This window comes from Streptomyces capitiformicae, from assembly GCF_002214185.1.
Lineage (GTDB): Bacteria > Actinomycetota > Actinomycetes > Streptomycetales > Streptomycetaceae > Streptomyces > Streptomyces capitiformicae.
The window spans coordinates 10,707,687-10,765,357 of the sequence record NZ_CP022161.1 but is presented as its reverse complement, the minus strand read 5'-3'; the positions used below and the strand labels follow the sequence as shown (position 1 = coordinate 10,765,357).

Below are 57,671 nucleotides of genomic sequence, written 5' to 3'. Positions count from 1 at the left end.
CGATGTGCACGACTCGGTCATCGATGACGAGCCTCGTGGGCAGTGCTTCCCAGGCACCGGCGTCCAGGCCGACACGCGTGACCGGCCCGAGGTACTCGGCCAGGGCGGTGATCAGGGCGGGGAGCTCCGCGGCGATGTCCCGGGACCGCGGCCACCACGCTCCGTCGAGAACACCCCGTCGGTCGCGCGTGGTCTCCAGCCGTACGACAGCCGTCCCGGGTTTCACGGCCTGGTGGACGGCGTCCGGCAGGAGCCTGGTCACACGCGGGGAGCCGGAGTCGGACATCGCACTCGCCTGCCTGTAAGGAAACGGAGTGACTTCCTTGCTTCACAGTACTCCGCGGCCCAGGCCAGCCGGGAAGCTCGCCGGTCACACCCGAGGGTCACGGGGCATGCCGGAGTAGAGTGAAAGATCGGTCCGCTCATCTGTGCCCGAACAATGAGGTCGCCATGCAGCCCACGGAAACACCCCCGGACGGGCACGCCGAGGTACATATCGTCGCGGCCTCCCCCGAGGTCGCCCGTCGCGTCGCGCAGGTTCTCCGCCAGTGCTTCGCCGCCACCGAGCAGCGCAGCTATCCCGTGGACAGCCAGGGAGGTACCCGCCTCCAGCTCACCGTGGACACCACCCGCCCGGCAGAACCGGCACGGTCCTGGCTGGAGACCAGCCGCTCCTCGGAGGACGACCGCCGACGGAAGTGAGCCGACGTCCAGGAGCGGTCCGTTCGGCCTCTTCGGGGAATAGCGTGAACTCATCGGGAGCACTTCGCACATCGGCTCCGATGCCGGTTTCGTTCCCGGTGAGCAACGACACCGGGCGGCTTCCCTCGCGCAGAGGTGCAGACGTCCGGAGACGGGTTCCGCGCGATGTACGCAACCACCCTTCATCCCCCGCTACGGGCCGTCTTCAGGGCCCCGACCGCGCGACTCGCGCTGAACCCCGTGAGTTCCTTCACCAGGGCACGTCGAGCTGGACGGCGCCTGGTGGCCGCGTTCACGTGACCTGACACGCGAACTCTCCGCTCTGGCGGACGTGCTGGATCCGCTGTGGGGGACGGATCACTCATATCGCCGTCAACTCGCGCTACGGGCCGATCCTCTCGCCGTCAACTCGCACTACGGGCCGATCCTCCCGCGCACGGTCTTAGTCAACGGCCATGCGGTGAAGGTCGGTTGGTTCACGTCGGAGCAGGATCCGCACAAGGCACTTCCTCGTCGTACGAGGCCACCACCGGCCGGCCCGGCCGACTGATGGTGGGGATGTGACGGTCGTCGTCGCCGAACCTGCCCGTCGGTACCTGATGATTCGCCGGGCAGTCCATGGTGCGCCGGATCAGACGTGACCACGTGCCGCGGCTGCCATGAGCGGTTCCGCGGCCTCCTCGGCCGTATCCGGAGGCACGACCAGCAGGTCCCAGCGCCCCCGGCCGGGGGCGAGCAGGACGATCGTGTGCGGGGCGGATGCCGCCACGGTCCTGCGCAGTCGTACGACCTGGTTGAAGACGAGCATCCGGCCGGGCACCGCAGACCATGTCGCCCCGTTGACGGTGACGCTCGTGATGTGGCCCCACGCGCGCGGCAATCCGGCGAGCAGCCCGGGGAGTTCGGCGAGCAGGTCGTACGAACGGGGCCACCACACTCCGTCGATGGGCTGGGGCATACCGCCGTGGGGAGGCATACCGCCGTGGGGAGCCAGGCGCAGGCGGAGGAGGGGATGAGAGGGAGGAGGGGGGTGCAGCGCGGTGGTCATGAAAGCTCCTGTCAACTGCCGTGCGGCGGAGGAGGTGAGTGACCTGTGTCAGGCGCGGCGGGAGGCCACGCGGTCCGGAGTGGGCCAGCGCACGTCGTGCACCCAGCCGAGGCGTTCCAGGAGGCGGATGACGGCGGCGGAAGGGTCGAGCTGGCCGCGGTCGACGCCGTGGCAACTGGGGGGCCCGACCACCTTGCCCGTCGGCTTCGGCGGTGAAGAGGCCCGGATCAGCCGGCAGACGCTCCAACGCGGCAACCGAGTGCTGTGCTTCACCGACGGCCTGATCGAGGAGCACGAAACCGGCGAAGAACAATTCAGCGAAGGACAATTCAGCGAAGAACAACTCATTCACTGGGTCAACCGCATCGAACACACGGAGAAGGGAGTACGAGCGGTGGTGCGCTCACTCTCCCACGCCCTGAAGCAGCAACGGGGCGGCCGCACCACCGACGACGCGCCCCTCTTCCTGATCGAATGGCGTGGCAGCGCCGCCGACCACCTCGCCCTCCTGGAGTGAGCCGACGACCGCACCACCAAGTGTCCGCCGCCGTGGCCGGGCGTTTTCAACGGGCCGGGCGCCGAGGGGAGCGCCACATGGAGCGGGCCGCCAGGTAGAGCAGATCGGCGATGAGGAGTAGTACGCCGACGGACAATAGATAGAGCATGCCGTCGACGGCCGCGCCGATGGCGATCAGAGCGATTCCGGCGATGAGCAGGGTCAGGAAGAGGACCATGACGGGATGCCTCCCTGGGAGGGAACCGCGCGGGATCTGCGTGGCTCTCGAGTACGGCGGGACACGCTGTGACTCTCCTCGGTGTCGCATCGGCCGAGGAGTGGTACGTGCGGGCCCGCACACAGGCCGCTACCAGCAGTGGTGGCGTCCGCCTACGGCGTACCCCACCGATCCCCGGATCCGCAGGATGAGGCCAACGACGACCAGGTGATCCCGATGGTCTCCAGGATGGAGAGGCCGGCGACGAGGAGGATGACTCCGAGGCAGTCGTGAGGGCCTCCGATGCGAGCCAGGTCTCCCCCTCACGCCAGAGTAGGTGGGACCCACCCTGTGGGTGGTGGCGTCGCAGGCCGGACGGTTCTACCGGCCAGGCGGAACCCGGTACCTGGAGCGCGCGCCATATCGTCATCCTCGGGCTCATGATCATGCTCGCCGCACACGTCATCGGCGTAGCCGGTGTCTGCGAGTACGCCGACAGCCAAGCGAGTGCGCAACATTCAGTTCGTCCGATCCTCTGCATGCCACAACGCTCGGGTTCCAGGAATCCGGGAAGCGTCGCAGCCGGTGCCCCATGGGAGTTCGGCCCAGGGGGTCTTAAGGGGGTCTTATGCGGTGCGTTGGGCGTGGTGGCGGACTTCCTTGAGTCGGACCTTCGAAGGGAGGCGGTCCAGGCCGGCCGAGTCCCGAGCGTGCGCGAGTGTTTCCCGGCTCAGTTGCCCCAGAGTCCGCGCTGGATCGGCGTGAGGCTCCAGCAGCAGCCGTACCCGCGCGGTCGGAGCGGTACTTCGGCCCGTCAGTCGTACGTGAGCCCCTGAGACCCCGTCCAGGGCTTGTGCCTCTTCCTCGATCACGTCCTCCAGCGTGCGGCCGTCGAGTCGGGCCGCCGCGCCGTCCTCGCTGTCGACGAGGACCCCGCCCAGGCGGTGTCTGCGTTGCGCGAGGAGCCACCACAGCAGCAGGGCCAGCAGCACGGCGAGCACCGCGATGACGGTCGGCCACCACCAGCCTTCTTCCCGCCACCGGGTGCGTCCCTCGGTGCCCAGCACCACATCGTCCGGCCCGCGGAAGGGCCACCAGCCCGGCACGTCGAAGTCCCAGTGGCGCTGCAGGTCCAGTGCGCCCAGCAGTACGCCGCCGCCCAGGGCGAACAGTCCGAGGCCGAGAAGCCCCAGCAGCACCCGGTTGACTGTCTTGAGCATCGGGATCACCTCAGCCCTTCTTCGGGCGCCGGACGCGCACGGTCAGCGTGGGTTGCCGGGCGAGACCCAAGGACGTCACGGCTTCGCCCAGCTCGGTGTCCAGGTCCGCGCGGACCTCCTCGAGATCGCGGAAATGGGCGCGCGCCCGGGCTTTGACCTTCCGGCGGCCGACGTCGACCTGTGCCGACTGGACACCGGGCACCTGCATGGCCCGGTCGCGCAGAACCAGGGCGGCCGCGCGGCGGTCGAGCCCGGCTCGGACGTCCTCTGTCCCGGGGATGCCGGTGGGCTGGCGCATGGGCAGCAGCCGGCGCAGTCCCGGCGTCACCGCCAGCAGGAAAAGCCACAGGCCGAGGGCCATCGCCACCGCGGCCCCGACGATCACCCAGACGTCGTCCAGTGGCCGTGTGGCCAGTTCCTCGGCGAGCCGCCGCCGCCAGCGCATCGCGTTCCGGCCTGCCCGGACCGAGACCACGTCGTACAGGAGCAATCCGATGGCCGCGGCGGACAGCAGGGCTACCACGGCCGCGGGAATCCGCCGCGACGACCAGAAACGGTGCGCCGACCGGCCTGATCCGTCGACCACCTTCGTATTCGTAGCGGCCTCGCCCGCCCCCGGGGCGCCATCTGTGGACGGAGCTGCCTGTCCGGGTTCGGAGGGAAGGCCGCTGTCACCGGTCGGCTGCCGCGAGGTGTTCGCGCTCATCTCACCCTCTCCTGGTCCGTGTGGCGCGTATGCACCGAGTGCAGCCTCTCGACCGACACCGCGAGGTCGGACACCTCCATGCCGGCCCATGTCGTGAGCCGTTCGATAACCTCCCGGCGCACCGCGGCGCACTGCGCCCCGATGTCGGACGGATAGCCGAGCTCGACGGTGATGCGCAGCCGTGCCTCGCCGAGCACCGCCTGCCGTCCGGCGGCAGACTCGGCGTCTCGTCCTGCGGTATCCCGCTCCGGTGCCCGCCGCACGGAAGTGGTCACGCGTGGCGTCCGACGGCCGGGTGGTACGCGGCCGACCGACTCGGGGAACCGGCTCAGCGCCTCGCGCGCCACGCGAGAAGCGATCTTCGCGACGACCCGGTCCGCGATGGTGATCGCACCGCGCTCCCCACGGGGAATGCCCGGACGCCGATCTGCTTCACCGGTCACTGCCGCCAGTCTCCCCGAACCCGTCGCCGGTCATCGCGGATCCGATCCTGCCGGTCTCGGCGGCGGACGAAGTCGCCCGGTTCGAGATCACCTTCCATGAACCGCCCGACCACGAGTCCGACGACGCCCAGCCCCAGCACCAGCAGGAACGCCCAGAAGTCACCGAAATACGCGGCGAAACCCAGCGCCATTCCGGCCATCAAGCCCACCACGGCCCTGCTCATTTCGCGCTCCTTCACTCAAGCGGGCTGCCGCCCCGGCTACTGGATCCGCTGCCGCTCCTCCCCTTCCTCCTCCTCGGCGGGCAGCTTCACATCGCTGACCACGATGTTGACTTCCACGACTTCCCGCCCCGCCATCCGCTCCACCGCGGAGATCACGTTCTCCCGCACCTCACCGGCCACGTCCGTGATGGAGACGCCGTACTCGACGACGATCTCCAGATCGATGGCCGCCTGCAGCTCACCGACCTCGACACTGACCCCCCGTGTGGCGGACTTGCCACTGCCGGCACCGGGCATCCGCTCCCGCATGGCTCCCATCGAGCGCGCGAATCCGCTGCCCAGGGCATAGACGCCACGTACGTCCCGTGCCGCCATCCCGGCGATCTTCTCCACCACCACATCGGCGATGGTCGTCCGGCCGCGAGAACCGGGCGCAGCGCCATGCCTGACGCCGGTGTTCTCTGTCATCGAGGTCATCGAGGTCACGCCTCCCTCAAGAAGCCCACTTTGCACCCTTTATGCACCTTTTTATTCAGATTATATTCTTGTTAGGGCGTTTTGCTCGATATGCACACTGTGAGGCGGAGCGGTCCAACGAGTGGCCCGAGCGTCCCTGCCCGGAGCCCGCGCGGACACTCCGGGCGCAGTGCGGCAGGAAGAGAACCGCAGCCATGGAAGAAGGAGGGTGAGAGGCCGGTGAAAACCGAGGCATGGACGCAGGCGGTACGGCACCAGCTCGACCTGGGCCGGCTGCTCCCGCTCGGCGAGCCCCACGACGGGACATGGATCACCGAACAAGCGGCCGTCCGGGTCCTCGAGCTCGCGGCCGCTGAGATCCCCGGCGTCCGGCTGGAGTCTCTGCGCATCGGGACGGCACCGCTCGAGCCCGTGTACGAGCCGACCGTCCGTCCGCCGGCCAGCGCACTACCGCCTGGCCCGCTCAGGATCGAAGCCGCCTTCACAGCACCCTTCGGGCAGCCGCTGCCCGAGACCACCGACCAGTTGAGGAGCGCACTGCTCAACGCGGCCACTGAACGTCTCGGCCTGGCCACCGTGACAGCCGACCTGCGCGTCACGGATCTCCATGACGGCCCGGAGACGGGCGTGAAGTCGCGGGCCGCAGCAAGGGCCATGAGGCCCGCGCCGGAAACCGCAGCCACCCGAAGCTCGCCCACGGTGACCGGAACAGGATCCATGTGGGGGCCCGTCCGGGAACTGGCGAACGTCGCGGCGGGTGTTCCGGGCGTCGCCCGCCTCACCGCCGTGCTGGGAAGCCGCCCGGTCAAGGTGGAGGATCATGACGATCCACCCGGCCGCCACATCGAGGTCCAGCTCGCGGTCGCCCGCGGCCACCATCCGCTGGAAGTCGCCCGCGCCGTCCGGGCCGCCGTAGCCGACGCAGCCACCACCGACAAATCCGGCCCGGTCACCGCAGCCGTCCTCATCACAGAAACCGCGGCCTAGCCACAATACCGGTGACTTTGGGGCTTTCGGGTCGTTGGGTGTGGTGTGCCAAGGCCCGGACAGGTGAAGCCGTCGTCGGATGAGCCACGTCTGGCGCGTCATGATCGCCGACGAGCGAAGAGTCAAGTCCCTCCCTGGCCAGGCGGCTTGACAAGACACAGAGGCACCCCGGGTTCGGTAGAGATCTCAGATTATGGTTGTGACCTGGGGTTTCGTGGATTCCATGTAGTGGTTGGCCTCGTACTCGACGGGTGGAACATGGCCTATCTCACCGTGGAGTCTGCGGTGGTTGTACCAGTCGATCCATTCGGCGGTGGCCAACTCGACCTGGGAGAGCGACCTCCAGGGGCGTTGAGGTTTGATCAACTCGGTTTTGTACAGGCCGATCGTCGATTCCATCAGGGCGTTGTCGTACGCGTCTCCGACTGATCCAATACTCGCGGCGATGCCTGCCGCGTCGAGGTGTTCGGCGAGCTTGAACGATGTGTACTGGCTGCCGGCATCGGAGTGGTGGATCAGCTGCCCTGGAGTGTGCGGGCGGTCCTCGCGGTCGCGCTGCACCACAGCGCCATCTCCACTGCGTCCAGGGAGTTGGGTCTCCTTGGAGGTGGAGGCGGACCAGCCGACGATGCGCCGGGAGAAGGTGTCCACGACGAAGGCGACGTAGACGACCCCGCTCCAGGCGGCGACGTGCGTGAAGTCGGCGACCCAGCAGCGGTTCGGGGCACTGGCGACGAAGTCGCGGTCGACAATGTCCGGGGCTCGACCGGCGGCCGGGTCGGTGATCGTCGTGATCACCCTCTTGCCGCGGACGGCGCCGGTGATGCCGAGTTCGCGCATGAGGCGCTCGACGGTGCAGCGGGCCACGGCATGCCCCTGCCGGTTCAGCTCGCGCCAGATCTTCCGGGCCCCGTAGACACGGTAGTTGGACGTATAGACCTCCTGGATCCGCTCTTTGAGTTCCTCGTCGCGCACGGAACGGGCGGAGGGAGTTCCGAGGCGTTTCTTGTGGGCGTAGTAGGTGGAAGGGGCGATCTTGCAGTCGTGTCCGGTGAGGGTTCTGCAGATCGGCTCGACGCCGCCGAAGCGGTCCCGGTGCTCGTCGATGAACGCTACGAGCGTGTGTGTGGCCGGTCGAGCTCGGCCGCGAAGAAACTTGCCGCGGCCTTCAGGATCTCGTTGGCCCGCTTGAGTTCGGCGTTCTCCCTCTTCAACGCCTTGAGCTGGGCGGACTCCTCCGTCGTCGTCCCCGGACGCTGGCCCCAGTCGATCTCGTGCTGCTTCACCCAGTTCCGCAGCGTCTCGCGGGAGCCGATGTCGAGCTTCTCTGCCACCGCCTGCAGGGCGGCCGTCTCGTTCGGGTAATCGTCGCGCACCTCGGCGACCATGCGCACCGCACGACGGCGGAGCTCAAGCGGGTAACGGGAAGGTCGTGCCATGACTCGATCCTTTCATGAAATCGAGTCTCCATTCGAGCCGGGGCGGTTCACCCTTGGTCACCCGGTTTCAGATTCCTTGGGCGTAACCAGACGATCAACGGCCGTGGCGAGACGAATTGCCCTGTCCGGTGCTCGCTCGACGAACGCGCCCGTCTTCAGGGAAGACGCCGGGTTTGCTGGAACGGCACTCGGTTGTCGATCGTGACCGTCAGCTGGTGAGAAAGGGAGCCGGGATGAGGGCGGCGAAAACCGAGTTGGTCTGAAGGTAGGGGTCGAGGCCTTCGGGGCCCAGTTCGCGTCCTCAGCCGGACTGCTTGCAGCGCATCGCACCTGCGCTTGCCGGACGCGTCAGCGCCCGGCTGCCAGACCAACTGTGCCTGTGCGCGGGACGGATGACCTTGCTGCGCAGAGTCGCTCCGCCTACCTCATCCATTCACCCGCGTTCACCAAGAGGGACTGCCCGGTGATCGCGCGGGCTCGGTCGGAGGCCAGGAAGACGACGGCCTCAGCCACGTCCGCGTCGGTGGCCAGCTCGGGCAGCGCCATACGGTCGGCCAGTCGGGTCAGCCGTTCGGGCTCCGGCGCGCTGTCGGGATGTGCGGCGCTGCGTTCACCAGGGGACACCTCCGGCCCTTCGTGTACGTACGCCTCCACCGTCGGGCCCCACATCCAGCCGGGCAGCACCGTGTTGACCCGGATCCGGTCGGGGCCCAGCTCCCAGGCGAGGGAGTACATGGCGGACAACAACGCGCCCTTCGACGCCGCGTACGCCATGCCGGGCACCTGGGTATTGGCGGCGACGGCAGCCTGGGTGCCGATCAGGACGACCGAGCCGCCGCGCGTCCTGAGCGCCGGGAGACAGGCCCGGGTCATCCGCATGGTGCCCATCAGGTTCACATCGACGACCTGGTGCCAGCTCTCGAAGTCGGCGTCCTGGAGACCGCCGACGTGCGTGTCCAGGGCAGCGACATTGACCACCGCGTCCAAGGCCCCGTACCGGTCGACCGCAAGTTCCGCCAGGGCCGCACAGTCCTCGTCCCGCGTGATGTCGGTCGTCCGCCAGGCGGTCCTGGTGCCGTCCGGATCGATGGCCGCGACCGTCTTGGTGAGGTTCGCCTCCGTACGGGCTCCGAGTACCGCGTACCCGCCGTCGCGTACGACGGCTGCCGCGACCTGGTGACCGAGGCCGGCCCCGACGCCGGAGACGACGACAACCTTCCCTTCGAGCATGATGCCCTACTTTCTTGATGTGATCTGCACCAGTTGCGTCCAGCAACGAGGAGCGTCTGATTCTCTGCGCCTGCTTGGCTCCCGGCCGTCAGCCACCCACGGTGACCACCACCTTGCCGAACTGCGCGTTCTCCTCCATGTACCGGTGCGCTGCGGCGATGTCGGTCAGGTCGAAGGTGCGGTCCACCTGCGGGCGGAAGGTCCCGGCACGGACTCCGGCCCGGATGAAGAGTTCGGCGCGGCTCAGCCGCTCCGGCTCGAGTGCCAGGTCGAAGAGGTTGAACTGCCGCATGGTCCGCGCTCCCAACCCCAGCGGAAACGGCGTGTCCTGTGTGTCGAGCGAGCCGTAGATCACCACCGCCCCGCCCTTCGCCGCGGCCGAGACCAACGCTCGTACCCCTTGCCCGGCAACAGCGTCGAAGACGAACTCCGCGCCATGGCCACTGGTGATCTCCCGGGTGCGCTCGACGATGTCCTCGTCGTCGGTGACGATGACGTGCGGCGCGCCTGCCTCCAGGAGACGCTGCCGCTTCGCCGTGGTGCGCGTGGCCGCGATCGGGATGGCGCCGATGTGGTTCGCGACGTCGATCATGGCCAGCCCGACGCTGCTCGAGGCCGCGGTGATCAGCACGTGGTCGCCGGGGCGTACGCCGCCCTCGTCGATGAGTGCGCCGTACGCGGTGAGAAACGGGCTCCAGAGCGCAACCGTCTGTATGGCGTCGTGTCCGTCCGGCGGACGGAGCACCGCGGACGCGGGCACGATCGCCTGCTCTCCGTAGACGCCGTAATCCCGCATGGAGAACCCGGAGATGCTGCTGACCGGATCCCCGGGCGTGAGCCCGGTGACGTCCGGGCCGACCGCCTCGACCACCCCGGACGCCGAGTAGCCGAGCCTGGCCGGGAACTCGTTGGGGCGTTCGAAGTACGTGCCGGAGCGGAACATCGCCTCCGCCCGGTTGAGGCCGATCGCCTCCACCCGCATCCGCAGTTCGCCGGGACCGGGTTCGCCGATCTCGGCATCCACCAACTCCAGAACCTCCGGGCCGCCTTCGGTGGAGAACCGAACTGTTTTCGCCATTTGCTCCCTCTCTCCTCGCCCCGCGGAATCGATCGTGGATCACTGGTGTTCGCAGCGGAAGACGGCACTTTTCTGGTACGAGGGCACAAGCCTGTTACGAACGAGGTCACGACGATGGACGACGGAAAAGTTCCTTCCGCCGAGGGGTTCGCACTGCGCGAAGTGCTCGATCTGGTCGGCGACAAGTGGGCGCTTGCGGTGCTGGCGCAACTGTCAGGCGGGCCCCGGAGGTTCAGCGAGCTGGAGCGGGCGTTGACAGGCGTCAGCAGGCGGATACTCTCGTTGACTCTGCGCCGCCTGGAACGCAACAGTCTGGTGATGCGCACGGTGTACCCCGAGGTTCCGCCCCGCGTCGAGTACGAGATGACCCCGCACGCGCGGGAGTTGGACGCGCCGCTGTGTGCGCTGCTGGCGTGGGCGTCGAAGCACCGAGCGAAGGTCGCGGAAGGCCGGCGCGCGTACGACCTCGCCAACGCGTGAGGGGGATGTACGAGAGGGCACTCCGGTCGGTCATGGACAGCCTGGAGTGCTGTGAAGCCGGTGTACGACACGGGGGCGTGCGGAGTGACCTGTCGCGGGCGTCCAGGAACGCGTTGCTGCCCTGGGAGAGGGAAGCAGGTGCGGCGGGCCCTGGCCGACCTGGACGGGCATCGGTCGTAGGCGACGTTCGGCTCGTGGAGTTCGGGGGCGGGGTCACCGCCCCCGAACAAGCCGGACGTCATGGTCGCTGGGCATGAGCCGACGTGGGCTCCGCTCAGCGGATCACGAGGGTGTGGCCGCTCAGTGGTGCCGGGGGTGGCCGGTGAGGGCGCGGAGGGGGGCGCGGAAAGGATCTCGCCCCAGGCCGCCTCGGCGCGGTCGATGTAGTCGGTCTGCAGGCGCCGTAGCGAATCCTCGACGGCCCGCATGATCCAACGCCGGGAGTTGCCGCGCTGGTTGGGGTCTTCCCCCATGGGGTTGTGGAACTTGGTGGCGAGGACGATGTCATCCCGGCGTCCCTTGATCGCCTGCCCGACGATCTCCTCGGACTCGCCGTGGGAGTAGACGTCGGCGGTGTCGATGAAGTTGATGCCGGCGTCCAGGGCATGGTGGATGGTCCTGGTGGCTTCGTCGTGGTCGGAGTTGCCCCACGGGCTGAACATCATCGCGCCCAGGCACATCTTGCTGACGGACAGGCCGGTCCGGCCGAGTAGACGGTGTTCCATGGTCCTCTCCAAGAGTCGTTTCCGGGATGTTCGGATCGAGGTGTCGTACGGCGTGCGGAGGGAGCGGGCGTCCTCGCTCAGGAGTGTCAGCTGCGCGCTGCTTCCGCCTTGCGCTCAGTGGCGGCCAGCAGGCCGAGAGGCAGCAGGGCCACCAGAGCGAAGGCGAAGCCGGTCAGAGACGGGCCCTTCAGGTCAAGGCTGGAGGTCAGGGCGACACCACCGAGCCAGGAGCCCGTGGCGATGCCGATCTGGAAGGCGGAAGTGGCCAGGGCTACGGGCAGGGACCGCCCGGCTCCAGCGATCTTGATGACCTGTCCCACGACGATGGGGTTGCCGGCGAAACCGGCGGCACCGAGCAGCATGATCAGGACGACGGCCACGACGCTGTTGGTCGCCCACAGAGTGATCGCACCCAGAGCCGCGGTGGTCAGGGCGGCGGTCGGGATGAGCGTGCCGTAGGGCCGCCGGTCACCGAGACGTCCGCCGACCGTGGTGCCGGACAGGGCTCCGATGCCGAAGCCGAGCATCGCCAGCGGTACAGCCGCGCTGACCAGGTGGGCGCGGTCGGTCAGCAGCGGGGCAACGTAGCTGTAGGCACCCATGATGCCTGCCTGGAGCAGGGCAATGGACAGGTAGACCAGCCACAGCCGGGGCTGCTTGAGCGCGGCCACCTCAGCGCGCAGGGAGCTGTCGGCGCGGGCGGTGTCGGCCGGGATGCGGCGGCTGATCACGACGGCGGCGACCACAGCGAGCGCGGCGAGCACCCAGTACGGGGTCTGCCGGCCGCCCAGCTGGCCGGCTGCCGTACCGAGGGGGACGCCGATGATGTTGGCGAGCGTGATGCCACCCACCATCACGCCCGTGGCACGGGTGCTGGCGGCCGGGCCGGCCGCGGCGGTGGCGATCACGGCGCCCGCCGCCCAGAAGGTGCCGTGGCCCAGCGCGGCGGCGATCCGGCCGACGATCGCCAGGGTCAGGTTGGGGCTGAGCGCGCTGAGAACGTGCCCCGCGGCGAAGACCAGCAACGCGGCTATCAGGGCCGAGCGGCGCGGCAGGCGCCGGGTCGCGATTGCCATCAGGGGTGCGCCGATCGTCATGCCGATGGCAAAGACGGTGATCAGCATCCCGGCACTGGAGACGCTGACCTTCAGGGCGGTGGCTATCTGCGGCAGCAGGCCCGAGACGACGAACTCGCTGGTGCCCATGATGAAGGTGATGCTGCCCATCAGCCACACCACGGATGGCAGCTTGACCTTCCCGGCAGGCACGGACGCGCCACCGTCGGCTGTGAGAGGTGCGGTGGTCGAGGTATCCGGCTTCGTGGACGAAGGGGAACTCACTGAACCGCCGACTTGTATGGGGGTAGCGGGACGCGGTCGGGTTGGCCGCTCGTAGCGTGCCGTAGGACGCCGGGCCGGGTGACTCGTGAACCGTCTGCCGCTCTTCGGGGCTGGCTCTCCCGGGGTATGTCGCCGGTCCGGTGTCCGTCCGCGGTCTGACTCAACAGAGGCGTGTCCCGGCCGGTTGGTTCCGGAAGTCGGCGTGTCGGCCGTGGATGCCCTGTCGTCCGACCGTGAGGAACACTGTCCCGTGATACTGCTCGGTGTTGACCCCCACAAGTCCACCCATACCGCCACCGCCGTCGAGCCGGAATCAAACCAGCAGGTCGGGACGATGCGGATCGAGGCGAGCCTGACGGACTACCGGCGGCTGCTGGCCTGGGCCAAGCGGTGGCCGCAGCGGAAGTGGGCTGTGGAGAATGCCAACGGATTGGGCCGGCATCTCGCTCAGTGGCTCATCGCCCGCGGTGAGAGCGTCGTCGACGTGCCTGCCGCAGCGACCAGTCGGGTGCGCGAACTCTCCCGCGGTGGACGGCGCAAGAACGACCAGATCGACGCCGCGGCCGCGGCCACCGTCGCCTGTCTGCAGGGAGACGGACGGGATGTCGAGCCCGAGGATCACACCACGGCGCTGGCTCTTCTGGACGAACGGCGTGTGAACCTGGCCCAGGCCCGGGTCCGCACGGTTAACCAGCTTCACGCGCTGCTGCGTGATCTGCTGTCTGGCGGCGCCCCGACCCAGCTGTCCGCGGACCTGGCCGTCAAACTGCTGCGGTCCGTCCGTCCCGCCGGCGACGTCGAGACCGTCCGCAAGGACATCGCCTGGGATCTGGTCGCCGAGATCCGGAGGCTGGACAAGCAGCTCACGGACAATGCTGCCCGGATGCAGAGCCTTGTGGAGGCATCGGGCAGCGCGCTGATGGACACCCCGGGCATCGGGCCAGTCATGGCCGCCCGGCTGATCGGCCGCACCCGACGGGCTCACCGATTCCCCACCTCGGCGGCGTTCGCGAACTACGCCGGTGCCGCCCCGGTGGAGATCGCCAGCGCGGACAAGGCCCGCCACCGGCTCTCCCGCTCCGGCGACCGCCAGCGCCCGCGTCCAGCTGTGGCAGGACGGCGACAGCATCGGAGTGACCGTCACCAACACCACGCCCACGCGCCCCTCCCTCTCCCTGCCCAGTTCACAGCAGGGCTTGGTCGGCCTGCGGGAACGGGCCGACATCCTGCACGGCACCCTGGAGTCGGGCCCGACCGCGGAGGGCGGCTACCAGGTACGGCTGCGCATTCCGATCAGTGCGGACTGAAACCGGTCAGGTGCCGACCTGGCAGAGTTTCCTGCCGAAAAGCACAGACAGGTCTCACCGAAGCAAGCCGGACACCGAGCGCCGTCGGTCACCGACCCGCGGGGTGTGGCTCTTCCTCAGGGGCTTCGACGGGCTGACGATGCAGCACCTCTCATGGCCCGACGAGAAGGCCGAAAGGCCTGCCGCCGACGCCTACCACCGCGTCGGCACCAGCGGCGGCACTGGCGCGCTGCCGTGGCGAGTCCACTGCGACAGGGCGGCCCCGTCGGCAGTGCTCGCGCCTGACACGTCCAGCGCCTTGCCGCTGCCGCGGTTGACCAGCACGTACCACGCGCTCGTGTCCACGGTGGCCGCCTGTGCCGTCCCGGCGGCGCCCAACCCGGTCAGCAGGGCTGCCATCAGGGCGGTCACCGTGGTGAGCACCCCGTACGCCTCCCGCGTCTCCGCCACGGAACGCTGGATGCGCTGAACACGCAAAGCCCTTGCAGCGACGGAGTCCGAAGCCTCGAACACCCTGCGCGCCCATTCGCCGCCCCTGCCTTTTCAGCTCCCGTGGACTACGGATGTCGAAGGTATTGACGCGTCCCGCTGCCCACACTTAACGTCTGCCCGACCTCACGAACGCCGTTCGATTTATCGCACAACTCATGTAGCTGGACAGGGAGTCGGCCACGAAGGCTTCCCCCGGCCAAGCACGGGAAGGGCATGCCCGCAAGGCGCAGCAACGGTCAGTACCAGAAGGCGGGGAATCGGGCGGCCGCCGTCTGATGTCGCCGAAGGCCGCTTGGCCTGGACAAGAGAGAAACAGGAGTCGCAGAAGAACAAAACGTCGAAGCCGCGGACAGGCGAAGCGCTCAACGGGCGACCAAAACCACAGACCGTCTCGCCGCACCGCGCCCACCCGGGCCCGCATTGACCAACCGCCCGGCCGGCCCCGCACCACGACCGCCCTGCTCGGGCGACAGCCGTGCCATCACCTCACAAGTCGTCACCACGGACGCACCGGCATCGTGCGCCCGGCCACGCCATCACCACGGCGAAGTGGACCGCACACGGGAGACACACCGCTACCCGGATCCAGTCGGCCCCTTCCGCGCCGTGCGGCAGCCCGCCCTGTCCCGCCGACACCGAGATCGAGCTCCCCCTGCCACCCCGCCTTGACCCTTTTCGCCCGGCGGTGGCATTTGCTCAACGACAGGAGATGTACATGTCCGTGCTTCGCGCCCGGCTGTCGGCGATATTACTCGCCGCCTGCCTGCTCTTCACAGGTCAAGCCCTGACCGCGCCGGACCGGGCGGCCGCTGCCGACCCGGGCTACCTGATGACGCACTTCATCGGGGAGGGGGCAACCGGTCAGCAGATCTACTTCTCGCACAGCACGGACGGCCTCCACTGGAATGACCTCAACGGCGGCGGGATGACCCTGCGCTCCACGGTCGGTACGCGCGGGGTGCGCGACCCCGCACTGGTCCGCTCGCCGGGCGGCGACAAGTACTGGATCATCGCGACCGACCTGTGCATCGGCTGCGGGCAGAACTGGGACCAGGCCATCAACAACGGCAGCCGCAACCTCGTCGTCTGGGAGTCCACGGACCTGGTCACCTGGTCGCAGCCGTGGCTGCTGAACGTCGCCGGCGCGATCCCCGACGGGCGCAACGCCTGGGCGCCGGAGGCGATCTGGAACCCCGCCACCAACGACTACGTCCTGTACTGGGCCACGAACGTGCCCCTCGACGGCAAGACGAAGCACCGCATCTTCTACGCCCGCACCAGCGACTTCCGCACCATCACCACCCCGCAGATCTACATCGACCGCCCCGGCACCCAGGAACTCATCGACACCCAGATCGTCGAGGTGCCGGCCGGCGTCGGCAACTACCGCTACGTGCGCGCCTCAGGTGACGGCCAGATCACCCTCGAAGGCAGCAACTCGATCCTCGGTACCTGGACGCACCTCGGCAACCTCTCCGGCATCGGCCTGACCGGTGCCCAGGTCGAGGGCCCGATGTGGATGAAGTTCCGCGACCGCAACGAGTGGGCGCTCTACCTCGACCAGTACTCCTCCGGCCGGGGTTACATGCCGGTCACCACGACCAACCCCTCCTCCCCCGGCACCTACCAGCTCCCGGCATCGGGCAGCTACAACATGGGCGGCACGAAGAAGCGTCACGGTTCGATCCTGAACCTGACCGCCGCCGAGGAGAGCCGCGTGCTCGCCCGCTGGGCCAACACCCCGGTCAACGGGCTCCAGTCGTTCAACTTCCAGGACCGGTACGTGCGGCACGCCAACTTCGACGTGCGCATCGACCAGAACATCACCGGCCCCGACGCCCAGTTCCGGCTGCGGCCCGGCCTGGCGGACTCCGGCACCGTCGCCTTCGAGTCGGTGAACTACCCCGGCTACTTCCTGCGGCACTCAGGGTTCGACTTCCAGCTGGCCTACAACGACGGCACCACCCGGTTCGCCGCGGACGCCACCTTCCGCAAGGTCGCCGGCCTCGCCGACTCGACCTGGTCGTCGTTCCAGTCGTACAACTACCCCGACCGCTACATCCGCCACTACGCCTACGAACTCCGCCTCGACCCGATCACCACCGCGACAGGCCGCGCCGACGCCACCTTCCGCGTCACGAGCTGACCTGCTGCCGACAGGAATGCCGGCGCCTTCACGGCGACCCCTCACCCGCCAACCGCCCCACCAGCGGGGGAGGCGCCGGCTTCCCGTCCACGAGCCATCCCGGCGACACCGACGCCCAACACACTTCTCCCCGGCGCCGACCACCAGGCGTGCCGCTGGCCGAGCCAGAGGCCCTTACGCTCCGGCCGCCTCGATGAACTCGCGCACGGCGGTGCTCGGGTCCCCCGAGCGGACCAGTGCCTCGCCGACCAGTACCACGTCGGCTCCCCAACCGCGGTACTCAGCCACGTCCTTCGGGCCCGTCACTCCGGACTCCGCGACTTTCACCGTGCCTTCCGGGATGGCTGTCACAAGGTCGGCGAACACACCGCGATCCACATCCAGCGTTGTCAGGTCCCGCGCGTTGATGCCGAGGAGCTCGGCTCCCGCGGCAGCGGCGCGCCGCACCTCGTCGGCCGTATGCGCCTCCACGAGCGGCGTGAGACCCAACTCCTTGCACAGCCCCATCAGGTCGGCGAGTTGGCCGTCGTCCAGCGACACGACCATGAGAAGCGCAAGATCGGCGCCGTGTGCGCGGGCTTCCCACAGCTGGTAGGGGTCGACGATGAAGTCCTTGCGCAGGACGGGCACGTCGACCCTGGCACGTACGGCGTCCAGATCGGCGAGAGAGCCGCCGAAACGCCTGCTCTCGGTCAGCACGCTGATCGCAGCGGCACCGCCGGCCGCGTACTGGGCCGCGAGGGACGCGGGGTCGGGGATGTCTGCCAGCGCACCCTTGCTGGGGCTCTTTCGCTTCACCTCGGCGATGATGGACACCCCGGGCGCCCGGAACGCGGGCAGTGGGTCGAGCGCGGGTGCCGCGTCCGCCGCCCGGGAGCGCAGCTCCGCCAACGGCGTCGCACGCTTACGCTCTTCCAAGTCTTCGCGAACTCCCGCGAGGATCCCATCAAGAACGCTCATTGTTCTCTCCTTGTCGAACTGTCTGCCGCTCCGCACGTTCCCCGGCTTGGGTGCGGCCGTGCATCACCCACGTCCAAGTCGTGCTCAGAAGAAGGCAATTCGGTTCGACCATGGCATGCGCACCGGCCTGCCACGCGGCGCGGAAGTTGAACCTCTCGCGGATGATCCGTGAAGTGTCGTGATCCCGGACCTGACGACCACGGCCGCCTGTCGGCGGCCATCCACGAAGCCATGGGCGCGCACCTGGACCCAAAGGCTGCATGCAGGCGCTCGGCGCTTTGCATGCAGCCTCGGTGCCCTTGAGGAGGGCTCTGTCCGGCCGCGCCCCTCCCCTCTCCTCTTCAGTCTAGAGCCGGATACCGCCGGAGGCGGCGGCTCAGGCCAGGCCGAACCGCTCGGCGTGCACTTGCTGTTGGGGAACGTTCAGCCCGCGCAGGGCGCCGAGCACGGCCGAGGTCATCCCGGGCGGGCCGCAGACGTACACGTCGCGTTCGGTGATGTCGGGAACCAGGGCACGGAGACTGTCCGGCTCGAAAGGCGAGCTCCCCTCCCCCGCGGGGCCGGTGAGCAGGTGCAGCTGCCCGCCGCGGTCCGCGACCAGGGACCGGACCTCGTCGACCAGCACGGCGGCGCTCTCGCTGCGCGCCCGGTAGAGCACGACCACGTCGCCGGCCGTTTCCTCCTCCAGCAGGGAGCGAATCGGCGTGATCCCCACCCCTCCGGCGATCAGCAGGGCGCCGGGCCGCGTGCGGTGCAAGGAGGTGAACGCCCCGTACGGCCCCTCGACGAACGCGCGGCTCCCGATGGGGAGGTTACGCAGGCCGGCGCTGGTGCTGCCGACCGCCTTGGCGGTCAGGCGCAGCGTGCGGCCGTCGGGTGCTGCCGACAGCGAGAACGGATTGGCCAGCCACCAGTGGTTGTGCCCGGGGAAGCGCCAGATGCAGAACTGGCCCGCCCGGGCCGGCAGCCTGTCGAGGTGGCGGCCGGTGACGTGCACCGACACCACGTCGTCCGACTCCGGCACCACCGCCGTGACCTCGAACCGGTGATAGGCGTTGCGCCACAGAGGCATCACGATCCGCCCCGTGACCAGGGCACCGAACGCGAACAGCCACAGGATCCACCAGTAGGTCATCGCCAGCGCGGAGGACTTGAAGGTGGTGGGCTCCTGCAACTGGTGGACAAACACCAGCCCCAGCGCCAGGTACAGCAGCAGGTGCACGCCGTGCCACGTCTCGTACCGCAGCCGCTGCCTCACCTTCCGGGCGGAGACCGCGGCGACCACGACGACGATCGCCGCGGCGCACATCCCGAACAAGGAGGCCGGCACGCCGGCCAGTGCAAAGAACGTCTTCGTCATCGACGCGTCATCGAGCCTGGCGTAGCCGAGCACTATCAGCACGGCGTGGGTGAGGACGGTCCACAGCAAGGTGAAGCCGACCCACCGGTGCCACACCGTCAACCGGTCCATGCCGATACGGCGGTCGAGCCACGGCAGCCGGGCCACCAGCAACAGCTGGAACAGCAGCAGCACGGCGGCGTGCATGCCGAAGAACTTGGCGACCGTGAGCACCCCGTTCCCCCCGGTCCCGGCGGTGAAAAACAGAACCTCGACGATCACCAAGTTTACGATGACAAACGTCCACAGCGCCCACCGCGCCGCAACGACCGGAGGTATGGTGCCCTGCCGCACCCGTGAAATCGTCGCCTCCACCGCTTCCCCTCTTGTTCATGTGACGCACTCGCGCCCGGCACTCGCGAGGTCGTGAGGACCCAGCGTCCTCACCTGATACGGCGCCGGTCGCGAAAGAATACGGAACTTGACGTAAAAAGAGCCCTACTTGGCCTCGACCATTCTTGTGCCGCGATCGGCGTGCTGGTCGAGCCGTCAGACACCCATTCCGGTGAACACCCGCCAGTTCAACACGGCAGTGGCCATCAGCACCGGGGGTGGCCGGTCGCGGCCCGGGCGGCCGTGCCGACACAGGCCACTAAGAGGGGGCCGGCAGCGGCCGCGGCCAGGAACGTCCGTCGGAGCGGCGGGCTACCCACGGGCCCTTCAGAGGTGCCGTCGAAGGCATCTGGCATCTGATCTTTCCTCACCCGGCGGCCGTCCCGGCCGCCCTCGCTGGGTTAGATTGAGTGATTAAGGCCTTAACCGCAAGTCGTCACAGGCTGTTGAGTCACATATAGCGAGCTCGTGCGTCTGGCGGCCTCCCGCGCTCGACGCCGTGGCCGCCCGCGCCCTGGCCCGCGGCGGGCGGAGTGCTCAGCCTGACGATGACCACGTACGGCGACCTTCCCGTCCCGTGCACCGAGATCCCGTACCAGCCAAAGCCGTCGACCAGGGTGCGCCGGTGCCTGCGACGCAGCCGGCACTGCGCGATGGCGGCGGCCCGTACAACCAGACATAGGATGTTCGCGGGCCGATCAGCGAGGGAGAGGGCGGCGAACAAATCGCAGGAGCAGCGTCCTTGGTGCGAAACAGGGCAGAACTCGCCCACGTGCCCCCGATCCTCGATTTCTGGGCATTCATGGGATGTTCCAGCCAAGATCGTGGTATCTATACGGATGCGCTTGTGAGGCCCGTTCGGGCCGAGCCGCCCATCCACGCCGTTCTGCCAGTGCGTCAGGCGGCCGCCGACGCCAACAACAGGGCACGACGGCCGAGTTACTGACCCACGAACGGCGATCAGCCCCGATGTTTCATCACTCACTCGCAGAGGACGCCTGCATGAGAAAGCCTTGGCTTCGTCCGCTGATCTCGCTTGTCGCCGCCGCGCTCGGGGTGACAGCGACAGGCGTGACGCCTGCCTCCGCCGCCTCCGACACGCCTTTGCGGGTCATGCCGTTGGGTGACTCGATCACGTGGGGTGTGGGAAGCAGCACGGGCAACGGCTACCGGGGGCCGTTGTGGAACAGGCTCGCGGCGGACGGCCATCCGCTGGACTTCGTGGGCACGGTGCGGGGCGGTTCGATGTCCGACCCCGACAACCAAGGCCACCCCGGATACAAGATCCACCAGATCGCCGCACTCGCAGAACCTCCGCTGACCCGCTACCGGCCCAACGTCGTGACGCTGATGATCGGAACCAACGACCTCAACGAGTCCTATCAGGTCTCCACGGCCACCGACCGGCTGAAGTCGCTGGTCAACCAGATCACCGCCGCCGCCCCCGACGCGACCGTCCTCGTGGCCTCCCTCGTTGTGTCCACCAGCGGCTCGGAGGAGCAGTACCGGGCCGCGTACAACCAGGCCATCCCCCGGATCGTGAGCGAGGCACAGGCCGCGGGCAAGCGCGTCGCGTTCGTCGACATGAGCAGCCTGACCACGGCCGACCTGGACGACACCCTGCATCCCAACGACTCGGGCTACCAGAAGATGGCCGACGCCTTCCACCGCGGCGTCCAGACCGCGGACAGCGCCGGGTGGCTGAGGAACCCCGCACCCGCCCCCGCCCCCGTGCAGTCGGGCATCGCCGTCAAGTGCATGGACGTCAACGGCGCCAGCACGGCCGACGGGACCGCCGCCCAGATCTGGAGCTGCAGCGGCGGCGCCAACCAGCTCTGGTCGCTCTACACCGACGGCACCCTGCGGTTCCGGTCGGCCGCCGACCGTGGCCTGGGCTTGTTCCTGTGTGCCTCCGCCTGTGCCGCGGCGTCCGCCTACAGCGGCCGTACGGTCACCGGCACGGTGAGCACCCGGTCCATTCCGAGAACCCGCTCCGGGCTCTCGATCCGGTACGAACCGCGCAGCGGCAGGTCGGCGCAGGACCGGCCGACCTCCACACCGATCTCCCCGGACTCCACGATGCGCCGGAGGTCCTTCCCGGTGAAGGAGACCCGGTCGGCGTGGACAGCGAACTCGACGCGGGCCGACCGGCCCGCGTCCAGCCGCACTCTGGCCCATCCGGCGAGCCAGCGGACGGGACGCACCGCCGAGGCGACCGGGTCGGACAGGTAGAGCTGGACCACCTCGGTGCCGGCCCGTTCACCGTCGTTGCGTACGGTGACGCCGATCTGCACGATGCCGTCGGTCGCGATCACCTCGGAGTCCATGTCGAGGCCGGAGTACGCGAAGGTGGTCCAGGTGAGCCCGTGCCCGAACGGATACAGCGGCGTGGAGTCGAGGGCGCTCATCATGGTGGGGCCGGCGGTCCTCGCGTGCAGGTAGGTCCCCTCGTGGCCGCCCGCGTGGCGGGGGATGCTGACCGGCAGCCGTCCGGACGGCTCCACCCGGCCGGACAAGATGCCGGCGATGGCGCCCGCCCCCTCCTCGCCGGGGAAGAACGCTTGCACGACGGCCGCCGCCCGCTCGGCCAGGCCCTCCAAGGTGTAGGGGCGGCCGGAGATTATCAGCAGGACGGTGGGTGTCCCGGTGTCCAGCACCACCTTCGCGAGTTCGGCCTGCCGGCCGGGCAGGGCCACGGTCTCGGCGTCGCAGCCCTCGCCAGAGGTGCGCCCGTCGATGCCGAAGAGGCCCGCGCGGTCGCCGAGCGTCAGCACGCACGCGTCCGCGTCGCGCACCACGGCCACGACGGCGGCGATGTCCTCGTCGCGGGTGACCTTGAGGTCGCCGGCTGCCGTCACCTGGATCTTCGCGTCCGGCAGTTCCTCGGCCAGGGCGTCGCCGAGGGTCTGGATCCGCACTCCCGATTCCATGCCCGCGCGCGCCGACATCTCGTCGAGGAAGTCCAGGGAGTTGTGGTTGGCGAAGGCGTAACAGCCGAGCATGGCCTCCGGCTGCTCAACCAGCGGTCCGACCAGGGCGACGGAGCGACGCTCGCGCAGCGGGAGGACGCCGTCGTTGGCCGGCAGCACCACGGACTCCTCGGCGAGCCGGCGGGCGAGAGCCCGGTGCTCGGGCGGGTCGAGGCCGCCGGGCTCCAGGGCAGCGAGGGCATCGAACTCGTCCTTCCATGCCTCGTCCAGCATGCCGAGTTCGCACTTGAGCGCGAGTACCCGGGACGCCGCCCGGTCCACCAGCTCCTCGGCGACCCGTCCCTCGCGCACCATCTCGATCAGCGGCGGGCCGTAGCAGTGGATGGTGGGCAGTTCCATGTCGACGCCGGCCTCCAGAGCCAGCGCGGCGGCGTCCCCGCGTCCGGCGGCCACGCCGTGCTCGTGCTTGAGGTTCCAGATGCCGAAGTAGTCGGCCTGGACGACGCCGGTGAAGCCCATCTCGCCGCGGAGCAGATCGGTGAGCAGATGCCGGTCCGCGCTGGCCGGGACGCCGTCGACGTTGTTCTGGGCGACCATCACGGACCGGCTCCCGCCCAGCCGTACACCGGCGACGAACGGCTCCAGGATCACGTCGGCGAACTTCGCGGGGCCCGCAGGTGACGGGCGCCATGTTCCGTCCGGCGGTGGCGGCCGCCGAGTACCCGGCGAAGTGCTTGAGCGTGGCCACTGTCCCGGTGCTCTCCAGCCCGCGGACGTAGGCGGAGCCGATGATGCCGACGAGATAGGGGTCGTCCCCGATCGTCTCCTCGGTGCGGCCGAAGCGGTAGTCCCGCGTGACGTCGAGGACGGGCGCCAGGCCCACCTGGGCGCCGATACAGCGCAGCACGCCGCCGATGGCCGTGGCCATCTCCTCCACCAGTTCGGGGTCGAACGTGGCGCCCCAGGCGAGGGGGGTGGGGAAGACGGTGGCGGTCCACGAGAGGAGGCCCGTGAGGCACTCCTCATGCACCAGCGCGGGGATGCGGAACCGGTTCGCCTCGATCACGGTGTTCTGCAGCAGGCGCAGCCGCTCCAGCCCCTGCGCAGGGAGGACGGGCTCGGTGCCGTAGACCCGGGTGAGCTGTCCCAGGCCGACGGCCGCCGCCTCACCGAGCTGCGGCGGCAGCGGGTCGGTGGCCCCCTCCGGCACCGCGAGCACCGGCTCCCCGGGGCGCACCGGCGCCACCCAGTACGCGCCGAGCTGCCCGACCTTCTCCTCGATGGTCATCCGGCTCAGCAGATCGGCTACCCGATCACTCACGGGCAGCGAGGGATTCCGCCAGCGCTGATCGGCCAGGGGCTGTGCTGCGGCGTCCTGGAGCGGTTCGGGCATGGGTCTTGTCCGTCCTTTCGCCTGCGCGGCTGTGGTGTGGGCCGGCGGAACGCCGGGGACCGGGCGAGCGGACGCCGGGGCGGCGGAGTGTCGGGCCGGGACGCCGGCGTCGGCCGTGTCCGCGAGCGGGTCGGGGTGTGTCCCGCCGTGCGGGCGTGTCGCGGTGTCCGGGCCGAGGTCACGGCGCTCTCCGCGAGCGTGTCGAAGACGTCCCCGACGCAGGTCTGGAGTTCGACGATGCGCAGGGTCCCGGGGGCCGCCGCGGCCAGCTCGTCGCGGACGGTCCATAAGTTGACCGCGGGGGGCATCGGCATCGTCGGTACCTTTCCGGGGTTGGCGTCAGTCGTGGGGGTCGGTGGTCTTCCCGAGGGTGAAGGAGGCCGCCCAGGTGACCACCAGCAGGCAGGCGCAGAGCCCGTAGGCGAGCGTGCCGGCGGTGTACGGCGACGTCCCGTCCCCGACCTGGTTGAAGATCACGGTCGAGAAGACGGCTGTCGCCACCGCGCCGCCCAGTTGCTGGAGGGAGTTGATCGCCCCGTTGGCCAGGCCGAGTTCGCGGTTGTCGACGGCCGCGAGGACAAGGGCCAGGAAGGGCACGAAGAACAGACCGGTGCCGATGCCGGAGACGATCAGCGCCGGCGCCAGGTTGAAGCTGGTGAGGCCTGTGTCCAGGAGCGGGCCGTGGGGACCGGGGTGGGTGGTGTCCCTGGTATTCAGGGCGACGGTCAGCGCGGCGAGGACCATGCCCACCGCCTGCGTCAGCACACCGGCCTGCAGTACCTGGCGCGGTCGCAGCCGCCGCGCGAGGAGGGGCCCGGCCACCATCGCGGACATGGTGCCCAGGGACCACCAGGAGCCGGTCAGACCGACGTGCAGCGGCGACCACCCGATGTAGAGCTGCAGCAGCAGCGGGTTGACGATGAACGCTCCCGAACAGGCGCCGAAGAACAGGAAGACGGTCAGCGTGCCGCCGGAGAAGGAGCGCTTGCGGAAAAGGGAGATCTCGACGAACGCGTCGAGCGACCTCCTGCGCCGGGAGCGGGCGTGGAGCGCGAACACCGCCAGCACCCCCGCTGCGGCGATCATCATCGCGAAGGTCCACCAGGCCCAGTCGTACTCACGCCCCTGGATGATCGGGTAGACGAACAGCCCGACAGCGAGGGAGCACAGGATCATGCCGACGACGTCGAGCCTGGGCCTGTCGCCCCGGGGCGGCACCGCGGGCAGCACCCGAAGCGAGAAGAAGAACACGACCACGCAGACCGGCGGGTTGATGAGGAACACCCAGCGCCACGACGCGTAGTCGATCAGCGCGCCGCCGAGGATCGGGCCGAGCGCGGAGGACAGGCTGATGAAGGGCGAGAAGATCCCGAACGCCTTCGCACTGTGCTCCTGGCCGAAGCTCTCACGAATCATGCTGACGCACTGGGGGATCATCATCGCCGCCGCGCAGCCCTGGAGCAGCCGCGCGACGATCAGCTCCGCCGGACTCTGGGCGGCCGCGCACGCCACCGACGTCACCGTGAACCCGGCCAGCCCGATCAGGAACACCCGGCGGCGGCCGACGATGTCGCCGAGGCGGCCGCCGGCCAGCAGCAGCACCGAGAACGACAGCAGATAACCGATGTTGATCCACTGGAACTGCGCGTCGGACGCGCCGAGATCGAGCTTGATCGCCGGCGCTGCGACGCCCATCGCCGTCGCGTCGAGCATGTCCATCATCGACGCGGCGAGCAAGGTGAAGAGTACAAACCAGGCGCCCTTGGGCACCTGCGAGGCCCCCGGCCGGTCGTCGCGGAGGGAGACTCCGGACGCTTCTGCCGTCCCACTCATGACATCCCTTCCGGACCCGGGAGCCTCGTTATGTCAGCGCTTGCCGAGCATGTGCTCGAGCGCGAGCTGGTTGAGGCGGGAGTAGTGGTAGCCGCGGGCGCGGGCGGCGTCGAGGTCGATCTCCTCCTCGCGCAGCGAGTCGTAGCTCTCGCCCTCCGCGATGCTGGGCACCGCGAGCTCGTCGATCCGGCAGGCGCGCATGGCCTCCTGGACCTCGGGGTCGGTGCGGAAGGCCGCGGCGCGCTCCTTGAGGATCAGGTAGGTGCGCATGTTCGCCTCGGCGGAGACCCATACGTCCTCGGCGTCCTCGGTGCGCCCGGGCTTGTAGTCGAAATGGCGCGGGCCGTCCCAGCCGCTGCTCTCCAGCAGGTCGACGAGGAAGAACGCGCTCTTCGTGTCGCCGTGACCGAACACCAGGTCCTGGTCGTAGCGCGAGCCGTGCTGGCCGTTGAGGTCGATGTGGAAGAGCTTGCCCTGCCACAGCGCCTGCGCGATGCCGTGGACGAAGTTGAGCCCCGCCATCTGCTCATGCCCGACCTCCGGGTTGAGGCCCACCATGTCGGCGTGCTCCAGGGTGGAGATGAAGCCGAGGGCGTGGCCGATGGTCGGGAGCAGGATGTCGCCGCGCGGCTCGTTCGGCTTGGGCTCCAGCGCGAAGCGCAGCCCGTAGTCCTTTTCTTTGACGTACCCGGCGAGGAAGTCGATGGCCTCGCGGAAACGGTCGAGCGCCACCCGCACGTCCTTGGCCGCGTCGCTCTCCGCGCCCTCCCGGCCGCCCCAGAACACGTAGGTCTGGGCGCCGAGTTCAGCCGCCAGGTCGATGTTGCGCATCACCTTGCGCATCGCGTGACGGCGCACGTCACGGTCGTTGGAGGTGAAGGCGCCGTCCTTGAAGACCGGGTCCTTGAACAGGTCGGTCGTGGCCGTGGGCACCACCAGGCCGGTCTCGTCCAGCGCCTTGCGGAACGCCGCGATCGCCGCGTCTCGGTTCGACTCGACGGCGAGCAGGTCGTCGTCGTGGAAGGTCACGCCCCAGGCGCCGAGTTCGGCCAGCTTGTGCACCGTGCGGACCGGGTCCAGGGGCGCGCGGGTGGCGTCCCCGAACGGGTCCCGCTCGCGCCAGCCGACGGTCCACAGGCCGAAGGCGAACTTGTCCTCGGGGGTGGGCTGCAAACTGGTCAAGGCTAGCTCCTGATCATTTCGTCAACGAAGTGGACCAAACCTAAGCAGTGTCTGAGCCGCTTGCCAAGTCCTTGCGCACAGCGGCGTCCGGCGTTCCCGTAGCGCGCGGCACGGCGGAACTCTGCCGATCTGCGAAGAAGTCGAGCTCCAGCGACGGAAATTGATGATCAATCAGAGCCCTGACCAGTCACCTGCGCGCGGGCTGAGGGCAAGCGAGTCCTTCCCGGCGGTCCGGAGACCCACACGCGCCCGGCGACATCACTTCCACCTCCATAGCGAATTAGGAAAGGACATGGATTAATGACTGCCATGTCTTCGGCCTACTCGGCGTCCCCTGCGCACGGTCCGCACCGGCCAGCCGCCACCCCCCACGCCACGACGGAAGCGAAGATCGCGGTCATCGGCGCCGGCCTGGTGGGCGTGGGCGTGGCCGAGCGACTGACGGCCAACGCCCCATTCCTGGCCCCGGGCCGGTCGATCGAGGACGTCCTGGTGGACCCCTGTCCCCCCGGCCCCGGACGGGTCTGGCGGGAGGAACAGTCGCCGCTGATGCGCATGAACTCCTTCGCCAGGGACGTCACCCTTTTCCCCGGCAAGGCCGTGCGTTGCGAGGGCCCCGCCCGCCCCGGCCCGTCGCTCGCCGCCTGGGCGCGGGAGACGGCCGCCGGGCTGCTCCCGCCCGTGGACCCCCGCCTCGAGGGCGACCTGCGTGAGACCACCCCGGACTCCTTCGCGACCAGACGCCTCCAGGGCGCCTACCTGTCCTGGTTCCTCCGCGAGGTGGCGCGCCAGGCCCCGCCCGGGGTGCGCGTCACCACGCGCACGGGCCGCGCTGTTGCGCTCACCGCGGGACCGGACGGCCTCCAGCGCGTCCGCCTGGAGCACGGGAGCCGGCTCGACGCCGACGCGGTGGTCCTGGCCCTCGGCCACCTGGACGCCCGGCCGCGCGGCGAGGAGGCCGACGCCGCCTCCTTCGCGGCCCGGCACGGCCTGACCTATTTACCGCCCGGCTTAGTACTGCAACGGTGTCTATCGTGACCGCTGGCCAGGTTCGTCGTTGGCGTTGTTATGGGTGGGGATCTTGCTGATGTGCGTGTGTGGGCGAGTGAACTCGATGCTGTGCACGGACGTTTCGTGCACCGGTTCAGCCGGTCCGAGCCGCGGGAGTCGGCGCTGGCCTATATGCGGGGGCTGATCGCTCCGCTGCAGCGCAAGAACGGCTGGACACTGGCAGAGGAGGCCAGCCACGGCGGGCCGGACCGCATCCAGCGGATGCTGAACCGGATCGAATGGGACGCTGACGAGGTCCTCGACGACGTACGCCGCTACGTGGTCGACAACCTCGGTGATCAGGACGCGGTCCTCATCGTCGACGACACCGGCTTTCTGAAGAAGGGCACCCGCTCGGCCGGGGTGCAGCGGCAGTATTCCGGCACCGCGGGCCGCACCGAGAACTGCCAGATCGGTGTGTTCCTCGCCTACGCGACCGGCCGCGGACGAACATTGACCGACCGTCGTTTGTATCTGCCCACGTCATGGACGGACGACCGGGAACGCTGCCGCCGGGCCGGCATCGACGACGGCGTCGCCTTCGAGACGAAGGTGGCCATGGCCAAGGCGATGGTCCATCGGGCGATCGCGGACCGGATCCCGTTTCGGTGGGTGACGGCAGATGCCGCCTACGGCTTCAGCAAGTGCTGGCGATACGAACTCGAGCAGGCAGACGTCTTCCATGTCATGGCCACCACCCGGCACGACACCGTCGTCACCCGCTGGGCACTCGACCATCCCGTCCATGATCTGTTCCCGGGTCTGCCACGGCAGAAGTGGAAGCGCCGTTCCTGCGGCGAAGGGGCCCATGGCCGGCGGGTCTACGACTGGGCCCGCGTCGAGGTGCGGCCCTGGCACCGCGAAGACCGCCGGCACTGGGTTCTCGCCCGCCGCAGTGTGAGCAGGCCCGAGGAGATCTCCTAGTAGTGCTTCGTTACGTTGAGTGATCTCGGCTGATTGTGGGCAGCTTCCCGGGGTGAGGTTGGGGGAAGTGGACCGGCTGGCGACCGCGACCCCGCCACCGTGCGCAGGCTGCTCGACGCCCTGTACCGTCTCCTGCACCACCTCGGTGCCATCGAGGCGTCAGAGCACATCAAGCAGCCGACCGTGCAGCCACGCGACTGGATCTGGACAGGCGACGTCGAGTCTCCGGCCGCAGGCCTCTGGTACCCGGATGCGGTCACCGGGGACGAAGTGACCGAGGGGCAGACCATCGGCTGCATCATCGACCCGGTCGACGGCGCCGAACACAAGGTCGCCGCCGTCTCAACCGGAACGATCATCTACAACATGAACGGGCTGACCGTGCGCCCCGGCACACACCTCGCCGCCATCGCCACCCCCCACGACTGACGGGCCTCAGGCCCCCCACCGAACCGTCCCCATCCCAGTGAGCGGGCCTTCCCGTTGAACCCGTCCTCCCCGGTGGCCCACCCAAGCTCACGGAGGACGAGCGCAACGCACTCGCCGATCCGCCCAACCACTACGACAAGGGCTTCGACACGGACATCGACCGGTGGCTGAAGAACGAAGCGGCCGTCACCAGCGCCGATTGGAGTGGACTCGCGGCTCACTCGGTGTTGCCGCACCGTCCGTCGCGGTGGCCAGCGTCAGGACGGCCACCGCGAAAGGCACAGCGCAAGAACCTCCGCGACCAGTCTGGTCCGCTTCGACCGGAGCGGCGGCCCGCTGAAGGCCCACCGCCACGGCCTCGCCTCCTGCACCCGGTCGAGCCGGAGGCTCCTCCCTCGCGCAATAGCAGGGGGTCCGGGCGGTTGTCGTGGCCTCGCCTCCCCATGGGCTGCGGCAGTCCCGCTTGCCGCGGTGTTTGCAACCTCGACCGATTCGCGAAGGAGACGGTCCGCTGTGGACACCATCGATGCAAGCGCGCGATTGACGCCGCCGAATCCGATGAGGGCGAGATCGTATCGGCCCATGAGATCGCTCCTTCACAGTCCGCCGCCTTCACGGTGCGGCTGCTCAAAGCCTCGCTCCCCCGCGTCACCTGCTCCATGTCACAACGGCCACGACGCATGCCGATCTGCTGCCTGCTATGGCATTTCGCCAGCCCCGCCTCCGGCAACACCGCGCTGGAGAGGCCGGACGGCCTGTACGGAGACGGGGACGACGGCCCTCACCGTGCGCCTACTGCTCCACAAGGCGTACGGCTGAGGTTGCGGCAGAACGACTCTGCGGGCGCTTCGGCACGGACGTAGTGCGCCCGCCGCCCTCGCATCACCGACTCGTTTAGCCGTCGGTCGGGTTGGCTGTCTTCCTGCAGGAGGATCAGAACGGCAAGTTCGGCGCTTGGTCCTCAACACGCTGAACTTGACAGGGAAGCGCAGGGCGTGCCGGGCACGATAGGTCTCGGGCATGCCGGTGACCGCCGTCCGCTCCTTCCCGAACCGCTCGATGATCGCGTCGTACACCTCCAGCCGCCGCTCGGACTCCACGTCGAGGTTGATGTCAGGAAGCGACGCGCGGCGCTCATTGACGAAGCGTTCGAACAGCAAGTGATGCTCGATGGGATTGGCTGTGGCGATGAACAAGGAGTGGTTGACCATGCTGCCCGCGCCGGATCCGCGCGCGGCGACCCGGATTCCCAGCGCCCGGGTATCGGCGACCACCTCAGCCACGGCGAGGAAGTACGCCTCGAATCCGGCGAGCGGACCGATGACGTCCAGCTCGTAGTCGAGCTGTCGTACGGCGCGTTCGTCGCGGTCCAGGCCGCGGGCGATCATCCCGGCCTCGCACCGCTGCCTCAGCAGCCGCATCCCCGAGCCGGGCTCCGGGCCCGCGCCCACGACGGACGGCTCGGGAAAGTGCGGTCTGCCCAGGCCGAGGTCGGCGGGGGTGAGGATGCAGGACTGGCCGGTGGCCTCCGTCTCGGCCAGCAGGCGTACGGCGCGGGCGGGGTCGCCGCCGACGGCCTGGGCGATCCGCTCGGCGACCGCGGACATGACGGCCGGGCCCTTCAGCCACCGCTCGCCGCCGTCCAGATGCCGGCGGTCGACGGGCCGCAGCAGCCGGGCGGCGTCGAGCACGTCGGCCAGCCGGTGCTGGCCGGGGGGTGAGTTGTCCGTCGGCTTGAGTCTTATCCTCGCGGGTCGAATCGTTCCTCGAACTTGATCACTCATGGTGATAACTGCCGTACAGCGGGGCGGCCTTCGTCTGATCCTGTGCTCCGTCACAGAGGCAAGGGATCAACCGAAGGCCGTAGGAGTGAGTCTGCTGCATCACGATGTCCAGCGGGAGCCGTTCGGGGTGCTGTCACACTTCCGGACGGAGTTGTACGCGTCCATGACGGCCCGGAGGGACGCAATGTTCGAGCTCACCGACGCGTTGCTGTGTGCGGACGGCCCGGTGAAGACGCTGGCCGGTCTGGCACTCGCGCCGGAACATCGGCGTGGGCACGGAGCTGTGTACGCGGGACTGAACCATGGGCGCCTCGACGTGGACCGGCTGCGACGGGCCCTGGTCTGCGTCCCGCTGCCGAAGGCGGCCGACGGCCGCCTGGTCCTGGCCGTTGACGTGTCACCGTGGCTGCGGCCGGACGCGGATACCGCCCCTGACCGGTGCTGTTGCCACGCCTACGGATACAGCGACAACAAGCACCTCGTGATCCCCGGCTGGCCCTATTCGATCGTGGCTGCCCTGGAGACCGGCCGGACGTCGTGGACGGCGGTCCTGGATGCGATCCGGCTGGAGCCCGGTGCGGATGTCGCCGCGGTCACCACCGCGCAGATCCGGGAGGTCGTCGACCGCCTCGTCGCGGCAGGGCAGTGGCAGACGGGCGATCCGGACATCATGATCGTGGTCGACGCCGGCTACGACGCCCCGCGCCTTGCTCACCTGCTGGCTGACCTGCCCATCGAGATCCTGGGACGGACTCGCTCAGACCGGGTGATGCGCCGGCCGGCACCTTCCCGCGAGGAGTTCCACCGGGAGCATCCCGATGGTGGACGTCCGCCCAAGCACGGAGGCGAGTTCGTTTTCGGCAAGCCCGACACCTGGGGCGACGAGCATGCGGCCACGGTCACCGACACCCGCCGCTACGGGAAGGCGACTGCCAGGGCCTGGGACCGGCTCCACCCGAGGCTGACCCGACGGGCGGCCTGGCTCGACCACACGACGGAACTGCCCGTCATCGAGGGCACGGTGGTCCGCCTTAGGTCGAGCACCTGTCCTCGGGCGGTGATCCGAAGCCGGTCTGGCTGTGGTGGTCCAAGACCGGCGCCACCGCGGCTGACGTCGACCGCTGCTGGCAGACCTTCCTGAGAAGATTCGATGTCGAGCACACCTTCCGCTTCTGGAAGCAGACCCTGGGCTGGACCTGTCCCAAGATCCGCACCCCCGAGGCCGCGGACCGCTGGACGTGGCTCGTGGTTGCCGCGCACACCCAGCTCCGGCTCGCCCGCCCCCTCGCACAAGACTTGCGGTACCCCTGGGAGAAACCGATCCCGCCCGAACGGCTCACCCCGGCCCGCGTCCGACGGGGGTTCAGAAACCTCCGCCCCGAGACCGCTTCACCAGCCAGGGCACCAAAACCCACACGCCCCGGACCCGGCCGCCCATCAGGATCGAAGAACCGGCACCCCGCCGCCCGCTATGACGTGGGCAGAGTCCTCGCTACAGGCCAGCCCTACCAGCGACCCACCCACCACAAGGTCGGCACCAAACCCCGACGAACTGGATAAAACTCAAGGTCAGCACGTGTTTTCAATCCCGACGAGTGCACGTTGGCACGGAACGGATGAGTTGTGGGACCGCCTGGGCTATAACGCCGGGGAGCGCCGCCTGCCCCTGCCAAGATGCCTGAGGACCCGGCGGGGTGGCACCGCGATTTCCCGCGATGGCCACCCCGGGGCTGGTCAGTTCAGCACGATGTCGCCGTCGCCGCCGGCATCACTGCCGCCGTCACCGTCACCGTCACCGCCGCCATCGCCTGGCGGCTGGATCGGGTCCGGCGGCCAGAAGGGCAGGTCGTCCAGGTAGTTGGGCAGGATCGGGCCCGGCGGGTAGAAGGGCAGGTCGTCCAGGTAGTTGGGCAGGATCGGGTCCGGCGGGTAGAAGGGCAGGTCGTCCAGGTAGTTGGGCAGGATCGGGTTGGGCGGGACGAAGACGACCGGGCCTGGCGGGTAGAAGACGACCGGGCGTGGCGGGGTGGGTTGGGCGTGGGCCGTTGGGGCGCTAAGCAGGACGGTTCCCGCAGCCAGCGCGGCGCCGACGGTCGCAGCGGCCAGTCGGCCTCTTACGCGTGCGCGTCTCACCTAGAGGGCTCCGTTTCAGGAGGAGGGTGGTTGTCAGGCCCAGCTTGTGATCCTGGCGTTGACGCGCAAGCTCACCGTATGGAGCAAATACCGTATTTATGCAGCTCATAGCGCTGCTCATCACGGTATGCCGCCCTGATCGGCCGCATCCTCACGGGTGGCGGGACTGGTTCCAGGGGCTTGCGGGTGGGGAGCGGGCGGCCAACATGATGTGTTCCTGGCCCGGCTGCGGGGCTGGCGCAACCAGGTGTGGGAGACCGATCACGTCCAGGCTCCGGTGCTGGTCGATGTCGATGGCAAGTCCTGCAGGCCGTGGATCACCTGGTTCACCGACTGTGTTACGAACGCGATCACTGGCGTCGCGATCACGCCGGGAGATCCGTCGCGGGAGTCGGTGCTGGCCGCGCTGCGTTCCGCGGTCCTGCGCGAGGAGCCTTACGGCCCGTTCGGTGGTCTGCCGGAGAAGGTGCGGGTGGACCGCGGCAAGGACTTCTTGTCCCGGACGGTGACTGCCGCGTTCGATCTCCTGGATACGCAGGTGGTGCCACGCGGCCGCTATCTTGACGATGTACGTCACCTGGCTGTGGGTTTCCTTCGTGTGGCCCCGGCGGGCCGGGTGTGTCGGCCGGTGCCGGGGGAGGCTGTCAGCCTCCCCCGGGGTCCTCGGATCCCGGGCTGGCCATCGCTCTTTTTGGCTGTCGGCCCGAACCCGCATCGCTGCGGTCGGGGCTCGGGGTCCGCGTCACGGAGTGCACTTTCGGTCAGCGAGTGGTCAGTTCGTAGAAGCCTCTGCCGAACGTCGCGGCCACCAGACGGTGGTGTCCCGCGTCGTACTCGATGTCGTCGACCGGTACCTGCGGCATGCCGCGTCCGAGGCGCAGCCAGCGGCCGCCGCTCGTGACGCTGGTGAACACGCCTTGGTCGGTGGCGATGTACAGGATGCCGCCCCGCGCGACGACCAGGTCGTTGACGGGCGCCGCCGGCAGGTTGCCCGACAGGTTCCGCCAGTGCCTGCCGCCGTCGGTGCTGCCGTACACGTGAGGCAGCGCGGAGCCGGAGCGGTAGCCGGAGTGCGTGGTCCAGACCCGGTTCGGGTTCTTCGGGTCGACGACCACGCGGGTCACCCAGGGCCGCCCCTCGGCCAACTTCGTCCACGTCGCTCCGAGGTCCCTGGTGACCCAGACGCGGCCGTCGTCCGTGCCGGCGTACACGGTGCGTCCGTCGCCCGCCGGGGCGATCGAGGTGATCGTGCCGTAGTTGGTGTAGATAGGGTCGGGGCCTGGGCCGCCGGACAGATCATGGCTGATGGGCTGCCAGGTCTCGCCGCCGTCCGTGGAGCGGTTGACGACCTCGGATCCGTAGTAGAGGACCTTGGGGTCGCGCGGGTCGAAGACTACTGGTGTGAACCAGTTGCGGCGCTGGTACGTCGTCCTGTCGGCGAAGTACGTGAGGGTGTCGCCGCCGTCGGTGGAGCGGAAGCAGTTGCCGTACTGGTAGCAGGCGAAGACCTTGTTCACGTCGGTCGGGTCGATCAGGTTCTCCTCGCCGTCGCCGCCGAGGTACTCGTTGAACTTCTCCCCGCCCCAGGAGCGCAGCGAGCCGTTGTCCTGGGAACCGCCGGAGATGCGGGTGGTGTCCTGAGGGCTGATCGCCGCGCTGTAGAGCTGGGTGTACGGCTGGTGGCGGGACTTGACCCAGCCGCCGTCCCCGCCGGAGTCGGAGCGGTAGACGCCGCCGTCGTTGCCGAGGTAGACCCGGCCCGGGCGGCGCGGGTCCCACACCATGGCGTGGTGGTCGACGTGCATGCTCGTGTCGTCGGCCGTCCAGGTGGCGCCGCCGTCCTTCGTGGTCAGCAGTGCGACCCCGGCGACGTGTACGTGCTCGGTGTCGCGGGGGTCGATCCACACCTTGCCGAACCACCAGCCGAAGCTGGACTGTGAGTCAGTGAGGGCCTGGTTGTCGGGGGTGCGGGTCCAGTTGTCGCCGCCGTCGGTGGAGGCGTAGAAACCTTCGAAGGGGCCACTGGCCTTGTTGACGATCGCGTAGAGCCGGTCGCCCGCGACGCCCAGGCCGATACGGCCGACGTCGGAGCCCGCGGCGGGCAGGCCGCCGCCGAGCCGTTGCCAGCTCTCACCGCCGTCGGTGCTGCGGAAGACGCCGGAGCCCACACCGCCGTACGTCCGCAGATCGGGGCGGCGACGTTTGTCCCACAGCACGGCGTACAGCCGGTCGCCGTCGACCACGATCTCGGTGGCGCCGGTGAACTCGTTGGCGCCGGCGAGGATCCGTTCCCAGGTGGAGCCCCCGTCGTCGGAGCGGTACACGCCCCGGTCGCCGCCGCCGTTGTACAGCGAGCCCGCGGCGGCGACGTAGATGCGGCGGGGGTCGGCGGGGTCGATGGTGATGGCGCTGATCGCACCGGAGTCGCGCAGACCGAGAGACGTCCAGGTCCGGCCCCCGTCCCTGCTCCGGTACAGCCCCGTCCCCTCGTATGTGATGCTTCCGCCGCCCGGGTTGGGCTCACCGGTGCCCGCGTACAAGGTGCCGTCCGGGGCGGTGGCGACCGAGCCCATGGCCTGCGTCCGGCTGTCGGGCCACACCGAGTGGAACGTCTCCCCGGCGTCGGTGCTACGCCACAGCCCGCCGCTCGCGGCCGCCGCGTACAGGGTGTCCGTGCGGTTCGGGTCGAGCGCGAGGGAGACGACGCGCCCGCCGATGTTGGTGGGACCGACGCCCCTCCAGCGCCCGCCGACGGCGGGCAGGTCACGGGCCTGTGCCGCGGCGAGGTCATGGGCGTGGCGCGGAATCGACTCTCCTGGCAGGGTCTTCTGGAGGTAGCGGTACTCCGCCGGGGCGGCCGGCCCACGGACCGGTCGGTACACGTCCGGCGGCATGGGCGGGGGAGCGGCGGACGCCGGGGCCGTGAGTAACGCGGCGCCGGTGACCGCGGTGAGAACCAGTGAAAGCAGGCCTCTGCCCATCAGAACCCTCTCCATTGCCATGGTCACTTCAAACGTGACGACCGTACGGGAGGAGGGAGTCGAGCAGAAGGGCGCGAGACGGCCATGGTGACGGGAGGAGCGGTGCGAACGCACGACAGGCGAAGCGACGTCCCGAGGGGTCACGAGGAGCCGACATGACCCACTGCGGTCACCACCTGTCGAGCGCATTGCGCCACAGGTCCGGCGCGGCCGCCTGCAAGGGCGCAGGTAGCGTCACGCGCCGGCGAGCCGCTGTGCCGTGGACCAAGCGGGTTCTCAGGGAGCGGCTTCCTCAGCGGCGAGTCCAGGCGCCTACAGCAGCGTCCCGGCCGTGGTCGGGCCGACCACAGCAGATGAGAAGCAGGCACCTACTGCAACTCCGACGCGCTCGTCGGCCCCCTGGTTTCGTAGGTGGGAGCGAGCATTTTTTGTCGACGGTAATGGGCAACACTGAGCGATCCAACGGCTCGGAAATGTCGATGAGAACTGACAACACCGGAGGGACCCGGGCCGCTCTCAGGTGACCTTGACGGCGAGGCGATGCATGCAGCCCGATTCCGGATCACTGGGCGGGCCATGTTTTCCAGGCTGTCCGTATCTGATCGATGATGGGCCGCCCTGCGGATGCTTTCGAGCACAATGAGCGTGTGACAAACACTGAGGAAGTTGGATCACCGTCCGCCAGCACGGGACTCGCTCTCGGCATGCTGATCGGCGTCGCCATCGGGCTGGCGCTCGCAGTGTCCGTCTTCGACAACATAGCGATCGGGCTGGCGCTCGGTAGCGGTGCAGGCGGAGTCCTCGGTATCACTTTGAAGCTTCCCCTTGATCGTGGACACCTGGAGACTGGGATCTAGAGGTTCCAGAGGAAGTAGCACCAGGTGGGAAGCAAGTATGGAGTACGAACTCCGCACCCCGCCGGTAGCCTGAAACCAGGCAACTCGACTCCACGCAACTCGGGACAGTCCGGAGCCTCCACCGATCCCGGAGCGCTTCATTGTGCTGTTTCCCGTATGAGTCGGCTCGTGAAGCCCACGGCGCACAGTCGCGCGTTCCGCAGGCAAGGGCGGACACTGCTGCCATCCAATCGCAGATCCCTGGTGATGGAGAGGCGCGGAAACAATCTTGCACCTCTGCGGCGTTGTCGATCACCGAGCCGAGGAGGGGAAGAGTGTCGGGCCTGAAGCTGTTCCACACGACGGAAGGCAACGTGACAGAGGTCGCGCCGCGCCTTGCCGAGGTCGAGGCGGATGTGCAGGGTCTCGTCGAGGCGCACATGCAGACAATGCTGGGCGTGCGGTTCCTGGCGAGCGAGTACAGCACCGGTCCTGTGCACGGGGGACGTATCGACTCGCTCGGCCTAGACGAGAACAACGCGCCCGTGATCGTCGAGTACAAGCGCGGCACCGACGCCGGCGTGATCAACCAGGGCCTCTTCTACATGTCCTGGCTCCTCGATCATCGGGATGCGTTTCACCGGTTGGTGCGCGAGCGGCTCGGACCGGCGGTCGCTTCCCAGGTTGTGTGGAGCGCGCCACGGCTCATCTGCGTGGCCGGTGACTTCAACCGCTACGACGTCCATGCCGTTCGTGAGCACCGCCGCAGCATCGACCTGGTGCGCTACCGCTTTTACGGCGCCGAGCACCTGGGCCTGGAGACCGTGGCCTCGGTCGTCGGACAGCCTGTGGGCGCCCGGTCGGGAAGCCGTGCGGCCGCAGCCCCGCGAGCGCGCGGGGGAGCGAGTGGGATGGAGGATCTGGCGGCGGCGGTCGATGAGGTTCTGCGGGGTCTGGGCGGTGACGCGATCGCGGTGCAGCGCCAGCAGTACCGCGCCTTCCGGCGACTTCGGAACTTCGCCTGCGTGTGCACCCCGCGGCAGTCCAAGGTACTGGTGTACCTCAAGGTGGACCCCACACAGGTAGAACTGTCTCCGGGGTTCACCCGTGATGTCACGGGGCTGGGGCACCACGGTACGGGGGACCTGGAAGTGCGATTGCGCACGGACCGGGATCTGGAGCGGGCCGAAGGCCTGTTCCGTCTCGGCTACGCCGTGGCGTAGAGGCTTTATAGCGGCGAGACATCCAGCAGTACCGTGCGGTCAGGACTTTGGCGGTGGAATGGGGCAAGTCCCGGTTCCTGCGACCGACACTCCGCCGCTATAGTGCGTGCCCGATCTGACACGGCAGTCGGCCTGTCCCAGCAGTCACAGTCGACGGCTCTTCGGGAGAGGCTGGTGTGGCGCCGGGGGCGGGGCTGTGGTGTTGGTCTGGCTTGTGTATTGGGCTGCTTGACGAGGGTGGGTCCGGCGGGTGCCGGTTCCGTGCGCGAGTTCTTCGGCGAGGTGGGCGAGGAGGCCGGCGGGGGTGTAGGCGGAGGCGTGAATGGCCCACGTGGGGTGGTTGATGCTGGGGCCGGCCCAGAGGGTCCACGTATCGAGGTGGGTGTGGGGTGTTTGGGCGGCGAAGGCCTCGAATTGCACACCGACGTCTCCCCGGCTGGTCTGCCAGCACAGCCAGCGTCCGTCCACGGTGTGGGTCCAGCCCGCGTCGGTGAGGGGGCGGGCAGCTTCGGTGACGGTTTTGTCGATGGCGGGGCTGCCGATGGCTGGCTCCCAGGCGTCACCGGCGGCGAGAACCGCGAGCAGGGTGTTCAGGACGGGGGCGGGAGTGGAGGCGGTGACGGTCATGTGCCACATGCGGTCGCTGACCGGGGTCTCGTACGCGGCGATGGTCCACTTCAGGTCCCGGGATCGGGCGTTATGGTCGAAGAGGACGCGCAGGGTGAGCGATTCGTGGTTGGCGATGGTGGTGTTGTCGTCCCAGGTCCGGTACTTCTCCCAGTCGTGGTTCTCGCTGAGGAAGTGGTTCAGCACCGTTTCGTGGTCGCCGGGGTCGGCGGCGTAGGCGGGCACTCTTTCCACGTGTGCGTTTGATGGGTCCGGCGTGGTATCGGCTGCGTAGAGGCTGGTGCGGGCGCGGGCGGTCTGCTGTTCGGTGTCGGACATGGGGGCGGATCCGGGGCGTAGGGCGTCGCCGTAGAGACGCTGGAAGGAGGCGAGGGCCTGGGCGGGGGACTCGAGTCTGTCGACGATGCTGCGCAGATGGTTCTCGCCGTGCAAGGAGACGGTCTCCCCGTTGAGGTATGTGGGGGTATTGGCGGTGGTGACGCCTTCGGCGCGCAGGGCGTGGGCGGCCTGGTGGGCCCAGTAAGGCTCTTCGTGGTCGATCCGTGCTAGCACCATCGTGTGCTCGTCGAGGTCTTCGAAGCCGCGGACGGCCAGCAGGGCCTGGGCGGCGCTGCGGTGGGTGCCCGGAGAGCATGGCGGCCATGGCGCTCGCGTGGGCTGGGTGGGTGTCGAAGCGTACGTGGGCGTCGACTGAGGTGTCGGTCATCGAGGTGCTCGATTCAGATCGGGCCTCGGCTGCTGAGACCAGTGGAAACCGGCGGGGTTGGGGTCAGCGGTGGGTGCGTGAGGTGGTGATGGCTGGCCTGGGTGGCGGGCCGGCCCGTGGAGCGGAGGCGGAACGTGCCGGCGTACGGGCTGGTGCGGTGGCTCGGTTCCAGCGGGTGCGCAGGGAGTTGAGGTCGGCCAGGGCGCGGCGGCTGCCGGTGATGAGCTGGTGGGGGGTGTTGGCGGGGTCGTCGGCATAGGTGGTGATCCGGTCGGCGACCTCGTGAGCGCGGGCGAGGAGAGCGCGCTGAAGGACCCTCTCGCCCCAGTACTCGGGGGACCCGGCGGGGGTGGAGATCAGGGCCATCAGGTCGCGGGGTGTGAGGGTGTCGGTGAGGAGCCCGCGGTGCTGAGCTTCGCCGAGGACGGTGACCGGGTCGACCATGTCGCTGCGGTGTACGAGCGCGGTCACGCACTGCCAGAGCGCGCCGTGCAGGGGCAGCGTGAAGTCCTCCGCGCTCAGCCACCGCATCTGCTGTACGTCTGCCGGGTAGGCGGTGGCGGTCGCCAGGAGGAGTCGTTCCTCGTCGAGGTCTTCGTCGTTGCACGCCCGGGTGACGGCGGCCGGTGGCGGGGTGCGGGGGAGAGAGCCAGGGTGTGGAGTGAACTGCCCGGCGAGGTCGTCCAGAACACGGCTGAGGGCATCGGCCGCAGCGAGGGTGGTGGCCGCCGGGTTGGGCAGGGCGAGGTCGGTGGCGGTCGCCGCGAGGCGCTCGGCGTGCCCGCGCAGGATTCGGCGGGCATTGTCGGCGTGGATCATGCTGGCGTAGGCCGCGGCGTGCTTCGGGCGCGGGCAGAACTGGATGAGGACATGGAGGTAGGTGGCGCTCAAGCCGGGAGCGTGGGCGCGGGCTTGTTTCAGGACGGCGTTGAGCCAGGTGGTGTCCTTGGCGTGATCGTTGAGGTCAGGCGGCGGGAGGGCACGGATCGCGGTGAACAGCGCGGCGTGGGTGTGGTTGTCGAAGTGGGAGGCCTCCAGCGTGCCGGTGTCGGCCAGACGCGCGGGTTCCAGGAGCAGGGCGCCGAGGAGAGCCTGCTCGGCGTAGTGCACGGGCTTCGGGGGCGGTACGCGGTCGAGGTTGTCGTCCTCGTCGGAATCGGGTGTGTGGGGCATCAGGCGGCGAGGGTGAAGTCGTTGGGGTCGAAGGGCTTGTTCAGGTGTGGGGCGAGCAGGTGGGCAGCCAGGCGTGGGGGAACGGCGTTGCCGATCTGGGAGAACTGCTGGCCCTTGTTGCCCTGCCAGGGGTAGTCGGCGGGGAAGCTCTGCAGCACGCCCGCCTCCTGCGCGGTGATCCGGATCGCCTCCGGGACGGGCAGTTGCTCGCGGCCCGGCGTTGTGACGGCGGGCTCGGCGACCCACGTGCACTCGTTGGCGCGATGGCCGACGAAGAGCGTGCCGGCCGGTTCGTCGGCCCGGCGGACGGTGGCGTTGGCCTGGTTGTTGCTGCGCAGGGACCACGACCAGCGGTTGACCTCGGCGCTGGACGTAGGGGCTGGCGTAGCCATTGGGTGGGTCTTGCGGGAACCCTGCCTCGCGGATCCGCCGGAGCTCTCGCGCGGAGAAGCCAGAACCGTCTCCGTGTCGAGGCGGGGTGTCCAGGTGCCGCGGGCGCGGGCGTTGGTGAGTGTCTTGCGGGAGCCGGACGGGAAGGGTTCAGGGCCGCCTCCTGGTCCGCCGCCGGCACACACGGTGGGCACGGGACGGTCGGTGGCGCCCCAGCCCAGGGCCTCGGCCATGGACATCCAGCGGGCGCGGCCCGGGCCGAACAGCGACTCTGGCTCCGCCGTTCTCGCGTGGGTGGGCGGTGGGGGTTCGGCGGTTCGTACGCGGGAAGCGAGCAGAATTGCCCGTTTCCGGGTCTGGGGTACGCCGTAGTCGGCGGCGTTGAGGATGCCGGTCCACACGGAGAAGCCCCAGCCGCGCAGGATGGCCGCGTACTGCTTCCACAGGGGCAGGACGTCGGGAACTTCTTCCATGGCCACCCATTCGGGCTCGCCCACGGTGTTGAGGGCATGTAGGTAGCGCATGGGTTCGGCCGCGAGGAGAGAGCGTTCGTCCGCACACGCGCCGAGCAGCTGCTCGCGGGTGTCGCGGCCGGTGGAGAGGTCGGCGACGGCCTGGTGAACGAGGGGCTGGTCGACCAGCCCGAGGCGCTTGCCGGCCATCGACCAGGCCTGACACGGCGGGGAGGCGATCAGCCCGAGGACGCGGCCTGAGAAGACCCACGTCGGATAGCGGGCGACGTCCGTCCGGATCGTCAACTGCCCCGACACGGCACGGGTTTTGCAGGCCCACTCGTCCCATTCCAGGCCGATGTCCCGCGAGCCGAGGACGGTGAGCGCGTGGCTCCAGCCGCCGGGGCCGGCGAAGAGGTCGAGGACGATTCGCCTCAAGAAGCCAGCCCGAAGTCACCCTGAACCGGCTCGGGTCCGGCGCCACGGCAGGCCCAGGGAGAGCAGCCGTCGACCACACCTTGCTCCACTTCGTCCACCGTGGTGGGGCGGTCGTCGAGTTCCTGCTGGCGTGCTGCCCATTCGGCGGCGGTGACGTGGTCGATGGGGGCCTGGTCGAGGGGGACTCGGGAGCGGTGCAGGAACGCCTGCCCGAGCAGCGGGTTGCCGGAGGCGTTGGCGCGGGCGTTGCCCTGGCGGATGGCTGCGTCGAACGCGACCACGTCCTCCCATTCCTCCGGACTCGTGTCCCGGATATTTCTCCACTGTGCGTTTCCGTGAAATGGGCAGCCCAAACAGCTCGATTTTGGCGTATCCGTCAGGCCGATGGACGTCAGGTAGCGGACGCAGTCGGTGCGGGACCAATTGAGGTCGAGGAGGGGGTGGCGGTTTCGCATGTAGCGGACGTCGGCGTCCTTGGCCCGGTGGAATTCATCGGTAGAGATGCCGACCCACTGCTCGACGAAGACGTCCTTCGGGATCCGCTGCGGGTAGGGGTAGCCGAGAATTTCCCGGGCCTTTTTCTTGATTGGCTTTATTTTGTACTCACCCGTGCACTGACGCCTGGTCATGCCCTGCTTCCCGTCCTGGTTGAGGATATAGAGGGGCATGGAGGCGAAGCGGTGCTCGGGATCGAGTGCGTCGTCTCGGATATTCCCTGCGGCGACGCGCAGGATGGGTATGCCTGCGGGCTTGGCTATTTCCCGTTCGAGGCGGTCGAGGTGGGTGTAGACGGCGGCTGGTTCCCAGCCGGTGTCGGCGAATATGGCGTAGTCGACCTTCGGGAGAACTCCCTCGGCGGACAACGCCAGCATGGCGCTGGATTGCACGCCTGCGCCAAGCGAGATGGAGCGAAAGACAGGGGTTGCGGAAATGACGGTTCCTTGAGGGGGACGCTGGAGGCAGGCGACGGTCAGCGTCGGTGGGCGGCGGGGGCTGTGATGAAGTGCCTCGGAGGATCCGGCGGCCAGAGCTGGGTCGCGGCGGGTGGGAAGGCGACGCCGGAGAGGTGCTTGAGAACGGTCAGCCCGAGCGGGGTCGCCGCCAGACGCTGACCTATGGCCGAGGCGGGGTGGGCGTCGAGGTCACGGTGGGCCAAACCCTTGCGTTCCAGGGCACGCCAGGTGGTGATCGCGACGCGCGTCGAGGCATGGGTGTCCATGTAGAGCGAGCCGTTCTCGCGCTGCCTGATCCGGCTGGGCGTCGGGCGAGGACAGGGGGTTCGGGGCATGTCTCCAGACAGCGGCGTGAATGGGGTGGCGGCGTGTGACTCGGGGTGTCCTGCTGTGACGAAGGAGAGTGCTGAGGAGCTGGTCAGCGGATGATGCCCGCAGGACGTGCAGGAGCCGGTGGCTTCGCGACTACGGCTGTGGTCGGTGGCGTCGTACGAGCGGGTGTGTGTATCTCCAAGGCCCGGTGGCCAGCGGCGGTGACACTGATGTTCTGGAACTGGATCGGACGGTCCCAGGAAGAGATCGAGCAGGCGCGTCGGGACTGGATGGAAGGGACACGATTCGGGGAGGTAAAGGGGTACGACGGGGATCCGCTGCCCGCGCCCGAGCTGCCGCCGACGCCTTTGAAGCCGCGGGGAAGGGTCCGTTGACCTGCGGAAACAACTGATCATTCGGTGCTGGGTGGGTGACGTGCTGTCGGTGCTGTCTCCCGCTCGGCGGCCGCTCGCGGGGGAGCAGGTGCGTGTGCCGCAGCTACGGTTTCCGGCGCTGGGCGGTTTCAGGGTCTGGCTGTCTGTGGGCGGCTGTGGCGGGACTCTTGCTAACCCTTTGCTAACGCTACTGACGCGTCATCAGGTGCCGTCGGTGGCTCGTGTTCTACCTTTGCGGGTGTGGGGTGGTCATCGTCGGCTGAGTGGTCACCGGATGGATTCCGACTTGGCGGGCGACCGAGTTGCACCCTGGTGTCAGGACCTGGCGCTCGGCCTGTCGTCTTGTAGCAGTTCCACAAGGCGTGAGTGTCTGTGGCAGTGAGCGCTCTCGGTGCTGCTTGCCGGAGGGGGATGCCGTCTCGGATTGTTCCCGGCAGGTTCTTGGTCTGCTGGTGGTACAGCGCAAGCAGCTCGCTGACCTGCGGATATGGCAGCCGTGGGGACGTTGCCGGGACCGCCGGCCCGGGACTGGTCCGGATCTTGACTGATGCCGATCTCGGGGCGGCGGCTCTGTTGGAGTGGCCGCATCCGCCTGCCCTGCGTTGACGGTCCCACCTGGCACATGTCGTAGAAGCCGTCCAGGGGCGTCCATCCAGTCCTATGCGGACATGTATGTCCAGTTTCGGGATCCTGTGCCGGAGGGTGTCCATGGGGTTTGTGACTCGCGCGTGACACCTGACAGCGCGACGCAGCCCCGCTGGCCTGCTTCGGCGGGGCCTGCGTCGTGCGGTTGTGCCGAACGCCTGGCGGCGTCCTCGAAGCCTGCGGTCCGCGGGCGCGGACTCCGGTGGGCGAAGCACCCACTGCCTCCGCACGGCGTGCACGCGCGGCCGTCGTGGAGATCCGCGCGCAGCTTCCGGCGCCGTCCCTGTGGGTGGCCCACATCCATACCGGAGCCTGAGCGGTGCCGTCAGTCACCGCCTCGAGCGTTGGGGGGAAAGCCGACGAGAGTCTCGGCCAGCAGCTACAGGCATTGTGGCCAGTCTCTGGGGAAGTCAGCCAGAGCCGGGTCCGGCTTCCAAGCAGTTTCCTCCGCGATCGGCTGCTGGACTGCCTGGCCGTGTCAAGCGTCAGCATCACGTGGTGGTACCTGGTTGAACACGGGAGGCAGGTGAGCGAAGCCTCCGTCCTCGGTTCGGTAGTGGACACGGCTACGCAGAAGTCGGCCGGGTGAATCGCGACTCGGACGATCTCGCGGGATATCCTTTGCCGTCCCTTCCAGCCACACGATTGTCTCGTCGCGTTCGGCAAGCCACTTGTCGAGCCAGGCTGCGTTTACCGTGAGCTGGTTCTCGCCTCCGGCAAACACGTGATGCACAAAGGCGACAGGGGCGCCGTCTGGATCTCTCCACACGCGGCGGCCGTCCCAGTGCAGAGAACCTGGTGCCGGGCCGAAGAATTCAGGTGCGAGCATCACCACGGAAGGGCTGGGTCCTGGGCTGGTGGTGTACTCGCCGATGATTCGGCGTGTGGGCACGCGGGTCGCAACTGAGAAGTGAAGTTTCCCCGTGATCTTGGACACTCGTTCGTTATGCCGCGAGGGCGTGTTGGTGCCGCTGTCTGGTCTCGGCCGGTGTGAGGCTCCGGACGACAGGGCTCCCTGCTCTCGGTCGAGAACACGGCAGGGGTCGCCAACCCCGGAGGCGAGACGGTATGACCACCCACCGATCGTGCTCCCTCAACACACCATCCTGCGATCAGCGAAAGAGCCACGCGCATGACTGACACGCTCACCGCTCCCTCAGGGGAGTCGGCAGTCCTGGAATCCGTCCCTCGTGGCTTCCTCGCCCATGATTGGCAACCCGCCGCCGGAGGTCGCACCTTCGAGGTGCGCAACCCCGCAACCGAGGAAGTCATAGCCGCAGTCGCCGACTGCAGCGCACAAGACGCGTTGAAGGCACTGGACGCGGCGGCCGCGGCCGCCGACCAGTGGGCTCTCACCAGCCCGCGGGACCGGGCGACCGTCCTGCACCGGATCACCGACGCCCTGATCGAACACCGTGAGCGTCTGGCCCGGATCATCACCCTGGAGATCGGCAAGACGATCACCGAAGCCCGGGGCGAGGTCGACTACGCCGCAGCCTATTTCCGCTGGTACGCCGAGGAGGCGGTCCGCCCGCACGCGCGCAGCACACCCTCCCCCGACGGCAAGAGCCACATCGTCACCGTCGCCGAACCGGTCGGTCCCTGCCTGCTGATCACCCCGTGGAACGTTCCGCTGGCCATGGCCGCCCGCAAGGCCGCCGCCGCCCTCGCCGCAGGCTGCACCGCCGTACTCAAACCGGCCGCCCTCACCCCGCTGTCCTCCCTGATACTGGGCGAGCTGGCGCGCGAGGCCGGCGCGCCCGCGGGTGTCCTGACCGTGATCACCAGCAGCGACGCGGCGGCGGTCACCACGGCTCTGCTGGCCGACCCCCGGCTGCGCAAGCTGTCCTTCACCGGGTCCACCCCGGTCGGCAGGCTGCTGCTGCAGCAAGCCGGTGCCCGGGTGCTGCGCACCTCGATGGAGCTGGGCGGCAACGCGCCGTTCCTGGTCTTCGACGACGCCGACCTCGACCTCGCGGTCCGCGAAGCGATGATCGCGAAGATGCGGCTCGGCGGCCAGTCCTGTGTCGGCGCCAACCGGTTCCTGGTCCAGGAGCCAATCGCCGACGCGTTCGCCGCCGCGCTGGCCGAACGCATGGCCGCCATCCGGGTGGGCTCCCCGGACCTGGAGGACACCGAGCTCGGCCCGCTGGCCGACCACCGCGCGGTGGACAAGGTCCGCCACCTCGTCGAGGACGCCGTGGCCCGTGGTGCCGTCGTCATCGGCAAGGCGGACATCCCTGACGGGCCGGGCCACTACGCGGCCCCGACCGTGCTGGACCACGTCCCCTCCGACGCCGCGATCATGCACGAGGAAGTCTTCGGACCTGTCGCCGCCATCCACCGGTTCTCCACCGAGGCCGAGGCCATAGCGGTGGCCAACAACACCGAGCACGGCCTCGCGTCGTACCTGATGACATCCCACATCGACCGCGCCCGTCGGGTCGCCGCCCGGTTGCAGGCCGGAATGGTCGGCATCAACCGCGGCCTGGTCTCCGAGGTCGCGGCACCCTTCGGCGGAATCAAGCAGTCCGGCCTGGGCCGTGAGGGCGGACCGGAAGGCCTCCACGAGTACCAGCAGCTCAAGTACCTGTCACTGCCCGGCTTCAACACCTGAGCAAGCCGACACGAGCGCAGGGCTCGCCCGCGTCCTGGCCGGGCAACGCAGTGACCGGGGTGATGATCCGTTCCGCGACGGCCACGAGCGGCGCGGCCAAGTCCGCCACGGGTGGCCGCCGGTCTCCGGCGGTGCCCTTGATGTCGCCGGCCTGGCCGCCCGGACGAATCGTCGCCAGGAACGGCGCCGTGAAGTAGTTCCCGCCGCTGGCGCCTGCCTCGCAGTGCCTGGTCACCGACGGCAAGGGGCATCCTGCAGAAGCTGGGTAGGCGTCTGGGGCGTTAACCGGAGTAGGTGGCCGGCGGGATGACGTTGGCCTGGAAGTTCTCCAGCGCCCGGGGGACATCGTGGCCATCTGTAACCGGCTCGCGTTCCTGGCCGAGACGGGAAGACGGGAAGATCACCGCCCGTATGCGCAGTCAGGCCGTACGCGACGCGGCGCGGTGCTGACCCGTGTGCGCGCCCTCGGACTGACGCATCCGGGACAGCCGGTGGTCGGTCTGCCGACCGACTGCCGGCTCCAGCGGGCCCAGGGGTTCGCGCTCGGTGCGGAAGGCGGTCATTGGACCACTTCACTGATGTGGTTGACGCAGACGACCTTGGGCTGGGTCATCTCCTCGAAGGCGAAGCGCACGCCCTCGCGGCCCATGCTGCCGTACTTGAACCCTCCGAACGGCATCGCGTCGAAGCGGTAGTCGGACGAGTCGTTGATCATGACTCCGCCGGCTTCCAGCAGCCGGGCCGCGGACAGGGCGCGGTCCAGGCGGGAGGTGAAGATGCCCGCGTGGAGGCTGTAGTCGATGGCGTTGGCCTGCTCGATGGCGTCCTCGAAGGACGTGAACGGCTGCAGCACGACGACCGGGGCGAACACCTCCTCCTGCCAGATCGAGCAGGTCGCCGGGACGTCTTCCAGGACTGCCGGCGTGTACAGGGAGCCGTCGACGTCGTTGCCGCACAGCAGCACCGCGCCTTCGGCCACCGCCGTGTCGACCTTGGCCCGGGTGGCCGCCGCGGCCTGAGGGGTGATCATGGGGCCGACGTCGGTGCGCTCGTCGAGCGGGTCGCCGACGCGCAGCAGCGTGGTGCGGGCGACGAAGGCGTCGCGGAAGCGCTCGTAGACCTCTGCCGCGATCAGGATCCGCTGGGTGCCGATGCAGTTCTGGCCCGCGGCCCAGAACGCGCCGGAGACACAGGAGGCCACGGCCTCGTCGAGGTCGGCGTCGTCCATGACGATGACCGGGGCGTTGCCTCCGAGGTCCATGGCGAGCTTTTTCAGGCCGGCCGTGCGGGAGATGGCCTCGCCGGTGGCGAATCCGCCGGTGAAGGACACCATCCGCACGTCGGGGGCGGCGACTATCGCGGCGGCGATGTCGGCTTGGCCGTTGACGACGGTGACGATCTCCTCGGGCAGGCCGGCCTCGATGAGGGTGTCGACCAGGCGCAGCGCGGACAGCGGCGTCAGCGCGGACGGTTTGAGGATGACCGCGTTGCCGCCGGCGATGGCCGGGCCGAGCTTGTGGGCGACCAGGTTGAGGGGGTCGTTGAACGGGGTGAGGGCGGCGATGATGCCCAGCGGTTCGCGGGTGAACCAGCCCTGCCGTTTCTCCGAGCCCTCATGGGAGTCGAAGGGGATGACCTCGCCGGCGTTGCGCCGTGCCTCGGCCGCGGACAGGGACAGGGTGTTGACCGCGCGGGCGACTTCCTTGCGGGCCTGGGTGATGGTCTTGCCGGCCTCGCTGACGATCAGCTGGGCGAAGGACTCGGCGCGCCGCTCGATCAGGTGGGCGGCGCGTTCCAGGAAGGAGGCCCTGGAGGCGCGGGAGAGCGCGGCGGCGGTGCGGCGCCCGCATCTGGCCTGCTGCAGGATGCCGCCGATGGCGGTGGCGTCGACGGTGGGGACCGAGGCCACGATCTCGCCGGTGTAGGGGTTGTGCACGGGCGTCGTGTCGGTGCCGAGTTCGATGCCGGCGGGCACGGCGGTGTCAGACACGGTGGGCCTCCTGGAGAACGGGGTGCGTGGGGGCGGTGTCGTCGTCGGCGTGGCGCTGGTGGATGGCGATGATGTCCGACAGCAGGGCGTAGGCGGTCTCGGTGCGGCCGGCGCCCGGCCCGGACACCGTGACGGTGCCGAGGAGGTCGGTGTGGAAGGCGACTGCGTTGACCGGGCCAAAGATCCCGGCGAGGGGATGCTGGGCGGGCAGGGCGAGCGGGGCGACGCGGGCATCGACACTGCCGTCCTCGTGGCGGGTGGCGGAGCCGACCAGCTTCCAGCGCAGCCCCTTCGAGGCGGCGTCCCGCACCTCGTGGGGGGTGATCGCGGAGATGCCCTCGCAGAAGACGTCCTCGCGGCGCAGGTCGGCGCCGAGGACTTCGTTGGCCAGGATCATGACCTTGAGCTGGACGTCGTGGCCCTCGATGTCCGCGGTGGGATCGGCTTCGGCGTACCCGAGCTCCTGGGCCTCGGCGATGGCCGCCGAAAGCTCGACGCCCTCTTCGAGGCGGCCGAGGATGTAGTTCGAGGTGCCGTTCATGATGCCCTGGACACCGGTGATCTCCAGGCCGCCGAACAGTCGCTCGGCGGTGCGGAGGATGGGGGTACCGCTGAGGACCGAGCCCTCGTACTCGAAGCTGACACCACGCGCGGCAGCCAGCTGCTTCAGTGCGCGGCCGGCGAGTGCGACCGGTCCCTTGTTGGTGGTGCACACGTGCTTGCCCGATTCCAGGGCCCAGCGCACATGGGAGAGGGCGGGCTCGCCGTCGGTGGGGTTGGTGAACGTCGCCTCCACCACGATGTCGGCCGGGACCTCGCGGATCACCCACTCGTTGCGCGGATCAGCGCTGCCGCCGGCAAGGCCCGCGAAGCTCAGCTCCCCGGACTCGGCCGCCAGCAGCGGCGCCAGATCGATGCCGTCGGTGTCCACCAGGGAACCGGCCCGCAGATCGGTGATCGCCACCACCCGCAGGGCGAAGCCCAGCTCCTTCGCCAGGCGCTCCCCACTCTGGGATATCAGCTCGGCAAGCGCACGATTGACGCCTCCGAACCCGATGAGGGCTAGATCGTATCGGCCCATGAGATCGCTCCTTCACAGTCCGCCGCCTTCACGGTGCGGCTGCTCAGAGCCTCGCTTCTCCGCCTGTCACCTGCTCCATGTCGAAACGGCCACGACGCATGCCGATCTGCTGTGTCCTGGAGCGATTCGCCCACCCCACCTCCGGCAATCCATCGGCGCTTCACGAACTCAGCAAAGTCGACGTGCTGTCACCGCGGCACCAGACCGGCACGCGGCAGGGAGGACTCGCCGCTGCCCGAGGACCCGAACAGCCACCGCGAACCGGGCGAGACCGCGGTAGGGCGCCGGACCCGACTCACCGGGTTCGGCCTCGGCCCGTTCGGCTTTCCGTGCTGTTGTTGATGCCGCTGCAGCGGTTCGACTGCTGTCCGACGACCTGGGCGCCATTCGGGCCGGGCAGCGGGCGGACCTCGATGGTGTCGAAGTCGGTTGTCCGTGCGGTGGGGTTGGAGAACGTCAGCGTGTTCGACGAGCCCTTCGCCGGGGACACCTCGACCGAGACGGTGCCCGGTGTGGTCCAGGAGCCGGTCGGCGGAAAGGAGACCGTGGTGGCCTGCTGTCCCTTGACCTGGAGGAGGGCCGTACGGGCCGCGTTGCCGCCGTTGGTGTAGGCGATGTCGACGACCTTGGTTCCCGTGGCACCGGTGTTCCACGACGCCCAGCCCATCGGCGCCGGTGGCACCGCGATCTGGTTGGAGCCACCGCGACGGGTTCCGTTCGGAGGGTTCGGTGGGCTCCCGGCTCTGGATGTCAATGAGGCCGTCGGCGGCGGTCATCAGCACCACGGCTCGGACCAGGGTGTGTCTGCACAGACGTCTCGCGCCTGGAAAGTGAATGTCCGGTATTCCGAACGTGGGTCGATTTGCGGAAATAGTTGACGCTGACCGTAAGGGCACCCCGCACGGAAGTCAACGTATGCGACGGTACGTCTTTTCCGTTACGCGGGCGGCGTGAGCTGCACCGGAACGGAACCCGTCGGAAACATTGACGGAACCACGGCTCAAATCTATCTTCTGCTCGAAGTCCCGCACATTGTTCTTAATTTCGAACAATCATGTCCCTCACCACGGCGATTGGCCAAGCGGACTGGCCGAGCCCGGAGGAAGAGTTGAACAGAACCGTAAGAAGGCTGCTCGCCCTGCTGGGCCCGCTGCTGCTTGTCCTGCTGGGTGCCCCCGCCCTTCAGGGCACCGCCTCCGCCGCCGCCCCGCCGGCCGGGCAGGCCACTCGGTACACCATGACCGCGTTCACCAACAGCAGTGAGTCGAACCTGTATGTGTACGACTCGCCGGACGCCACCGGATTCACCCTGCAGAAGGGCCCTGCCTACACCCCGCCGTCTGGCCTGATCCGTGACCCCAGCATCTTCAAGCACACGGACGGCTTCTACTACCTCACTTACACCACCAACTGGACCGGGAACACGATCGGTTTCGCCCGGAGCACCGACCGGGTGAACTGGACGTTCCTGAACAACTACACGATCCCGATCAGCGGGCTGACCCGCACCTGGGCGCCCGAGTGGTTCATCGACACCGATGGCAGCGTCAACGTCATCATGTCCCTGACCTCGGCGAGCACCGCCACCCACTTCACCGCCTGGAAGATCACGGCGACCAACTCCGCGCTGACCACCTGGTCCGCGCCCACCCAGCTGTCCGGCATCGGCCCGAACTACATCGACACCTTCATCGTCAAGATCGGCTCCACCTACCACGCGTTCACCAAGAACGAGACGACGAAGTACATCGAGTACGCCACCGCCTCCAGCCTCACCGGCCCCTACACCATGCGGAAGACGGGCAACTGGGCCGGATTCGGCGACTGGGTCGAGGGCCCGGCCCTGGTCCAGCTCGACAACGGCGGCTGGCGCATCTACTACGACGGCTACCGCGCCGGGAAGTACTGGTACAGCGACAGCTACGACAACTTCGCCACCTGGTCCACACCCACCGAGGTGCCCGGCCTGACCGGCTTCATACGCCACGCCACCGTGCTGAAGGAGACGGTCTCCGGCGGTGTCACCCTGCCCACCAACACCACCAGGTCGCTGCAGTCGGTCAACTTCCCCGGCCGGTACGCCGTGGTGCGCTCCGACAGCCTCGGCTACATCGACCCGGTGAGCACCTCCAGCACCACCGCCGTCAAGCAGAGCGCCACCTTCACCGTCGTGCCCGGCCTCGCCGACGCCAACTGCTACTCCTTCCGTGACTCCTCCGGCCGCTACATGCGCCACTGGGACTTCCGGATCCGCTTCGACAGCAGCAACGGCACCGACGTCTTCAAGAAGGACGCCACCTACTGCGCCCGCCCCGGCACCGCCTCCGGTTCCGTCCGCCTGGAGTCGTACAACTACCCCGGCCGCTATCTGCGCCACTACAACTACGCGCTGAGCGTGGACCTCTACCAGAACACCGACACGTTCCGCGCCGACAGTTCCTTCACGGTGGTCAGCCCCTGGGCCTGACCTGTCCGCCCCCCTGCCGTGCCGTCGCGGACCCCATCCGCGGCGGCGCGGCTTTCACTCGCCCCGCACTCGCCGCGGCGGCACCGGCACGTTCCCTCACGGCCACGGGCCGGCCAGCGCCGAACCCGCTCGCCAGCGTTCACAGCGCAAGAGGATCCCTTCCCACGCCGTTCTGCCCGTACGTCAGGCGACCGCCGACGCCGACAGGACGGCAGAGCGGCCGAATCGCTGACACGTACGGCGATCAGTCCCGTTGTTTCATCACTCACTCGCAGAAGAGGACGCCTGCATGAGAAAGCCCTGGTTCATCCCCCTGGTCACGCTTGTCGCCGCCGCACTCGGCGTGACGGCGACAGGCGTGACGCCTGCCTCCGCCGCCTCCGACACGCCTTTGCGGGTCATGCCGTTGGGTGACTCGATCACGTGGGGTGTGGGAAGCAGCACGGGCAACGGCTACCGGGGGCCGTTGTGGAACAGGCTCGCGGCGGACGGCCATCCGCTGGACTTCGTGGGCACGGTGCGGGGCGGTTCGATGTCCGACCCCGACAACCAAGGCCACCCCGGATACAAGATCCACCAGATCGCCGCACTCGCCGACGCCTCACTGACCCGCTACCGGCCCAACGTCGTGACGCTGCATCTCGGTACCAACGACCTCAACGAGAGCTACCAGGTCTCCACCGCCACCGACCGGCTGAAGTCGCTGGTCAACCAGATCACCGCCGCCGCCCCCGACGCAACGGTCCTCGTGGCCTCCCTCGTTGTGTCCACCAGCGGCTCGGAGGAGCAGTACCGGGCCGCGTACAACCAGGCCATCCCCCGGATCGTGAGCGACGCGCAGGCCGCGGGCAAGAAGGTCGCCTACGTGGACATGAGCAGCCTGACCACGGCCGACCTGGACGACACCCTGCATCCCAACGACTCGGGCTACCAGAAGATGGCCGACGCCTTCCACCGCGGCGTCCAGACCGCGGACAGCGCCGGGTGGCTGAGGAACCCCGCACCCGCCCCCGCCCCCGTGCAGTCCGGCATCGCCGGCAAGTGCATGGACGTCAACGGCGCCAGCACCGCCGACGGGACCGCCGCCCAGATCTGGAGCTGCAGCGGCGGCGCCAACCAGCTCTGGTCGCTCTACACCGACGGCACCCTGCGCCTGGACGTGTACTCGAGGATGATCGTCGGCTGGCAGGTGGCGAACCACATGCGGACCGAACTTCCGCTGGACGCCCTGGAGACTGCCGACCGGAACGGCGAGGGCGGAGGCCGTCGCCATGAACATCGACCGCCGACGAGGCGGGGTCCTTGCTACGGCCGCGGCCACCGCACGATCTTCGGGAGTCCACACAACCCCTTGGATCACGCGGTGGCCGTTCCGTTCCTGCCCGGGCCGACGCGGGATCGCGACGTCGGACCGGAGTATCAGCAGGTGGAGTTGGATTGAGTCAACAGTCCCAGTCGCCAGGGCAGGCTGTTGTAGTCACCGCTGGCGTTGGGGTCCTGTCCTTGGTACAGGTACCGCATCTTGCAGGGGCTGATGGTCAGGGTCTGGTCGTACCCGGCCCGGATCAGCTCCCCGTGGCTGATGTCCTTGGTCCAGGCGCCTGAGGGGAAGGTGACGTTGCCGGCCGCCGCGAACGGGTTGCTCTCACTGGCTGCCAGCGCGGTCCACGAGCCGTCGATGCTGCCCGATGTCCAGGACCGGAAGTAGCGCCGGCCGTCCGACCCGATCGCCTCCACGAGCAGCAGGTACTGGTTCTTGCCCTGGACCTTGTAGACGTTGCTGGCCTCGAAGAGGTTGTTGCGGTTGGCGTCCTGCGCGGCGATGACGGTGTTGGTCATCCCGTTGGGGAACTGCGACAGCGTGGTCTGCGACCGGTACAGCTGTCCGTTGTCGTCGGAGGAGAACAGGTAGCAGTTCGCCGAGTCGCAGATCACCCACATGTCCACCCAGTACCCATTGCCGATGTTCTGCGAAATGATCGCCGGCATGGAGGAGTAGAAGCCCTTCGGGGCGCTCCACCCGTTCGGGTTGCTGATGTCCGCATTGGTCGAGTACGACGCGTTCCCGCCGGTCTGGTACACCAGGTACCACAGGTCCTGTGGTGCGAAGTAGAACACCTGCGGCGCGGCCCGATATCCCGTGCCGATCGGTGATTGGTCCAGGTAGTGGTGGGTGGCTGAACCCGCCTGCGACCAGTCGGTGAAGCTCAGGTACACCATGCTGTACCCGGACGAGTCGGCCACGCTGGCGAACACATGGTATTTGCCTTTGTAGTACACCACCGACGGGTCCTTGATGCCGGCGATGTTGTGGCTCGCATCCGACTTCGGCGAGATCAGCACCCCGCTGGAACTCCATTGGAACGTCGACGGCAGGGAGCCGGTGGCGGACGGGGAGGGGGACGTGGTGGTCCCGTCGGCCGTTGGGCGGACTCGTCGGGTCTTCACGCGTGGTTGATCAGTCGACGACGGGCTGGCGGACGGGCTGGCGGAGGAGCTGGTGGACGGGCTGGTGGACGGGCTGGTGCCGGAGCCCAGGGCGCTGATCACGGCGTCGTAGGCCGGCTTCGGGTTGCCGCCGCTGTCGAACAGTAGCGGGTTGTCCGCGCTCCGCCACGAATCGCTGTCGCGGATGCCCCACACGGTGATGCCGGTGCACCGCGACACGTTCAGGCACGCCTTGACGGTGTTGGCGTATGCGGTCGGCGGGGCGGTAGCGATGTCCAACTCGGTGATCTGCACGTCCACGCCCAGCGCCGCGAAGTTCGACAGCGTGGTGCCGAAGCTGGCCGGCGGCCCGCTGGTGCCGAAGTGGCTCTGGAACCCGACACAGTCGATGGGTACGCCACGGGACTTGAAGTCGCGCACCATGGCGTACAGGCCCTGAGTCTTGGCGTCGGTCCAGTTCTCGATGTTGTAGTCGTTGTAGCACAGCTTGGCCGCCGGGTCGGCCGCCCGGGCGGTGCGGAAAGCCTCCTCGATGAACCCCTCGCCCAGCACCTTCTGGAACACCGAGCTGCGGAGCTGGGTGGATCCGTCGGCGAACGCCTCGTTGACCACGTCCCAGGAGTGGATCTTGCCCTTGAAGTGGGCCATCGTGGTGGTGATGTGGTTGTTCATCACGCTGCGCAGCGTGGCAGCGTCGGTGATGCCGCTGACCCAGGTGGGCAACTGGGAGTGCCACACCAGAGTGTGCCCGCGCAGCTGCTGCCCGTGGGAGGTCGCGTGGCTGACGATCTGGTCGGCTGGACCGAAGTTGAACGATCCCCGGGACGGTTCCGTGGCGTCCCACTTCATCTCGTTCTCCGGGGTGATCATGTTGAATTCCCGGTCCAAGATCGTGGAGTACGCCGAGTCACCGAGCCTCCCGGCGGCCACGGCGGTGCCGAAGTACCGGCCCGAGGGGACCGCCTGCGTACCCAGGGTGGCGGCTCCGGCGGAGCTGGGAAGGAGCGTCGCGGCACCGGCCAGCGCCGCCGCGGCCGACAGCCCTGCCACCACTGCTCGGCGACGCCGGCCGAGCCGGTGCAGGCCCTTCATGATTCTCTTCGGGGGTCGAGGGTCACCCTGCGCGCCGTGATCGTGCGCGCGTCGGCCGGTACGGCCTGATCCGTCGCGGGTTGAGTGCGGTGCAGGACGTGGGGCCGTCCCTGCGTACCGGTCGCCCGGCGTTCGTGGGTGTGTCGCGTCATTGGAGCGGCTTTCTTCAGGGGATACGTCAACGGGGGAAGTCGGGGAATCTGCCACGCCGGCACGCCATGGTGAGCGGCGGGAAGGGCGCCCCATGAAGTGGAGGCCGCCGGACTCGCATCCTCGTAACAGAAAATCGCGCTGTCCGGACGATTGCGCAGTGATGTATCTCGCCGGCAGAAAGCGTTATGCCGAGCCCCCCAGACCGGCCGTCCATGGCCCCTCAGACCGGCCGTCCATGGCCCCTCAGACCGGCGTCCATGGCCCCCAGACCGGCCGTCCATGGGGGAAGGACGCGCCGCCGCCCTGCTCATCAGTGGGGGTTGGGAGGAGTGATATCGGGGGCGGTTGCGGTGATCAGCCTTCAGGCCGGTCTCGGCGAGGCAGCCGTCGATGCATGCGGACCGAAGCCGGATTCGGCGCAGCACTCGGCTCACCGCCGGGTCGAGAACGGCGGGCGCAGGATCACCGGCTGTCACTGCGCGACTCGGTCCGGAATGCTCAAGGAGCGGTTCTCAAACCCCGGCCCTGCGTACGGTGAAGGAAGCCTGGCCGGCGAAGGCCCTCGTGCCGTCGGAGCCATCCAGCCAGATGCCACCGTCGCGGTGGCGGATGACCGATCCGGGATAGTTGTGCGCGTGCAGGGTCACCGACCCGGCGACTGCCCCGGGGCGCGGACAGAACGTGGCGTCTTCACGGAACAGTTCGCTGCCGTCGTTGGTGCTCAGCCGTAGCCGCAGGTAGCTATGGCGCAGATAGCGGCCGTCGGCGGCGCGGAAGGTGACGCACCGGGTGTCGGCCAGCCCTCGGATGACCAAGAAGGTGACCCGCCGCCGTGTCCCCGCGCTGCTGGACGCGGAGACCCGGCGGAGCGCCGCGAAGTCGCCGGCATAGGTGAGGTACAGGGTGGGCTTGTCCACGGACTCCAGCGCATGTGCGCCCAGCGGAACAGTGCCCGCGGCGGTGGTCGGACTCACCGGGGACGGTCCGGCCGTCGTGGTGGTGCGCGACGGGGTCGGCGTGGGATGGCCGGCCGTGGGAGCGGCGGTGACGCCGGGCGCCCGACGCTCCGGTTCGGGCCAGGTTGTGTAGGTGGCGGTCCCGGCGATGAGCACCGCGCCGGTGGTGAGACCCACCAGCGGATGAGCGGTCATCGCGTAGAGCTTGCCGATCAGCGAGCTGTGCAGAGCGCTTCCCCCCGACGCCGCCGCAGTGCCGACGGCGACGTGTGCCGTGGCCAGCCCGGCGGCACTCGCAGCCGTACTCGACAGCAGGCCCTTGGCAGCCAGCGCGGCGACGAGCCCGGCCGGGACGGCCAGCGGCGCGAGGCTGAGAAGCAGCAGTTCGGCCGGAACCCGTTCTGTCCTCGTCGCCGTGCAGACCGGGCAGCCGCGGGTGTGCCGCGCGATCCGCTTGCGCCACACCGAGGTACGGAGACCGTCCCAGCCGACGACGGTCTCGTCCAACTGCGGACAGCGCGGGTCGGCCTCCAGCGCGGCGACGATCGTCCGGCTCAGTTCCAGCTGCTCGCGCATGCGCTGCAGGCGCACTCCGACGTGGGCGGCGGTGAGCCCCGTCGCGGCGGCGA

The 57,671-nt window shown here is 68.8% G+C and carries 43 protein-coding genes and 13 pseudogenes (2 of these 56 cut by a window edge); 20 read left to right on the top strand and 36 right to left on the bottom strand.

Annotation, left to right across the window (positions count from 1 at the left end; translation table 11 throughout):
- Positions 1-286, bottom strand: partial view of a DUF5994 family protein gene (locus tag CES90_RS48235; RefSeq protein WP_189788767.1) — the 5' portion only. Its footprint begins 200 nt before the window's first position; the window shows 286 of its 486 coding nt (coding positions 1-286); the start codon lies at positions 284-286; the stop codon falls past the left edge of the window.
- A 164-nt stretch (positions 287-450) separates the two neighbouring features.
- Between CES90_RS48235 and CES90_RS48230 the strand changes: the two genes are divergently transcribed.
- Both CES90_RS48230 and CES90_RS51035 read left to right on the top strand, forming a co-directional pair.
- Positions 451-702 (top strand): hypothetical protein, encoded by a 252-nt coding sequence (locus CES90_RS48230; protein WP_189788768.1) that lies wholly within the window; start codon positions 451-453, stop codon positions 700-702.
- Between the two features lie 268 nt (positions 703-970).
- Complete coding sequence (locus CES90_RS51035) at positions 971-1,252, top strand: DUF5994 family protein (RefSeq protein WP_332836445.1); 282 nt, start codon at positions 971-973, stop codon at positions 1,250-1,252.
- 81 nt (positions 1,253-1,333) lie between these two features.
- Here CES90_RS51035 and CES90_RS48225 read toward each other — a convergent pair whose 3' ends face one another.
- On the bottom strand, positions 1,334-1,750 hold the full coding sequence (locus tag CES90_RS48225) for a DUF5994 family protein (RefSeq protein WP_208921749.1): 417 nt from the start codon (positions 1,748-1,750) through the stop codon (positions 1,334-1,336).
- A gap of 48 nt (positions 1,751-1,798) precedes the next feature.
- Positions 1,799-1,930 (bottom strand): annotated as a pseudogene (locus CES90_RS51030) (acyl-CoA desaturase); the annotation flags it as partial.
- Between CES90_RS51030 and CES90_RS48220 the strand changes: the two are divergent.
- Positions 1,923-2,267, top strand: a pseudogene (locus CES90_RS48220) (SpoIIE family protein phosphatase); the annotation flags it as partial. The pseudogenes CES90_RS51030 and CES90_RS48220 overlap by 8 nt on opposite strands.
- A 46-nt stretch (positions 2,268-2,313) precedes the next feature.
- On the opposite strand, the gene CES90_RS48215 reads toward CES90_RS48220, so the two are convergent.
- From CES90_RS48215 to CES90_RS48190, 6 genes are all read right to left on the bottom strand, one after another.
- The gene (locus CES90_RS48215; RefSeq protein WP_189788770.1) at positions 2,314-2,484 is read right to left on the bottom strand and encodes a hypothetical protein; all 171 of its coding nucleotides are present in this window, start codon (positions 2,482-2,484) and stop codon (positions 2,314-2,316) included.
- A 605-nt stretch (positions 2,485-3,089) separates the two neighbouring features.
- Complete coding sequence (gene amaP / locus CES90_RS48210) at positions 3,090-3,683, bottom strand: alkaline shock response membrane anchor protein AmaP (protein WP_189788771.1); 594 nt, start codon at positions 3,681-3,683, stop codon at positions 3,090-3,092.
- Between the two features lie 10 nt (positions 3,684-3,693).
- Complete coding sequence (locus CES90_RS48205; RefSeq protein WP_189788772.1) at positions 3,694-4,389, bottom strand: DUF6286 domain-containing protein; 696 nt, start codon at positions 4,387-4,389, stop codon at positions 3,694-3,696.
- The gene (locus tag CES90_RS48200) at positions 4,386-4,832 is read right to left on the bottom strand and encodes an Asp23/Gls24 family envelope stress response protein (RefSeq protein ID WP_189788773.1); all 447 of its coding nucleotides are present in this window, start codon (positions 4,830-4,832) and stop codon (positions 4,386-4,388) included. Before CES90_RS48200 ends, CES90_RS48205 begins: the two co-directional genes overlap by 4 nt.
- Positions 4,829-5,056: a hypothetical protein gene (locus CES90_RS48195; RefSeq protein WP_189788774.1), complete on the bottom strand. Its 228-nt coding sequence runs from the start codon at positions 5,054-5,056 to the stop codon at positions 4,829-4,831. Before CES90_RS48195 ends, CES90_RS48200 begins: the two co-directional genes overlap by 4 nt.
- A gap of 36 nt (positions 5,057-5,092) precedes the next feature.
- On the bottom strand, positions 5,093-5,524 hold the full coding sequence (locus CES90_RS48190) for an Asp23/Gls24 family envelope stress response protein (protein ID WP_189788776.1): 432 nt from the start codon (positions 5,522-5,524) through the stop codon (positions 5,093-5,095).
- A gap of 228 nt (positions 5,525-5,752) precedes the next feature.
- Here CES90_RS48190 and CES90_RS48185 point away from each other — a divergent pair, with 228 nt between their 5' ends.
- On the top strand, positions 5,753-6,520 hold the full coding sequence (locus tag CES90_RS48185) for a hypothetical protein (protein WP_189788775.1): 768 nt from the start codon (positions 5,753-5,755) through the stop codon (positions 6,518-6,520).
- A gap of 186 nt (positions 6,521-6,706) precedes the next feature.
- On the opposite strand, the gene CES90_RS48180 is transcribed toward CES90_RS48185, so the two are convergent.
- The 3 genes from CES90_RS48180 to CES90_RS48170 all read right to left on the bottom strand — a co-directional run bounded on the left by CES90_RS48180 (position 6,707) and on the right by CES90_RS48170 (position 10,267).
- A protein-coding gene (locus CES90_RS48180) for an IS3 family transposase (protein WP_189788192.1) occupies positions 6,707-7,959 on the bottom strand; the annotation gives its coding sequence in 2 pieces (ribosomal slippage) (positions 6,707-7,677 and positions 7,677-7,959; 1,254 coding nt in all).
- A 420-nt stretch (positions 7,960-8,379) separates the two neighbouring features.
- Complete coding sequence (locus CES90_RS48175; protein WP_189788206.1) at positions 8,380-9,192, bottom strand: SDR family oxidoreductase; 813 nt, start codon at positions 9,190-9,192, stop codon at positions 8,380-8,382.
- Between the two features lie 85 nt (positions 9,193-9,277).
- A complete protein-coding gene (locus CES90_RS48170) occupies positions 9,278-10,267 on the bottom strand; it encodes a zinc-dependent alcohol dehydrogenase family protein (RefSeq protein ID WP_189788191.1) in 990 nt (329 codons plus the stop codon).
- Between the two features lie 114 nt (positions 10,268-10,381).
- On the opposite strand from CES90_RS48170, the gene CES90_RS48165 reads away from it, so the two are divergent.
- Positions 10,382-10,747, top strand: coding sequence for a winged helix-turn-helix transcriptional regulator (locus tag CES90_RS48165; protein ID WP_189788190.1), 366 nt, complete (start codon positions 10,382-10,384; stop codon positions 10,745-10,747).
- A 365-nt stretch (positions 10,748-11,112) separates the two neighbouring features.
- On the opposite strand, the pseudogene CES90_RS48160 reads toward CES90_RS48165, so the two are convergent.
- Both CES90_RS48160 and CES90_RS48155 read right to left on the bottom strand, forming a co-directional pair.
- Positions 11,113-11,472, bottom strand: a pseudogene (locus tag CES90_RS48160) (aldo/keto reductase); the annotation flags it as partial.
- A gap of 86 nt (positions 11,473-11,558) precedes the next feature.
- Entirely contained in the window at positions 11,559-12,740 is a 1,182-nt protein-coding gene (locus tag CES90_RS48155) for an MFS transporter (RefSeq protein ID WP_229914467.1), read from the bottom strand.
- Between the two features lie 157 nt (positions 12,741-12,897).
- Here CES90_RS48155 and CES90_RS51020 point away from each other — a divergent pair.
- Positions 12,898-13,845: pseudogene (locus CES90_RS51020) on the top strand (IS110 family transposase); the annotation flags it as partial.
- Between the two features lie 55 nt (positions 13,846-13,900).
- Positions 13,901-14,119, top strand: a pseudogene (locus CES90_RS51015) (ATP-binding protein); the annotation flags it as partial.
- Between the two features lie 225 nt (positions 14,120-14,344).
- Here the strand turns inward: CES90_RS51015 and CES90_RS48145 are convergent.
- Positions 14,345-14,518 (bottom strand): annotated as a pseudogene (locus CES90_RS48145) (RICIN domain-containing protein); the annotation flags it as partial.
- Between the two features lie 808 nt (positions 14,519-15,326).
- On the opposite strand from CES90_RS48145, the gene CES90_RS48140 reads away from it, so the two are divergent.
- A complete protein-coding gene (locus CES90_RS48140; protein WP_189788779.1) occupies positions 15,327-16,757 on the top strand; it encodes a glycoside hydrolase family 43 protein in 1,431 nt (476 codons plus the stop codon).
- 174 nt (positions 16,758-16,931) lie between these two features.
- Here the strand turns inward: CES90_RS48140 and trpC are convergent, their stop codons facing one another.
- Together trpC and CES90_RS48130 are read right to left on the bottom strand one after the other, a co-directional pair.
- Positions 16,932-17,717 carry an indole-3-glycerol phosphate synthase TrpC gene (trpC, locus tag CES90_RS48135; protein ID WP_189788778.1) on the bottom strand — a complete coding sequence of 262 codons (786 nt, stop codon included), beginning with the start codon at positions 17,715-17,717 and terminating at the stop codon, positions 16,932-16,934.
- A 376-nt stretch (positions 17,718-18,093) separates the two neighbouring features.
- Positions 18,094-19,395, bottom strand: a complete 1,302-nt coding sequence (locus tag CES90_RS48130) for a ferredoxin reductase family protein (RefSeq protein WP_373313651.1) — start codon at positions 19,393-19,395, stop codon at positions 18,094-18,096.
- A gap of 861 nt (positions 19,396-20,256) precedes the next feature.
- Between CES90_RS48130 and CES90_RS48125 the strand changes: the two are divergent.
- A pseudogene (locus CES90_RS48125) lies at positions 20,257-21,324 on the top strand (GDSL-type esterase/lipase family protein); the annotation flags it as partial.
- 59 nt (positions 21,325-21,383) lie between these two features.
- Here CES90_RS48125 and CES90_RS51525 read toward each other — a convergent pair.
- From CES90_RS51525 to xylA, 4 genes and pseudogenes are all read right to left on the bottom strand, one after another.
- Positions 21,384-23,030, bottom strand: coding sequence for a glycoside hydrolase family 3 C-terminal domain-containing protein (locus CES90_RS51525; RefSeq protein ID WP_269801989.1), 1,647 nt, complete (start codon positions 23,028-23,030; stop codon positions 21,384-21,386).
- 91 nt (positions 23,031-23,121) lie between these two features.
- Positions 23,122-23,667, bottom strand: a pseudogene (locus CES90_RS51520) (glycoside hydrolase family 3 N-terminal domain-containing protein); the annotation flags it as partial.
- 444 nt (positions 23,668-24,111) lie between these two features.
- Positions 24,112-25,605 (bottom strand): MFS transporter, encoded by a 1,494-nt coding sequence (locus CES90_RS48115; RefSeq protein WP_189788751.1) that lies wholly within the window; start codon positions 25,603-25,605, stop codon positions 24,112-24,114.
- 33 nt (positions 25,606-25,638) lie between these two features.
- Positions 25,639-26,787 carry a xylose isomerase gene (gene xylA / locus CES90_RS48110; RefSeq protein WP_189788752.1) on the bottom strand — a complete coding sequence of 383 codons (1,149 nt, stop codon included), beginning with the start codon at positions 26,785-26,787 and terminating at the stop codon, positions 25,639-25,641.
- A gap of 300 nt (positions 26,788-27,087) precedes the next feature.
- Here xylA and CES90_RS48105 point away from each other — a divergent pair, with 300 nt between their 5' ends.
- The 3 genes and pseudogenes from CES90_RS48105 (at position 27,088) to CES90_RS48095 (ending at position 29,190) form a co-directional block, all read left to right on the top strand.
- Positions 27,088-27,825: an FAD/NAD(P)-binding protein gene (locus tag CES90_RS48105; RefSeq protein WP_189788753.1), complete on the top strand. Its 738-nt coding sequence runs from the start codon at positions 27,088-27,090 to the stop codon at positions 27,823-27,825.
- A gap of 30 nt (positions 27,826-27,855) precedes the next feature.
- A pseudogene (locus CES90_RS48100) lies at positions 27,856-28,758 on the top strand (IS701 family transposase); the annotation flags it as partial.
- 102 nt (positions 28,759-28,860) lie between these two features.
- Positions 28,861-29,190 (top strand): hypothetical protein, encoded by a 330-nt coding sequence (locus CES90_RS48095; protein WP_208921745.1) that lies wholly within the window; start codon positions 28,861-28,863, stop codon positions 29,188-29,190.
- 986 nt (positions 29,191-30,176) lie between these two features.
- Here the strand turns inward: CES90_RS48095 and CES90_RS48090 are convergent.
- Positions 30,177-30,950 (bottom strand): annotated as a pseudogene (locus CES90_RS48090) (DNA polymerase III subunit alpha); the annotation flags it as partial.
- A 109-nt stretch (positions 30,951-31,059) separates the two neighbouring features.
- Here CES90_RS48090 and CES90_RS48085 point away from each other — a divergent pair.
- Positions 31,060-32,534: pseudogene (locus CES90_RS48085) on the top strand (NF041680 family putative transposase).
- A gap of 174 nt (positions 32,535-32,708) precedes the next feature.
- Here CES90_RS48085 and CES90_RS48080 read toward each other — a convergent pair.
- Positions 32,709-33,107, bottom strand: coding sequence for a hypothetical protein (locus CES90_RS48080; RefSeq protein ID WP_208921743.1), 399 nt, complete (start codon positions 33,105-33,107; stop codon positions 32,709-32,711).
- 176 nt (positions 33,108-33,283) lie between these two features.
- On the opposite strand from CES90_RS48080, the pseudogene CES90_RS51005 reads away from it, so the two are divergent.
- Positions 33,284-33,651: pseudogene (locus CES90_RS51005) on the top strand (integrase catalytic domain-containing protein); the annotation flags it as partial.
- A 217-nt stretch (positions 33,652-33,868) separates the two neighbouring features.
- Here the strand turns inward: CES90_RS51005 and CES90_RS48075 are convergent.
- Positions 33,869-36,088, bottom strand: coding sequence for a VPS10 domain-containing protein (locus tag CES90_RS48075; protein WP_208921741.1), 2,220 nt, complete (start codon positions 36,086-36,088; stop codon positions 33,869-33,871).
- 647 nt (positions 36,089-36,735) lie between these two features.
- On the opposite strand from CES90_RS48075, the gene CES90_RS48070 reads away from it, so the two are divergent.
- Positions 36,736-36,945, top strand: a complete 210-nt coding sequence (locus tag CES90_RS48070) for a hypothetical protein (protein ID WP_208921739.1) — start codon at positions 36,736-36,738, stop codon at positions 36,943-36,945.
- 314 nt (positions 36,946-37,259) lie between these two features.
- On the top strand, positions 37,260-38,147 hold the full coding sequence (locus tag CES90_RS48065) for a DUF5655 domain-containing protein (protein ID WP_055540937.1): 888 nt from the start codon (positions 37,260-37,262) through the stop codon (positions 38,145-38,147).
- Positions 38,148-38,291: 144 nt separating this feature from the next.
- Here CES90_RS48065 and CES90_RS48060 read toward each other — a convergent pair whose 3' ends face one another.
- The 5 genes from CES90_RS48060 to CES90_RS48040 form a co-directional block, all read right to left on the bottom strand.
- On the bottom strand, positions 38,292-39,329 hold the full coding sequence (locus tag CES90_RS48060) for a DUF317 domain-containing protein (protein WP_055540936.1): 1,038 nt from the start codon (positions 39,327-39,329) through the stop codon (positions 38,292-38,294).
- Positions 39,330-39,543: 214 nt separating this feature from the next.
- Positions 39,544-40,653 carry a DnaB-like helicase N-terminal domain-containing protein gene (locus CES90_RS48055; RefSeq protein WP_208921737.1) on the bottom strand — a complete coding sequence of 370 codons (1,110 nt, stop codon included), beginning with the start codon at positions 40,651-40,653 and terminating at the stop codon, positions 39,544-39,546.
- Entirely contained in the window at positions 40,653-41,924 is a 1,272-nt protein-coding gene (locus CES90_RS48050; RefSeq protein ID WP_055539380.1) for a DNA cytosine methyltransferase, read from the bottom strand. The genes CES90_RS48055 and CES90_RS48050 overlap by 1 nt, the downstream gene beginning before the upstream one ends.
- A gap of 5 nt (positions 41,925-41,929) precedes the next feature.
- Positions 41,930-42,805, bottom strand: coding sequence for an adenine nucleotide alpha hydrolase family protein (locus CES90_RS48045; RefSeq protein WP_055539379.1), 876 nt, complete (start codon positions 42,803-42,805; stop codon positions 41,930-41,932).
- Positions 42,806-42,903: 98 nt separating this feature from the next.
- Positions 42,904-43,221, bottom strand: coding sequence for a hypothetical protein (locus CES90_RS48040; protein ID WP_208921735.1), 318 nt, complete (start codon positions 43,219-43,221; stop codon positions 42,904-42,906).
- A 204-nt stretch (positions 43,222-43,425) separates the two neighbouring features.
- Here CES90_RS48040 and CES90_RS48035 point away from each other — a divergent pair.
- Both CES90_RS48035 and CES90_RS48030 read left to right on the top strand, forming a co-directional pair.
- Positions 43,426-43,593, top strand: a pseudogene (locus CES90_RS48035) (pirin family protein); the annotation flags it as partial.
- Positions 43,594-45,370: 1,777 nt separating this feature from the next.
- Positions 45,371-46,855, top strand: coding sequence for an NAD-dependent succinate-semialdehyde dehydrogenase (locus CES90_RS48030; RefSeq protein WP_189788300.1), 1,485 nt, complete (start codon positions 45,371-45,373; stop codon positions 46,853-46,855).
- On the opposite strand, the gene CES90_RS48025 is transcribed toward CES90_RS48030, so the two are convergent.
- The 5 genes from CES90_RS48025 to CES90_RS48005 form a co-directional block, all read right to left on the bottom strand.
- Positions 46,845-47,090 (bottom strand): hypothetical protein, encoded by a 246-nt coding sequence (locus CES90_RS48025; protein ID WP_189788299.1) that lies wholly within the window; start codon positions 47,088-47,090, stop codon positions 46,845-46,847. The genes CES90_RS48030 and CES90_RS48025 overlap by 11 nt on opposite strands.
- 184 nt (positions 47,091-47,274) lie before the next feature.
- Positions 47,275-47,418: a hypothetical protein gene (locus tag CES90_RS48020; protein WP_189788298.1), complete on the bottom strand. Its 144-nt coding sequence runs from the start codon at positions 47,416-47,418 to the stop codon at positions 47,275-47,277.
- Positions 47,415-48,845 (bottom strand): aldehyde dehydrogenase family protein, encoded by a 1,431-nt coding sequence (locus CES90_RS48015; protein WP_189788297.1) that lies wholly within the window; start codon positions 48,843-48,845, stop codon positions 47,415-47,417. Before CES90_RS48015 ends, CES90_RS48020 begins: the two co-directional genes overlap by 4 nt.
- The gene (locus CES90_RS48010; RefSeq protein ID WP_189788296.1) at positions 48,838-49,926 is read right to left on the bottom strand and encodes a homoserine dehydrogenase; all 1,089 of its coding nucleotides are present in this window, start codon (positions 49,924-49,926) and stop codon (positions 48,838-48,840) included. The genes CES90_RS48015 and CES90_RS48010 overlap by 8 nt, the downstream gene beginning before the upstream one ends.
- A 295-nt stretch (positions 49,927-50,221) precedes the next feature.
- Positions 50,222-50,608, bottom strand: coding sequence for a carbohydrate-binding protein (locus CES90_RS48005; protein ID WP_189788295.1), 387 nt, complete (start codon positions 50,606-50,608; stop codon positions 50,222-50,224).
- 426 nt (positions 50,609-51,034) lie between these two features.
- On the opposite strand from CES90_RS48005, the gene CES90_RS48000 reads away from it, so the two are divergent.
- Together CES90_RS48000 and CES90_RS47995 are read left to right on the top strand one after the other, a co-directional pair.
- Positions 51,035-52,393, top strand: a complete 1,359-nt coding sequence (locus tag CES90_RS48000) for a glycoside hydrolase family 43 protein (RefSeq protein ID WP_189788294.1) — start codon at positions 51,035-51,037, stop codon at positions 52,391-52,393.
- A gap of 289 nt (positions 52,394-52,682) precedes the next feature.
- Complete coding sequence (locus tag CES90_RS47995; protein ID WP_232791401.1) at positions 52,683-53,834, top strand: GDSL-type esterase/lipase family protein; 1,152 nt, start codon at positions 52,683-52,685, stop codon at positions 53,832-53,834.
- Here the strand turns inward: CES90_RS47995 and CES90_RS47990 are convergent.
- On the bottom strand, positions 53,813-55,933 hold the full coding sequence (locus CES90_RS47990) for a non-reducing end alpha-L-arabinofuranosidase family hydrolase (RefSeq protein WP_189788755.1): 2,121 nt from the start codon (positions 55,931-55,933) through the stop codon (positions 53,813-53,815). The two genes, CES90_RS47995 and CES90_RS47990, sit on opposite strands and share 22 nt — an antisense overlap.
- A gap of 665 nt (positions 55,934-56,598) precedes the next feature.
- Positions 56,599-57,671 carry the 3' portion of a sigma-70 family RNA polymerase sigma factor gene (locus CES90_RS47985; RefSeq protein WP_232791400.1) on the bottom strand. Its footprint extends 481 nt past the window's final position, so 1,073 of the gene's 1,554 nt are visible here — the last part of the coding sequence; its start codon lies beyond the right edge, outside the window — the gene reads right to left on this strand; the stop codon is at positions 56,599-56,601.

Excerpts from the sequence above, each read along its gene's own strand:
- CES90_RS48230 (WP_189788768.1), top strand. The coding sequence starts at position 451 with ATGCAGCCCACGGAAACACCCCCGGACGGGCACGCCGAGGTACATATC.
- CES90_RS48225 (WP_208921749.1), bottom strand. The coding sequence starts at position 1,750 with ATGACCACCGCGCTGCACCCCCCTCCTCCCTCTCATCCCCTCCTCCGC.
- CES90_RS48215 (WP_189788770.1), bottom strand. The coding sequence starts at position 2,484 with ATGGTCCTCTTCCTGACCCTGCTCATCGCCGGAATCGCTCTGATCGCC.
- amaP (WP_189788771.1), bottom strand. The coding sequence starts at position 3,683 with ATGCTCAAGACAGTCAACCGGGTGCTGCTGGGGCTTCTCGGCCTCGGA.
- CES90_RS48205 (WP_189788772.1), bottom strand. The coding sequence starts at position 4,389 with ATGAGCGCGAACACCTCGCGGCAGCCGACCGGTGACAGCGGCCTTCCC.
- CES90_RS48195 (WP_189788774.1), bottom strand. The coding sequence starts at position 5,056 with ATGAGCAGGGCCGTGGTGGGCTTGATGGCCGGAATGGCGCTGGGTTTC.
- CES90_RS48190 (WP_189788776.1), bottom strand. The coding sequence starts at position 5,524 with ATGACAGAGAACACCGGCGTCAGGCATGGCGCTGCGCCCGGTTCTCGC.
- CES90_RS48170 (WP_189788191.1), bottom strand. The coding sequence starts at position 10,267 with ATGGCGAAAACAGTTCGGTTCTCCACCGAAGGCGGCCCGGAGGTTCTG.
- CES90_RS48165 (WP_189788190.1), top strand. The coding sequence starts at position 10,382 with ATGGACGACGGAAAAGTTCCTTCCGCCGAGGGGTTCGCACTGCGCGAA.
- CES90_RS48140 (WP_189788779.1), top strand. The coding sequence starts at position 15,327 with ATGTCCGTGCTTCGCGCCCGGCTGTCGGCGATATTACTCGCCGCCTGC.
- trpC (WP_189788778.1), bottom strand. The coding sequence starts at position 17,717 with ATGAGCGTTCTTGATGGGATCCTCGCGGGAGTTCGCGAAGACTTGGAA.
- CES90_RS48115 (WP_189788751.1), bottom strand. The coding sequence starts at position 25,605 with ATGAGTGGGACGGCAGAAGCGTCCGGAGTCTCCCTCCGCGACGACCGG.
- CES90_RS48105 (WP_189788753.1), top strand. The coding sequence starts at position 27,088 with ATGACTGCCATGTCTTCGGCCTACTCGGCGTCCCCTGCGCACGGTCCG.
- CES90_RS48075 (WP_208921741.1), bottom strand. The coding sequence starts at position 36,088 with ATGGGCAGAGGCCTGCTTTCACTGGTTCTCACCGCGGTCACCGGCGCC.
- CES90_RS48060 (WP_055540936.1), bottom strand. The coding sequence starts at position 39,329 with ATGGTGCTAGCACGGATCGACCACGAAGAGCCTTACTGGGCCCACCAG.
- CES90_RS48055 (WP_208921737.1), bottom strand. The coding sequence starts at position 40,653 with ATGCCCCACACACCCGATTCCGACGAGGACGACAACCTCGACCGCGTA.
- CES90_RS48045 (WP_055539379.1), bottom strand. The coding sequence starts at position 42,805 with ATGCTGGCGTTGTCCGCCGAGGGAGTTCTCCCGAAGGTCGACTACGCC.
- CES90_RS48040 (WP_208921735.1), bottom strand. The coding sequence starts at position 43,221 with ATGCCCCGAACCCCCTGTCCTCGCCCGACGCCCAGCCGGATCAGGCAG.
- CES90_RS48030 (WP_189788300.1), top strand. The coding sequence starts at position 45,371 with ATGACTGACACGCTCACCGCTCCCTCAGGGGAGTCGGCAGTCCTGGAA.
- CES90_RS48020 (WP_189788298.1), bottom strand. The coding sequence starts at position 47,418 with ATGACCGCCTTCCGCACCGAGCGCGAACCCCTGGGCCCGCTGGAGCCG.
- CES90_RS48010 (WP_189788296.1), bottom strand. The coding sequence starts at position 49,926 with ATGGGCCGATACGATCTAGCCCTCATCGGGTTCGGAGGCGTCAATCGT.
- CES90_RS47995 (WP_232791401.1), top strand. The coding sequence starts at position 52,683 with ATGAGAAAGCCCTGGTTCATCCCCCTGGTCACGCTTGTCGCCGCCGCA.
- CES90_RS47990 (WP_189788755.1), bottom strand. The coding sequence starts at position 55,933 with ATGAAGGGCCTGCACCGGCTCGGCCGGCGTCGCCGAGCAGTGGTGGCA.